Origin of the sequence: Bradyrhizobium sp. 33ap4 (assembly GCF_032654765.1) — a bacterium.
GTDB classification, from domain to species: Bacteria; Pseudomonadota; Alphaproteobacteria; order Rhizobiales; family Xanthobacteraceae; genus Bradyrhizobium; species Bradyrhizobium australafricanum.
This window is the reverse complement of the sequence record NZ_JAUMTJ010000011.1, coordinates 55,674-111,935: the sequence shown is the minus strand read 5'-3', so window position 1 is coordinate 111,935 and position 56,262 is coordinate 55,674. Positions and strand designations below refer to the sequence as shown.

The 56,262-nt window shown below is 64.8% G+C and carries 54 protein-coding genes, 1 tRNA gene and 1 riboswitch (1 of these 56 cut by a window edge); of the genes, 37 read left to right on the top strand and 18 right to left on the bottom strand.

Annotated features, from left to right (window positions below):
- Positions 1-640 carry the final stretch of a DUF1254 domain-containing protein gene (locus tag Q2M23_RS11035; protein WP_316395542.1) on the top strand. Its footprint begins 824 nt before the window's first position, so the window shows 640 of its 1,464 coding nt (coding positions 825-1,464); the start codon falls outside the window, past its left edge; its stop codon occupies positions 638-640.
- Between the two features lie 106 nt (positions 641-746).
- On the opposite strand, the gene Q2M23_RS11030 is transcribed toward Q2M23_RS11035, so the two are convergent.
- Positions 747-1,274, bottom strand: a complete 528-nt coding sequence (locus tag Q2M23_RS11030; protein WP_057017033.1) for a Dps family protein — start codon at positions 1,272-1,274, stop codon at positions 747-749.
- Positions 1,275-1,397: 123 nt separating this feature from the next.
- Between Q2M23_RS11030 and Q2M23_RS11025 the strand changes: the two genes are divergently transcribed.
- From Q2M23_RS11025 to Q2M23_RS11005, 5 genes are all read left to right on the top strand, one after another.
- Positions 1,398-2,087 carry a class I SAM-dependent methyltransferase gene (locus Q2M23_RS11025; protein ID WP_057017034.1) on the top strand — a complete coding sequence of 230 codons (690 nt, stop codon included), beginning with the start codon at positions 1,398-1,400 and terminating at the stop codon, positions 2,085-2,087.
- 77 nt (positions 2,088-2,164) lie between these two features.
- Positions 2,165-2,240: transfer RNA gene (locus Q2M23_RS11020), tRNA-OTHER, on the top strand.
- A 321-nt stretch (positions 2,241-2,561) separates the two neighbouring features.
- The gene (gene carB / locus Q2M23_RS11015) at positions 2,562-6,026 is read left to right on the top strand and encodes a carbamoyl-phosphate synthase large subunit (protein ID WP_229191361.1); all 3,465 of its coding nucleotides are present in this window, start codon (positions 2,562-2,564) and stop codon (positions 6,024-6,026) included.
- A 197-nt stretch (positions 6,027-6,223) separates the two neighbouring features.
- Positions 6,224-6,697: a transcription elongation factor GreA gene (gene greA, locus Q2M23_RS11010; protein ID WP_018269816.1), complete on the top strand. Its 474-nt coding sequence runs from the start codon at positions 6,224-6,226 to the stop codon at positions 6,695-6,697.
- A 353-nt stretch (positions 6,698-7,050) separates the two neighbouring features.
- Entirely contained in the window at positions 7,051-7,446 is a 396-nt protein-coding gene (locus Q2M23_RS11005; RefSeq protein WP_057017035.1) for a DoxX family protein, read from the top strand.
- Positions 7,447-7,571: 125 nt separating this feature from the next.
- Here Q2M23_RS11005 and Q2M23_RS11000 read toward each other — a convergent pair whose 3' ends face one another.
- Entirely contained in the window at positions 7,572-8,051 is a 480-nt protein-coding gene (locus Q2M23_RS11000; RefSeq protein ID WP_016845095.1) for an Lrp/AsnC family transcriptional regulator, read from the bottom strand.
- A 282-nt stretch (positions 8,052-8,333) separates the two neighbouring features.
- Here Q2M23_RS11000 and trxB point away from each other — a divergent pair, with 282 nt between their 5' ends.
- From trxB to Q2M23_RS10985, 3 genes are all read left to right on the top strand, one after another.
- Positions 8,334-9,299 (top strand): thioredoxin-disulfide reductase, encoded by a 966-nt coding sequence (trxB, locus tag Q2M23_RS10995; RefSeq protein WP_057017037.1) that lies wholly within the window; start codon positions 8,334-8,336, stop codon positions 9,297-9,299.
- Between the two features lie 2 nt (positions 9,300-9,301).
- Entirely contained in the window at positions 9,302-10,222 is a 921-nt protein-coding gene (locus Q2M23_RS10990) for a LysR family transcriptional regulator (protein WP_026192264.1), read from the top strand.
- 531 nt (positions 10,223-10,753) lie between these two features.
- Positions 10,754-11,668, top strand: coding sequence for a 4-hydroxy-tetrahydrodipicolinate synthase (locus tag Q2M23_RS10985; protein ID WP_316395539.1), 915 nt, complete (start codon positions 10,754-10,756; stop codon positions 11,666-11,668).
- 163 nt (positions 11,669-11,831) lie between these two features.
- Here Q2M23_RS10985 and Q2M23_RS10980 read toward each other — a convergent pair whose 3' ends face one another.
- Positions 11,832-14,225, bottom strand: a complete 2,394-nt coding sequence (locus tag Q2M23_RS10980) for a heavy metal translocating P-type ATPase (RefSeq protein WP_316395537.1) — start codon at positions 14,223-14,225, stop codon at positions 11,832-11,834.
- Between the two features lie 65 nt (positions 14,226-14,290).
- Here Q2M23_RS10980 and Q2M23_RS10975 point away from each other — a divergent pair, with 65 nt between their 5' ends.
- On the top strand, positions 14,291-14,566 hold the full coding sequence (locus Q2M23_RS10975; RefSeq protein WP_018269815.1) for a metal-sensitive transcriptional regulator: 276 nt from the start codon (positions 14,291-14,293) through the stop codon (positions 14,564-14,566).
- Between the two features lie 251 nt (positions 14,567-14,817).
- Here Q2M23_RS10975 and ychF read toward each other — a convergent pair whose 3' ends face one another.
- From ychF to Q2M23_RS10955, 4 genes are all read right to left on the bottom strand, one after another.
- Positions 14,818-15,915 (bottom strand): redox-regulated ATPase YchF, encoded by a 1,098-nt coding sequence (gene ychF, locus Q2M23_RS10970; protein WP_057016605.1) that lies wholly within the window; start codon positions 15,913-15,915, stop codon positions 14,818-14,820.
- A 61-nt stretch (positions 15,916-15,976) separates the two neighbouring features.
- On the bottom strand, positions 15,977-16,591 hold the full coding sequence (pth, locus tag Q2M23_RS10965; protein ID WP_057016606.1) for an aminoacyl-tRNA hydrolase: 615 nt from the start codon (positions 16,589-16,591) through the stop codon (positions 15,977-15,979).
- A 55-nt stretch (positions 16,592-16,646) separates the two neighbouring features.
- Positions 16,647-17,369: a 50S ribosomal protein L25/general stress protein Ctc gene (locus tag Q2M23_RS10960; protein ID WP_168856580.1), complete on the bottom strand. Its 723-nt coding sequence runs from the start codon at positions 17,367-17,369 to the stop codon at positions 16,647-16,649.
- 275 nt (positions 17,370-17,644) lie between these two features.
- Entirely contained in the window at positions 17,645-17,905 is a 261-nt protein-coding gene (locus tag Q2M23_RS10955) for an accessory factor UbiK family protein (protein WP_050384261.1), read from the bottom strand.
- A gap of 177 nt (positions 17,906-18,082) precedes the next feature.
- On the opposite strand from Q2M23_RS10955, the gene Q2M23_RS10950 reads away from it, so the two are divergent.
- The 7 genes from Q2M23_RS10950 (at position 18,083) to Q2M23_RS10920 (ending at position 24,520) form a co-directional block, all read left to right on the top strand.
- Positions 18,083-18,817, top strand: coding sequence for a dienelactone hydrolase family protein (locus Q2M23_RS10950; RefSeq protein WP_057016608.1), 735 nt, complete (start codon positions 18,083-18,085; stop codon positions 18,815-18,817).
- A 15-nt stretch (positions 18,818-18,832) separates the two neighbouring features.
- The gene (gene lgt, locus Q2M23_RS10945; RefSeq protein WP_316395535.1) at positions 18,833-19,675 is read left to right on the top strand and encodes a prolipoprotein diacylglyceryl transferase; all 843 of its coding nucleotides are present in this window, start codon (positions 18,833-18,835) and stop codon (positions 19,673-19,675) included.
- A gap of 99 nt (positions 19,676-19,774) precedes the next feature.
- On the top strand, positions 19,775-20,833 hold the full coding sequence (locus Q2M23_RS10940; RefSeq protein ID WP_168856587.1) for a class I SAM-dependent methyltransferase: 1,059 nt from the start codon (positions 19,775-19,777) through the stop codon (positions 20,831-20,833).
- Positions 20,830-21,597: a peptidoglycan editing factor PgeF gene (gene pgeF / locus Q2M23_RS10935; RefSeq protein ID WP_076825521.1), complete on the top strand. Its 768-nt coding sequence runs from the start codon at positions 20,830-20,832 to the stop codon at positions 21,595-21,597. The genes Q2M23_RS10940 and pgeF overlap by 4 nt, the downstream gene beginning before the upstream one ends.
- A gap of 136 nt (positions 21,598-21,733) precedes the next feature.
- On the top strand, positions 21,734-22,663 hold the full coding sequence (locus tag Q2M23_RS10930; protein WP_316395533.1) for a MerR family transcriptional regulator: 930 nt from the start codon (positions 21,734-21,736) through the stop codon (positions 22,661-22,663).
- A 102-nt stretch (positions 22,664-22,765) separates the two neighbouring features.
- Positions 22,766-23,386 carry a hypothetical protein gene (locus Q2M23_RS10925; protein WP_316395532.1) on the top strand — a complete coding sequence of 207 codons (621 nt, stop codon included), beginning with the start codon at positions 22,766-22,768 and terminating at the stop codon, positions 23,384-23,386.
- 180 nt (positions 23,387-23,566) lie between these two features.
- Positions 23,567-24,520: a ribose-phosphate pyrophosphokinase gene (locus Q2M23_RS10920; protein WP_028344316.1), complete on the top strand. Its 954-nt coding sequence runs from the start codon at positions 23,567-23,569 to the stop codon at positions 24,518-24,520.
- 153 nt (positions 24,521-24,673) lie between these two features.
- On the opposite strand, the gene Q2M23_RS10915 is transcribed toward Q2M23_RS10920, so the two are convergent.
- Entirely contained in the window at positions 24,674-25,480 is an 807-nt protein-coding gene (locus Q2M23_RS10915; RefSeq protein WP_316395530.1) for an SDR family oxidoreductase, read from the bottom strand.
- A gap of 104 nt (positions 25,481-25,584) precedes the next feature.
- Entirely contained in the window at positions 25,585-26,166 is a 582-nt protein-coding gene (locus Q2M23_RS10910; RefSeq protein ID WP_316395529.1) for a 6,7-dimethyl-8-ribityllumazine synthase, read from the bottom strand.
- 78 nt (positions 26,167-26,244) lie between these two features.
- Positions 26,245-26,398, bottom strand: a riboswitch (FMN riboswitch).
- Positions 26,399-26,839: 441 nt separating this feature from the next.
- On the opposite strand from Q2M23_RS10910, the gene Q2M23_RS10905 reads away from it, so the two are divergent.
- Positions 26,840-27,340 (top strand): YbjN domain-containing protein, encoded by a 501-nt coding sequence (locus Q2M23_RS10905; RefSeq protein ID WP_016844492.1) that lies wholly within the window; start codon positions 26,840-26,842, stop codon positions 27,338-27,340.
- Between the two features lie 179 nt (positions 27,341-27,519).
- Positions 27,520-28,350, top strand: a complete 831-nt coding sequence (proC, locus tag Q2M23_RS10900) for a pyrroline-5-carboxylate reductase (protein ID WP_057016615.1) — start codon at positions 27,520-27,522, stop codon at positions 28,348-28,350.
- Between the two features lie 123 nt (positions 28,351-28,473).
- Here the strand turns inward: proC and Q2M23_RS10895 are convergent, their stop codons facing one another.
- From Q2M23_RS10895 to Q2M23_RS10880, 4 genes are all read right to left on the bottom strand, one after another.
- Positions 28,474-28,884 (bottom strand): thioesterase family protein, encoded by a 411-nt coding sequence (locus tag Q2M23_RS10895; protein WP_316395528.1) that lies wholly within the window; start codon positions 28,882-28,884, stop codon positions 28,474-28,476.
- Positions 28,885-29,021: 137 nt separating this feature from the next.
- On the bottom strand, positions 29,022-29,225 hold the full coding sequence (locus tag Q2M23_RS10890) for a tautomerase family protein (RefSeq protein ID WP_018269806.1): 204 nt from the start codon (positions 29,223-29,225) through the stop codon (positions 29,022-29,024).
- Positions 29,226-29,344: 119 nt separating this feature from the next.
- Positions 29,345-30,859: a histidine--tRNA ligase gene (gene hisS, locus Q2M23_RS10885; protein WP_076825529.1), complete on the bottom strand. Its 1,515-nt coding sequence runs from the start codon at positions 30,857-30,859 to the stop codon at positions 29,345-29,347.
- Between the two features lie 274 nt (positions 30,860-31,133).
- Positions 31,134-32,213, bottom strand: a complete 1,080-nt coding sequence (locus tag Q2M23_RS10880; RefSeq protein WP_225645612.1) for a branched-chain amino acid aminotransferase — start codon at positions 32,211-32,213, stop codon at positions 31,134-31,136.
- 330 nt (positions 32,214-32,543) lie between these two features.
- On the opposite strand from Q2M23_RS10880, the gene Q2M23_RS10875 reads away from it, so the two are divergent.
- The 3 genes from Q2M23_RS10875 to Q2M23_RS10865 all read left to right on the top strand — a co-directional run bounded on the left by Q2M23_RS10875 (position 32,544) and on the right by Q2M23_RS10865 (position 35,315).
- On the top strand, positions 32,544-33,092 hold the full coding sequence (locus Q2M23_RS10875) for a MarR family winged helix-turn-helix transcriptional regulator (RefSeq protein WP_410469710.1): 549 nt from the start codon (positions 32,544-32,546) through the stop codon (positions 33,090-33,092).
- Between the two features lie 19 nt (positions 33,093-33,111).
- The gene (locus tag Q2M23_RS10870; protein WP_038377300.1) at positions 33,112-33,816 is read left to right on the top strand and encodes a response regulator; all 705 of its coding nucleotides are present in this window, start codon (positions 33,112-33,114) and stop codon (positions 33,814-33,816) included.
- Positions 33,817-33,929: 113 nt separating this feature from the next.
- Positions 33,930-35,315, top strand: coding sequence for an ATP-binding protein (locus tag Q2M23_RS10865; protein WP_057016618.1), 1,386 nt, complete (start codon positions 33,930-33,932; stop codon positions 35,313-35,315).
- A 1-nt stretch (position 35,316) separates the two neighbouring features.
- On the opposite strand, the gene Q2M23_RS10860 is transcribed toward Q2M23_RS10865, so the two are convergent.
- A complete protein-coding gene (locus Q2M23_RS10860; protein ID WP_316395527.1) occupies positions 35,317-37,530 on the bottom strand; it encodes a TonB-dependent siderophore receptor in 2,214 nt (737 codons plus the stop codon).
- A gap of 219 nt (positions 37,531-37,749) precedes the next feature.
- Here Q2M23_RS10860 and Q2M23_RS10855 point away from each other — a divergent pair, with 219 nt between their 5' ends.
- Positions 37,750-38,016: a hypothetical protein gene (locus Q2M23_RS10855; protein ID WP_316395526.1), complete on the top strand. Its 267-nt coding sequence runs from the start codon at positions 37,750-37,752 to the stop codon at positions 38,014-38,016.
- Between the two features lie 157 nt (positions 38,017-38,173).
- Here Q2M23_RS10855 and Q2M23_RS10850 read toward each other — a convergent pair whose 3' ends face one another.
- Entirely contained in the window at positions 38,174-38,704 is a 531-nt protein-coding gene (locus Q2M23_RS10850) for a DUF3617 domain-containing protein (RefSeq protein WP_018269802.1), read from the bottom strand.
- A gap of 43 nt (positions 38,705-38,747) precedes the next feature.
- Positions 38,748-39,047: a hypothetical protein gene (locus tag Q2M23_RS10845; protein ID WP_028341043.1), complete on the bottom strand. Its 300-nt coding sequence runs from the start codon at positions 39,045-39,047 to the stop codon at positions 38,748-38,750.
- Positions 39,048-39,213: 166 nt separating this feature from the next.
- On the opposite strand from Q2M23_RS10845, the gene Q2M23_RS10840 reads away from it, so the two are divergent.
- The 4 genes from Q2M23_RS10840 to Q2M23_RS10825 all read left to right on the top strand — a co-directional run bounded on the left by Q2M23_RS10840 (position 39,214) and on the right by Q2M23_RS10825 (position 42,059).
- Complete coding sequence (locus Q2M23_RS10840; RefSeq protein WP_057016620.1) at positions 39,214-39,690, top strand: hypothetical protein; 477 nt, start codon at positions 39,214-39,216, stop codon at positions 39,688-39,690.
- A gap of 114 nt (positions 39,691-39,804) precedes the next feature.
- On the top strand, positions 39,805-40,491 hold the full coding sequence (locus tag Q2M23_RS10835; protein WP_057016621.1) for a ribonuclease T2 family protein: 687 nt from the start codon (positions 39,805-39,807) through the stop codon (positions 40,489-40,491).
- 233 nt (positions 40,492-40,724) lie between these two features.
- Positions 40,725-41,585, top strand: coding sequence for a 23S rRNA (adenine(2030)-N(6))-methyltransferase RlmJ (locus Q2M23_RS10830; protein ID WP_057016622.1), 861 nt, complete (start codon positions 40,725-40,727; stop codon positions 41,583-41,585).
- A gap of 261 nt (positions 41,586-41,846) precedes the next feature.
- Positions 41,847-42,059, top strand: a complete 213-nt coding sequence (locus Q2M23_RS10825) for a cold-shock protein (RefSeq protein ID WP_016844477.1) — start codon at positions 41,847-41,849, stop codon at positions 42,057-42,059.
- A 273-nt stretch (positions 42,060-42,332) separates the two neighbouring features.
- On the opposite strand, the gene Q2M23_RS10820 is transcribed toward Q2M23_RS10825, so the two are convergent.
- Positions 42,333-42,956, bottom strand: coding sequence for an outer membrane protein (locus Q2M23_RS10820; RefSeq protein WP_016844476.1), 624 nt, complete (start codon positions 42,954-42,956; stop codon positions 42,333-42,335).
- A 266-nt stretch (positions 42,957-43,222) separates the two neighbouring features.
- On the opposite strand from Q2M23_RS10820, the gene uvrC reads away from it, so the two are divergent.
- From uvrC to Q2M23_RS10785, 7 genes are all read left to right on the top strand, one after another.
- Positions 43,223-45,334 (top strand): excinuclease ABC subunit UvrC, encoded by a 2,112-nt coding sequence (gene uvrC, locus Q2M23_RS10815; RefSeq protein ID WP_057016623.1) that lies wholly within the window; start codon positions 43,223-43,225, stop codon positions 45,332-45,334.
- Between the two features lie 193 nt (positions 45,335-45,527).
- Positions 45,528-46,142, top strand: coding sequence for a CDP-diacylglycerol--glycerol-3-phosphate 3-phosphatidyltransferase (gene pgsA, locus Q2M23_RS10810; RefSeq protein ID WP_057016624.1), 615 nt, complete (start codon positions 45,528-45,530; stop codon positions 46,140-46,142).
- The gene (moaD, locus tag Q2M23_RS10805; protein ID WP_028333074.1) at positions 46,139-46,390 is read left to right on the top strand and encodes a molybdopterin converting factor subunit 1; all 252 of its coding nucleotides are present in this window, start codon (positions 46,139-46,141) and stop codon (positions 46,388-46,390) included. Before pgsA ends, moaD begins: the two co-directional genes overlap by 4 nt.
- Before the next feature lie 67 nt (positions 46,391-46,457).
- Positions 46,458-46,925: a molybdenum cofactor biosynthesis protein MoaE gene (locus Q2M23_RS10800; protein WP_316395524.1), complete on the top strand. Its 468-nt coding sequence runs from the start codon at positions 46,458-46,460 to the stop codon at positions 46,923-46,925.
- Positions 46,925-47,884 carry a 50S ribosomal protein L3 N(5)-glutamine methyltransferase gene (prmB, locus tag Q2M23_RS10795; protein WP_316395523.1) on the top strand — a complete coding sequence of 320 codons (960 nt, stop codon included), beginning with the start codon at positions 46,925-46,927 and terminating at the stop codon, positions 47,882-47,884. Before Q2M23_RS10800 ends, prmB begins: the two co-directional genes overlap by 1 nt.
- Positions 47,885-48,048: 164 nt before the next feature.
- The gene (locus tag Q2M23_RS10790) at positions 48,049-49,461 is read left to right on the top strand and encodes an EAL domain-containing protein (protein ID WP_316395522.1); all 1,413 of its coding nucleotides are present in this window, start codon (positions 48,049-48,051) and stop codon (positions 49,459-49,461) included.
- Between the two features lie 15 nt (positions 49,462-49,476).
- Entirely contained in the window at positions 49,477-50,331 is an 855-nt protein-coding gene (locus tag Q2M23_RS10785; protein ID WP_316395521.1) for a TIGR01459 family HAD-type hydrolase, read from the top strand.
- A 448-nt stretch (positions 50,332-50,779) separates the two neighbouring features.
- Here Q2M23_RS10785 and Q2M23_RS10780 read toward each other — a convergent pair whose 3' ends face one another.
- Complete coding sequence (locus Q2M23_RS10780) at positions 50,780-51,175, bottom strand: response regulator (protein ID WP_016844467.1); 396 nt, start codon at positions 51,173-51,175, stop codon at positions 50,780-50,782.
- 213 nt (positions 51,176-51,388) lie between these two features.
- On the opposite strand from Q2M23_RS10780, the gene Q2M23_RS10775 reads away from it, so the two are divergent.
- The 3 genes from Q2M23_RS10775 to ileS all read left to right on the top strand — a co-directional run bounded on the left by Q2M23_RS10775 (position 51,389) and on the right by ileS (position 56,136).
- A complete protein-coding gene (locus Q2M23_RS10775; protein ID WP_076825550.1) occupies positions 51,389-52,360 on the top strand; it encodes a bifunctional riboflavin kinase/FAD synthetase in 972 nt (323 codons plus the stop codon).
- Positions 52,357-52,908 (top strand): sugar O-acetyltransferase, encoded by a 552-nt coding sequence (locus tag Q2M23_RS10770; RefSeq protein ID WP_168856566.1) that lies wholly within the window; start codon positions 52,357-52,359, stop codon positions 52,906-52,908. Before Q2M23_RS10775 ends, Q2M23_RS10770 begins: the two co-directional genes overlap by 4 nt.
- Positions 52,909-53,118: 210 nt before the next feature.
- Positions 53,119-56,136: an isoleucine--tRNA ligase gene (gene ileS / locus Q2M23_RS10765; protein WP_316395520.1), complete on the top strand. Its 3,018-nt coding sequence runs from the start codon at positions 53,119-53,121 to the stop codon at positions 56,134-56,136.
- The last annotated feature ends 126 nt before the right edge of the window (positions 56,137-56,262 follow it).

The following is a 56,262-nucleotide window of genomic DNA, read 5'->3' as shown; positions in this document are numbered from 1 at the left end:
GAGGATCGGCATCGAGCCCGGCAAGAGCTTCGAAATCAGCAAGGTGGACCCGGTGCTGCAACGGGCGCTGGAGACGGCGCCGCAGGACGGGCAGAAGCTGATGGCATGGAAGGTGCCGACGCTGGCGCGCGTTGCGAACGGCTGGTCGATGAACACCGACACGATGGGCGTTTACGGCAACTACTATTTGAAGCGTGCGATCGTCGCGCAGCTCGGGCTTGGCGCCAACCTGCCGGAGGACGCGATTTATCCGCTCAATCTCGCCGACAATACCGGCAAACCGCTCGACGGCGCCAACAAGTATACGATCACCTTTGAGAAGGGCGCGGCCCCGCCGGTCAATGCCTTCTGGTCGATCACGCTTTACGACCAGGAAGGATTCCAGGTCGGCAACGTGCTGAACCGCTTCGCTGTGTCCAGCTGGATGCCGTTCAAATACAACCCGGACGGCTCGCTCGATCTCTACTTCCAGAACGAAAGTCCGGGCGCGGACAAACAAGCCAACTGGCTCCCGGCGCCGAAGGGCGCTTTCAACCTGACCATGCGCCTTTACGGTCCGAAATCGGAGGCGCTGACCGGAAAGTGGAATCCTCCGCCGATCGTGCGATTGGAGACAGCGGTGGGTCTGTCAGCTCAGTAGGCTTCAACCGCACTGACCGCAGCCGGGCGGCCAGACCGCAAGCTTCGCGAAGCAGTCCGGAGCAAAGCAGCTCTGGATTGCTTCCTCGCGGGTGCGGCAACGCAGCTTACGCCGCGTTGCTGCCTTCCTGGCGGCTGGCCTCGAACAGGAACCAGGTGCGGCGCTCGGTTTCGTCGATGAAGGTTTCGAGCAGGCCTGCGGTGCCGGAGTCCTCCTGGTCGTCAGCCAGCTTGTGCGCCTTGCGCATCGCAGCCGCCATGTGCTTGTTGTCTTCCATCAACTCGCGCAGCATTTCGCGCGGCGGCACATAATCGTCGTCATTGTCCTTGATGGTCTGATGCTTGGCGATATCGCCGATCGACTTTAGCGTCGCGCCGCCAAGCTTGCGCACCCGCTCGGCGAGCTGGTCGGTGGTCGCGAAGATCGCCTCCGACTGCTCGTCCAGCAACAAATGGTAATCATGGAAATGCCGGCCGCTGACGTGCCAATGGAAATTCTTGGTTTTCAAATAGAGCGCGAAGGCGTCGGCCAGAAGCGTGTTGAGCGAGGCCGAGATCGTGTCCACCGCAGCCTGCGGCAGGTCGCTCGGCGTGTCGAGATCGGGCGAGATCTTGTCAGTCTTGGCTTTGCTCACGTTGGACCTTCCTGTTAGGAACGCGTATTTCGGCGTATTGAACATTGGCCGCCGGACCGCTAACGCATCATCAGCCCACCCGTTCCTGAGGCCAGGAACCCGTTCTGCCGGATACCAAACGCGATGGATGAATGGATCGATTATTACGATTCCACGCATACGATCTATGCGAGCCGACTGCACCGTGACCTGCATTTCCAGATCATCGCAAACGACATCATCGGCTACATCGCTTCGCCGGATGCCGTGGTGCTCGACTATGCCTGCGGCGAGGCGCTGTCGGCGGCGAAGGTCGCCAATGCCTGCGCCCAGCTCTATCTGGCGGAGCCGGCGCCCGGCGTACGCGGCCGTCTGGTCGCGCGCTTTGCGCCCGACACCCGCATCCGTGTCCGCTCGCTCGATGACCTGAAGCACATGGACGCGGACTCGATCGACCTCGTGGTGATGAACTCGGTGGCGCAATACATGACGCCGCAGGAGCTCGATTCCGCGTTCGACGTGATCCACCGCCTGCTGAAGCCCTCGGGCCGGTTCGTGCTCGGCGATATCCTGCGGCCTGAAGTCGGGATGGCGAGGGACGTCGCGGCCCTGCTGCGCTTTGCGGCGACCCACGGTTTCCTGCGCGATGCGCTGGTCGGGCTGGCTTCAACCGCGCTGTCCGACTACCGCCAGCTGCGCACCCGGATCGGACTGCAGCGCTACCGCGAGGACGAGATGATCGCCAAGCTCGGCGCCGCGGGGTTCAGCGCCCGACGCGCGCCGCGCAACATCGGGCACAATCCGTGGCGGATGACGTTCGTGGCGCACCACTGATCCTGGGTTGCGCCGGCTATTAACGTTACCCATCAGTAAACGTGGCGGCCGCTGAAATAATCAGCAATGATCCACTCGGCCCGGTGGCGGAAGCTTCGACGCGGCAGTGGTGCAACACTGTTTATCCTGGTTCAAATCCAGGCCGGGCCTCCAGCCTTCGCTGCTGACGCAGCTTCGGCTCGGCAGGCCTTCTCGTAGCTAAGGCTGCCGCGGCGTAGCCCGCAGGGCGAAGCCGGGCCGGTAGTCCCTCCCAATCCCTCACCCCCCAACCGGGCATACGCCGAATGCGGATTTTCCCCCAGAATCGCGGTTGATTGCGCGTTTTTGGGGGTTTCGCGGGTGCGGAAACTGGTCTAAAGACCACCCGCGCGCGAGGGATCGCGCTTCCGGCGCTACAACATGTAGCGCATGGCTCGAGGGACGCGCGGGAAGCGCGCCCTTTTTTTGTGCCTAAATTCCAGTCCGCGAGAGCTGATGCCCAAAAGAACCGACATCTCCACCATCCTGATCATCGGCGCCGGTCCCATCGTGATCGGCCAAGCCTGCGAGTTCGACTATTCCGGCACGCAGGCCTGCAAGACGCTCAAGGAAGAGGGCTATCGGATCGTCCTGGTCAATTCCAACCCGGCGACGATCATGACCGACCCGGAGCTGGCGGATGCGACCTATATCGAGCCGATCACGCCCGAAATCGTCGCCAAGATCATCGAAAAGGAACGCCACGTCGTGCCCGGCGGCTTCGCGCTGCTGCCGACCATGGGCGGCCAGACCGCGCTGAACTGCGCGCTGTCGCTGCGCAAGCAGGGTACGCTGGAGAAGTTCGACGTCGAGATGATCGGCGCCACCGCCGACGCCATCGACAAGGCCGAAGACCGCCAGCTGTTCCGCGACGCCATGGAGAAGATCGGGCTGCAGACGCCGAGGTCGCGGCTCGCCAATGCGTCGGCGCTGAAGAAGTCCGACCGCGACAAGTACCTCGCCGATCAGGCCAAGCTGTCCGGCCCCGAGCTCGAAGCCTTCGAACGGCAGTGGGAAGGCGGCGAGAACGAGCGGCGCAAGCGCTACCAGCAGCAGGCCTTGGCCGAAGCGCTGATGGCGCTGTCCGACATCGGCCTGCCCGCGATCATCCGCCCCTCCTTCACGCTCGGCGGCACCGGCGGCGGCATCGCCTACAACAAGGAAGAATATCTCGACATCATCGAGCGCGGCCTCGATGCCTCGCCGACCAACGAGGTGCTGATCGAGGAATCCGTCCTCGGCTGGAAAGAGTTCGAGATGGAGGTGGTGCGCGACAAGAAGGACAATTGCATCATCATCTGCTCGATCGAGAACGTCGATCCGATGGGCGTGCACACCGGCGATTCCATCACGGTGGCGCCGGCGCTGACGCTCACCGACAAGGAATACCAGATCATGCGCGACGCATCGATTGCGGTGCTGCGCGAGATCGGGGTCGAGACCGGCGGCTCCAACGTGCAGTTCGGCATCAATCCGGACGACGGCCGCATGGTCGTGATCGAGATGAATCCGCGAGTTTCTCGTTCTTCTGCATTGGCTTCGAAGGCCACCGGCTTCCCGATCGCCAAGGTCGCCGCCAAGCTTGCGATCGGCTACACGCTCGACGAGATCGCCAACGACATCACCGGCGGCGCGACGCCGGCCTCGTTCGAGCCGACGATCGACTACGTCGTCACCAAGATTCCGCGCTTTGCGTTCGAGAAATTCCCCGGCGCCTCCTCCACGCTGACCACCTCGATGAAGTCGGTCGGCGAGGTGATGGCGATCGGTCGCACTTTCCAGGAGAGCCTGCAGAAAGCCCTGCGCGGGCTCGAGACCGGGCTGACCGGCCTCGACGAGATCGACATCGAGGGCCTCGGCCGCAGCGACGACAAGAACGCGATCCGCGCGGCGCTCGGCACGCCGACGCCGAACCGCCTGCTGCAGGTCGCGCAGGCGATGCGGCTCGGCTGGTCCAACGAGGATATCTTCAATTCCTGCAAGATCGATCCCTGGTTCCTCGCGGAGCTGCGCGCCATCGTCGAGATGGAAGGCAAGATCCGCAGCAGCGGCCTGCCGACCAATGCGTTCGCCATGCGGATGCTGAAGGCGATGGGCTTCTCCGACGCACGGCTCGCCGTGCTCACGGAGACCACCGAGGCCGACGTCACCGCCAAGCGCCACGCGCTCGGGGTGCGCCCGGTATTCAAGCGCATCGACACCTGCGCGGCGGAGTTCGCTTCACCGACCGCCTACATGTATTCGACCTATGAGCGGCCGTTCGCCGGCGAATTTGCCGACGAGAGCGCGCCGTCGGACCGCAAGAAGGTGATCATCCTCGGCGGCGGCCCGAACCGCATCGGCCAGGGCATCGAGTTCGACTATTGCTGCTGCCACGCCTGCTTCGCGCTCGAGGACGCCGGTTACGAGACCATCATGGTCAACTGCAACCCGGAAACGGTGTCGACCGACTACGACACCGCCGACCGGCTGTATTTCGAGCCGCTGACCGCCGAGGACGTGCTCGAGATCATCGCGACCGAGCGCAAGAACGGCACGCTGCACGGCGTGATCGTGCAGTTCGGCGGCCAGACCCCGCTGAAGCTTGCCCGCGCGCTCGAAGCCGCCGAAGTGCCGATCCTCGGCACCTCGCCCGACGCGATCGACCTCGCCGAGGACCGCGACCGCTTCAAGCGCGTGCTCGACAAGCTGCGTCTCAAGCAGCCGAAGAACGGCATCGCCTATTCGGTCGAGCAGGCCCGCCTCGTCGCCGCCGATCTCGACCTGCCGCTGGTGGTGCGTCCGTCCTACGTGCTCGGCGGCCGCGCGATGCAGATCATCCGCGAGGAGAACCAGCTCAACGACTACCTGCTGGGAACGCTGCCCGAGCTGGTGCCCGCCGACATCAAGGCGCGCTACCCGAACGACAAGACCGGGCAAATCAACACCGTGCTCGGCAAGAACCCGCTGCTGTTCGACCGCTATCTGTCCGACGCAACCGAAGTCGACGTCGACTGCCTCTGCGACGGCAAGGACACCTTCATCGTCGGCATCATGGAGCACATCGAGGAAGCCGGCATCCATTCCGGCGACTCCGCCTGCTCGCTGCCGCCGCATTCGCTCGACGCCAAGACCATCGAGGAGCTGGAGCGGCAGACCCGCGAGCTCGCGCTCGGGCTCGACGTGGTCGGCCTGATGAACGTGCAATACGCCATCAAGGACGGCGAGATCTACGTGCTCGAGGTCAACCCGCGCGCATCCCGCACCGTGCCGTTCGTCGCCAAGGTGATCGGCACGCCGGTCGCCAAGATCGCGGCGCGGATCATGGCCGGCGAAAAGCTCGCCGACTTCAAGCTGAAGAAGAAGAAGCTCGGCCATGTCGGCGTGAAGGAATCGGTATTCCCGTTCGCGCGTTTCCCCGGCGTCGACACCGTGCTCGGACCGGAGATGCGTTCGACCGGCGAAGTGATGGGCATCGACCGCTCCTTCGAGGTCGCGTTCGCGAAGAGCCAGCTCGGCGGCGGCACGCGCGTGCCGCGGCAGGGCACGGTGTTCGTCTCGGTGCGCGGCGACGACAAGATGCGCATCGCGGATGCGGTGCGGCTGTTGCACTCGCTCGGCTTCAAGGTGATGGCAACCTCGGGCACGCAGCGCTACCTCAGCGACAACGGCGTGCCGACGGAAAAGGTGAACAAGGTGCTCGAAGGCCGTCCGCACATCGTCGACGCCATCACCAATGGCGACGTCCAGCTGGTCTTCAATACCACCGAAGGTCCGCAGGCGCTGGCCGACAGCCGCTCGCTGCGGCGGGCTGCCCTCTTGCATAAAGTGCCATATTACACCACTCTTTCGGGCGCGGTGGCGGCCGCACGGGGAATCCGGGCCTATCGGGACGGGGACCTTGAGGTCCGCACGCTTCAGAGTTACTTTTCCGAAAGCTGACCGCTGCCCGGGCTGAAGGCCCGAAGCGGTCAATTAGCCGAATGGCTGGAACTCACCGCGCGATTGGATGTTGTCACGGCCCTTAGCGGGGCCGAGTATCACTGGGCTTCCGGGCGCGTTGGCGCCCTGATTCCTGCGTTAGCTGAACTGGATATTCGTGCACGGCCGCCGGGCGCGCGCGATGAAGGACGAAGATGATGGATAAGGTTCCGATGACTGCGGGCGGATACGCCGCGCTGACGGACGAGTTGAAGCATCGCCAATCGGTGGATCGTCCGCGCATCATCGAACACATCGCGGAAGCGCGCTCGCACGGCGATCTCTCGGAGAACGCCGAGTATCACGCCGCCAAGGAAGAGCAGTCGCACAACGAGGGCCGCATCGCCGAGCTCGAGGACAAGCTCGCGCGCGCCGACATCATCGACATTTCGAAACTGTCAGGCGACACCATCAAGTTCGGCGCGACCGTGACGCTGATCGATGAGGACACCGAGAAGAAGGCGGTGTGGCAGATCGTCGGCGAAGTCGAGGCCGACGCCAAGAAGGGCCGCATCTCCATCACCTCGCCGCTCGCGCGCGCGCTGATCGGCAAGAAGAAGGGGACCACCGTCGAGGTGATGGCGCCGGGCGGCGCCAAGGCCTACGAGATCACCAAGGTCGAGTGGCGGTAGTTACCTTCACGTGACTGGTGCAGAAAAGCCGCGTCCCGCACGCGGCTTTTTTTATGCCCCGCGTTTCTCCCCGGTCTGACAGCAATGTGAATGGAGAGCCGCTGCACGCCATGCCAGTGAGGCCGTGACATGTTTATGCAGTATAATCATGTCGGGGGACGGAGTTCGGGCTGACGATTGCGTCGCAACACGCATCGCTGCGCGTCACCGTGTCACTGCCGCGTTCTCTCGCAACTGCCATCGCGCGAGGAATGATTCCAGGCGCAAGGTGTTGACATCACACTCCGGTGGCGGACACCGTGTGTTTCTGCATCTTGCAACGTTCCAGTGTGTCAAACAGGGGGTAAATGACAATGGACCAGATGTTCTCCAAGCTCCAGCCGGTGGCGCTCAGCCTGTTCCGGTTCATCACCGGACTGCTGCTGTTTCAGTTCGGCGTTGCCAAAATTTTCAAATTCCCACCCGGGACAATGTTCGAGAAGGTCGAGCTGTTCTCATTGATCGGCGCGGCCGGCGCCCTCGAATTGGTGCTCGGCGGGCTCCTGATGATTGGCCTGTTCTCGCGGATCGTAGCCTTTATCTTGGCGGGTGAAATGGCCTTCGCTTACTTCATCGGCCATTTTCCAAAAGGGTTCTACCCGCTGCTCAATAACGGCAGTCTGGCGATCGCGTTCTGCTTCGCCTGCCTCTACCTCGCGACCTCGGGCCCGGGTCCGATCAGCGTCGACGCTGCGATGGGGAAGAGGTAGCAGCGCTAGGCGCTTCCCACTCATTGACGACGTCATTCCGGGATAGCGCGTTAGCGTCAGACCCAGAATCTCGAGATTCCGGGCTCGATGCTAACGCATCGCCCCGGAATGACGCGCACGGCGCTCTAGCCGACCGCCTTCAATCCCAGCGGCACCGCGGCCTCATATTTCGAATTGTGCAGCACCAGTGACGTCCTGACGTTGCGCACATGCGGCGCCGCCGTCAGGTGGGTGACGAAATCCTGGAACGTCGCCATGTCGGGCGCGACGCATTTGAGGATGAAGTCGACTTCGCCCGACAGCATCCAGCATTCCCGCACCAGCGGCTCGGCGCGCACGAAATTCTCGAAGGCGCGGAGATCGGCATCAGCCTGGCTCGACAGATGCACCGAGGCGAACACCGTGACGTCGTAGCCGAGGCGGCGCGGATCGAGCAGGCCGCGGTATCCCTGGATGTAGCCTTCCTCCTCCAGCGCCCGGACCCTGCGCAGGCAGGGCGGCGGCGAGATACCGACGCGCTTGGCCAGTTCCACATTGGTGATTCGGCCATCGGCCTGGATCTCGGCGAGGATTTTGAGGTCGATCTCGTCAAGGTTCTTCGACACGCGACTACAGTTCCCTAGGGGTTTGGAAGGCTTGGCGGGTTCGCCGGCAACTCTCATAGCGCAGCCCGCTGGCATTGCGCAATTTTATTGCGCGTGCAGCGCACGATTTCGCGAATGTGACTTCAGTTCCGGGGAAAAATCGCTGACATGGATTGCAAATCTTGCATAGCTTCCCAGATATCCTAGACTTGGATTTGACACTTTTAGCACCGCCGTGACCTGCTTCCGGGGTGCTTCCCACACAAGTCCCCGTCAAAGTCCCCAGAAGAGAGGGATCAGCTAATGCCCGCGCCTGTCCATGCCAAGGTCGTCATCATCGGGTCCGGCCCCGCCGGCTACACCGCAGCGATCTACGCGGCACGCGCGATGCTCGAGCCGGTGCTGATCCAGGGCATCCAGCCGGGCGGGCAGCTCACCATCACCACCGACGTCGAGAACTATCCCGGCTTCGCCGATGTGATCCAGGGCCCCTGGCTGATGGAGCAGATGGAGAAGCAGGCGGCCCATGTCGGCACCAAGATCGTCACCGATCTTGTCAACAAGCTGGAACTCGGCCAGCGCCCGTTTCGCCTGACTTGCGATTCCGGCGACGTCTATCTCGCCGAGACCGTGATCCTCGCCACCGGCGCCCAGGCGCGCTGGCTCGGACTGCCCTCGGAAGCAAAGTTCCAGGGCGGCGGGGTGTCGGCCTGCGCGACCTGCGACGGCTTCTTCTACCGCGGCAAGGACGTCGTGGTGGTCGGCGGCGGCAACACCGCGGTCGAGGAAGCGCTGTACCTGACCAATCACGCCTCCCAGGTCACCATCGTGCATCGCCGCGATCATTTCCGCGCCGAGCGCATCCTGCAGGAGCGGCTGTTCAAGAATCCCAAGATCAAGGTGGTGTGGGATTCGGCGATCGACGAGATCTGCGGATCGGAGAACCCGAACAAGGTCACCCATGTGCGGCTGAAGAACGTCAAGACCGGCGCGCTCACGAACCTCAAAACCGACGGCGTCTTCATCGCGATCGGCCATGCGCCGGCGACGGAGCTCGTCAAAGGCCAGATCAAGCTGAAACCGTCGGGCTACGTCGAGGTTGCGCCGAACTCCACCGCGACCTCGATGCCCGGCCTGTTCGCCGCGGGCGACGTGGCGGATGAAACCTTCCGGCAGGCGGTCACCGCCGCCGGCCTCGGCTGCATGGCTGCGCTCGAGGCGGAACGCTTCCTGGCTCTTCGCGCGAGCGATCGCGCAGCGGCGGAATAATCATGGCACGATCTCGCGACGGATTTACGGATATGGATTGGGACAAGCTGAAGGTCTTTCACGCGGCGGCGGAGGCGGGCAGCTTCACGCATGCCGGCGAACAGCTTGGCCTGTCGCAATCGGCAGTCTCCCGCCAGGTCAGCGCGCTGGAGCAGGAGCTCTCGGTGTCGTTGTTTCACCGCCACGCCCGCGGCCTAATCCTCACCGAGCAGGGCGACCTCCTGTTCCGCACCGCGCATGACGTGTTCATGCAGCTGCAGGCGGCCCGCGCAAAGCTCACCGACAGCCGCGAGCGGCCGAGCGGCGACCTCAAGATCACGACGCCCCCGGCGCTCGGCATCAACTGGCTGATCCCGCGGCTCGACGAGTTCACCGCGCTCTATCCCGACATCCGGATTTCGCTGATCGTCACCGACGAGGATCTCGACCTCTCGATGCGCGAGGCCGACGTCGCGATCCGCACCCGCAAGCCGACCCAGCCGGACCTGATCCAGCGCAAGCTGTTCTCGATCGGCTTCCATGCCTACTGCTCGCCGGAATACATCAAGCGCTTCGGCACGCCGCGCACGCTCGATGATCTCGACTCGCACCGCATCATCATGCTCGGCGACTCGCAGGTGCCGGCGCATCTGCAGAACCGCAGCTGGCTGATCGATGCCGGCCGCAACGGCTCCGGTCCGCGCGAGCCCTACTTCAAGGTCAACAACATCCTCGGCCTCGTGCGCGCCTGCCAGCAGGGCCTCGGCATCGCCGCGCTGCCGGACTATCTGGTCGAACAGAACAACCTCGTGCAGCTGTTCGGCGAGTCCGACTCGATCGCGCTCGACACCTACTTCGTCTATCCGGAAGAGCTGAAGACGGTGGCCCGGGTGCAGGTGTTCCGCGACTTCGTGGTCAGCAAGGCGCAGCGCTGGCCGTCGTGATTAAGCCGCCCTTATAGGGCTGCTTTATAGGGATATCCGTGCTGCCCCCGGTCTCCGCATGACTGACATGCGACCTGGATAGTTGCTGCAAGCCGTCGATGGGGATCATAGTGCTTACACGCTGAGCGTTCGCGTCGCGCATATGTCCCCCTCCTCCAGTGGCGCGGAAGTTCAGTAATCCCTCTTGGAAGGTGATTGTGTCGGCCTCACGTGGCCAATACCTTAAGCCGGGCTCACTCGAGCCCGGCTTTTTTTTCATCGCCGTGCCTTTTCACCTCCATGGCATGCGCAAAACGCGCCGCACGCGCCGGTCAGCATGTGCATTGACAACAACCTCGCAGCGCAGCATCATCATCCCATGATCACGACTTCGTGCGCCGTTCTGTCGTCGAAAAAAGCTCCCCTCCCGGGGACACGAGATCGCGCGCGATAAGATCACCTTCGCATTCAGACCGATCCCGAAACCCCGCCGCCTGGACGGGGTTTTTTGTTGGTCCCGTCTCCGGCTTTGCCTTCTTAAGGAGATGGAACATGACCGATCTACATCAGCAATTGCAGGGCCTCTGGCTGCCTTTGATCACGCCATTCCGTAACGGCGAGCTCGACGTCACGTCGCTGCGGCGTCTCGTACGGCACTACGCCAATGGCCCCGTCGACGGGTTCATTCTCGGCGCAACCTCCGGCGAGGGCACGGCGCTCAGCGTGGACGAACTGGGGGGGCTGGTGAGCGTCGTGCTCGACGAGCTCAGTGCCAGCTCCCGCCATTTGCCGGTCTGTCTCGGGCTCTCCGGCGCCTCGACCGCCCGGATGAAGGAAGTGCTGGATGATACGGCCGACTGGCCGATCAACGGCTATCTGATCGCCAGCCCCTATTACATCAGGCCCTCGCAGCGCGGGCTCGTGCAGCACTTCAACGCGCTCGCCGATCACGCGTCGTGGCCGATCGTGCTTTACAACATTCCCTATCGCACGGCGGTGAACCTGACCAACGAGACGCTGCTGGCGCTCGCGGACCATCCGAACATCGCCGGCATGAAGGATTGCTGCGCCGACCGCGCGCAGTCGATCGACTTCCTCAACCGCCGGCCGGCCGGCTTTCGCGTGCTGACCGGCGAGGACGCGCAAACCTTCGATGCGCTCTCGGACGGCGCCGACGGCGCGATCCTGCTGTCCGCACATCTGGAAACAAACACCTTCGCTGCGATCCGCACGCTGCTGCAGCAGGGCCAGCGCGACGCGGCGCTGGCCGCCTGGCAGAGCGTCGTCGGCCTGACGAGGCTGCTGTTCGCCGAACCGAGCCCCGCGCCGGCCAAGCACTGGCTGTGGCGGCAGGGGCTGATCGACAGCCCCGAGGTGCGGCTGCCAATGGTCGCGGTCAGCGAGGATCTCGCAACCTGGCTCGACGCCGAGATGGAGCGCCGCGCGCAGCTGCTGCTGCCAGCGTGATCGCTCCGCTCCCTCTCCCCGTTCTTACGGGGAGAGGGCTGGGGTGAGGGGCTGCTTCCGCACAAAAGGCGAGAGACAGACTCGTGGAGAGTCCCCCTCACCCGGATCGCATTTTGCGATGCGATCCGACCTCTCCCCGCAAGCGGGGCGAGGTAAGAGACGCCTAGTCCAGCTTCACCTGCGAAAGCCGCAGCGCATTGCCGATCACGCTGACCGAAGACAGCGCCATCGCGGCGGCGCCGACCATCGGCGACAGCAAGATGCCGAACAGCGGATACAGCACGCCGGCTGCGATTGGCACGCCGGCGGCGTTGTAGACGAACGCGAACGCCAGGTTCTGGCGGATGTTGCGCATGGTCGCGACCGACAACCGCCGCGCGCGCACCAGGCCCATCAGGTCGCCGGTGAGCAGCGTGACGCCGGCGCTCTCGATCGCGACGTCGGTGCCGCCGCCCATCGCGATGCCGACATCGGCGGCGGCGAGCGCCGGTGCGTCATTGACGCCGTCGCCGGCCATCGCGACGGTGCGCCCCTCGCCGCGCAGCCGCTGCACGACCTCGCTCTTGCGCTCCGGCAGAACGCCGGCCTGGACGTCGTCGATGCCGAGCGTCTTTGCCACCGCCCGCGCGGTGGTCTCGTTGTCGCCGGTCAGCATCACGATGCGCAGGCCCTCGGCGCGCAGCGCCTGCAACGCACTGGTCGCGGACGGCTTGACCGGATCGGCAATCGCGATCACGCCGGCGATGCGGCCGTCGACCGCGACATAGATCGCCGTCGCGCCGTCCCGCCGCGCGGCCTCGGCCGCCTCGTCGAGCGCTGCCGTCGCGATCTTCAACTCGGCCATCAGCACCGCGTTGCCGAGCCCAACCTGCCTGCCCTCGACCGTGCCGGTCGCGCCCTTGCCGGAGGGCGAGGCAAAATTGCCGACGGCGGCGGATGCGAGCTTGCGCTCCCTGGCAGCCGCGATAATCGCCTGCGCCAGCGGGTGCTCGCTGCCCTGCTCGACGCTGGCAGCAACGCGCAGCAGATCGCTCTCGTCGAATCCTTCGGCGGCAATGACGCGCACGACCGTCGGCTTGCCCTCGGTGAGCGTTCCGGTCTTGTCGATGACCAGCGTATCGATCGCCTCCATCCGCTCCAGCGCCTGCGCGTCGCGGATCAGGATGCCGGAATGCGCGCCGCGACCGACGCCGACCATGATCGACATCGGCGTCGCCAATCCCAGCGCGCACGGACAGGCGATGATCAGCACCGTGACGGCGGCGACCAGCGCGAAGGTCAGGCGCGGCTCGGGGCCGAACACCGTCCAGGCGATGAAGGCGAGCACGGCAGCGGCGATCACCGCCGGCACGAACCAGCCGGCGACACGATCGGCCAGCCGCTGGATCGGCGCGCGTGAGCGCTGCGCCTTAGCCACCATGTCGACGATCCGCGACAGCATGGTGTCGCGGCCGATCTTCTCGGCGCGCATCACAAGACCGCCGCTCTGGTTGACCGTACCGCCGATCACGCTCGCGCCTTCGGCCTTCGTGACCGGCATCGACTCGCCTGTGACCATGGACTCGTCGATGACCGCACTGCCCTCGACGACGACGCCGTCGACCGGAACCTTCTCGCCCGGCCGCACGCGAAGGCGGTCGCCGACCTTGATCGCATCGATGTCGATGTCCTCGTCGCCATGATCGGTGATACGCCGCGCGGTCTTCGGCGCGAGACCGAGCAGCGCGCGGATCGCGCCCGAGGTCTGCGCGCGCGCGCGCAATTCCAGCACCTGGCCAAGCAGCACCAGCACCGTGATCACCGCCGCCGCCTCGAAATACACCGCGACCGCGCCATGCATGTCGCGGAACGCGGGCGGGAATAGCTGCGGCGCCAGCGTCGCGACCACGCTGTAGACATAGGCAACGCCGGTGCCCATCGCGATCAGCGTGAACATGTTGAGATTGCGGGTGACCAGCGACTGCCAGCCGCGCACGAAGAACGGCGCGCCGGCCCACAGCACGACCGGCGTCGCCAGCACGAGTGAGACCCAGTTCGACCAGTGCTGCGGCACCAACTGCATCAATCCGAGATGGCTGCCCATCTCGAGCACGAACACCGGCACGGTCAGCGCGAGGCCGATCCAGAACCGCCGCGTCATGTCGATCAGTTCGGGATCGGGACCGTCGTCGAGCGAGACCTGCTCGGGCTCCAGCGCCATGCCGCAGATCGGGCAGCTGCCGGGGCCGACCTGGCGCACCTCGGGATGCATCGGACAGGTGTAGATGGTGCCCGCGGGCGCCGGCGGCTCCTCCTCGCGCGGCTTGAGATACTTCTCAGGGTCGGCCTCGAAACGCTCGCGGCAGCGGCCGCTGCAGAACAGGTACTCCTCGCCCTGGTAGCTGAAGCGATGCTTGGCGGTCGCCGGGTCGACCTTCATGCCGCAGACCGGATCGATCGCGAACGCCGTCTCGGCCGGCGGCGTGTCGTGATCATGCTTGCCGCCGCAGCAGGAATGCGCGGCCGCGCCATTGTGGTGATGATCCGCGTGCGAATGGTCGTGCTTTGCGTGTGCCACGAAACTCTTCCCGGCCGGTAACCCGACCTCTTGATTTAGATACCCTAGGGGGGTATATGAGACCTATGAGAGACGAGGTCAAGACATCCTGCTTAAAACGGCTCAAACGGATCGAAGGTCAGATCCGCGGATTGGCCGCCATGGTCGAGGACGACCGCTATTGCATCGACGTGGTGACGCAGATCGCGGCCGCGCGCGCGGCGCTGCGCCGCGTCGAGGAAGAGGTGCTGCGCGATCATGTGGCGCATTGCGTCGAGCATGCGATCTCGTCCGGCGACAAGGCCGACCAGCGGCGCAAAATCGCCGAGCTGATGGACGTGATCGGCCGTGCGGATAGGTGATCTAAGCGCCACCCCATACTCGATGTCGTCCCTGCGTTCGCAGTGCGAAAGCAGGGACCCATAATCACAGGACGCCGGGACGGAGCGAGCTAGGCCACAGCTCGCTTCAACAACGCGACCCTGTGGTTATGGGTCCCGGGTCGCGCTTCGCTTGCCCGGGACGACGTGGGAAAGAGCGGCACCCGCACATTCAGCGTCGTCCCGGCCTTCGCCGGGACGACGTGGGGAAAAAGCTCTCTCGAAATCGATGCTCAGGTATTGAATCTGAAATGCATGACGTCGCCGTCGGCGACGACGTACTCCTTGCCTTCAAGCCGCAGCTTGCCGGCATCGCGCGCGCCGGCTTCGCCGTTGCCGGCGATGTAGTCGGCATAGGCGATGGTCTCGGCACGGATGAAGCCCTTCTCGAAATCGGTATGGATCACGCCGGCGGCAGCGGGCGCCTTGGTGCCGCGGTCGATGGTCCAGGCGCGGGCTTCCTTCGGGCCGACGGTGAAATAGGTGATGAGATCGAGCAGCCGGTAGCCGGCGCGGATCAGCCGATCGAGGCCGGCCTCTTCCAGACCCAGCGTCTCCAGGAAGTCAGTGCGTTCCTCACGCGACAACGTCGCGATTTCGGATTCGATCTTGGCCGAGATCACGACCGCGACCGCGCCCTCCTCCTTGGCGCGCTCGAACACTGCCTTGGAGAAATTGTTGCCGTCCTTGGCCGAGCCTTCCTCGACGTTGCAGACGTAGAGCACGGGCTTCGAGGTCAAGAGCCCGAGCATGCGGAACGCACGCTCCTCCTCCGGCTTGCGTTCCAGTCCGCGGGCAGGCTTGCCGTCGCGCAGCAACACCAGCGCGCGGTTGACCAGCTCGAGCTGCTCCTTGGCTTCCTTGTCGTTGCCCTTGGCCTTCTTCGAGAGGTTGTCGACGCGCTTCTCGAGGCTGTCGAGATCGGACAGCATCAGCTCGGTCTCGATGGTCTCGATGTCGGCGAGCGGCGCGATCTTGCCTTCGACATGGGTGATGTCGGAATCCTCGAAGCAGCGCACCACATGGGCGATGGCGTCGACCTCGCGGATGTTGGCGAGGAACTGGTTGCCGAGACCTTCGCCCTGCGACGCGCCGCGGACGAGGCCCGCGATGTCGACGAAGGTCAGCCGGGTCGGAATGATCTGCGCGGACTTCGCGACCGCCGCGAGCTTCTCCAGCCGCGGATCGGGCACCGCGACCTCGCCGACATTCGGCTCGATGGTGCAGAACGGATAGTTCGCCGCCTGGGCGGCCGCCGTCTCGGTCAGCGCATTGAACAGCGTCGACTTGCCGACGTTAGGCAGCCCGACGATCCCGCATTTGAATCCCATGTCTTCCTCGATAATCTCTGGTTCGTCATGGCGGGCTCGTGCCGATGACGGATAAGGGAGATCAGGCCGGCTTCTCGCCGCCGTTCTCACCCTTGTCGAAAAACCCCTTGGCCTGCATCGTCAGATGCACCTTGTTGGCGAACGACGCGTCGTGCCCCGCAGCCAGCAGGCCGGCATTGTCGGCGACGGCCTGGCACAGGGCCTCCACCCACGCCCGGTCGCTCTTGGCGAAGTCGGACAGCACGTGGCTGTGCACGAGCTCCTTGACGCCGGGATGACCGATCCCGAGCCGCACCCGCCGATACTCGTTGCCGATATGCGCGGAGATCGAGCGCAGGCCGTTGTGGCCGGCGATCCCGCCGCCGATCTTGACCCGCACCTTGGCGGGCGGCAGTTCGAGCTCGTCCTGGAACACGGTGATGTCGGAGGGCGCGAGCTTGAAGAAGTTCGCCGCTTCCTGCACCGCGCGCCCGGACTCGTTCATGTAGGTGGTCGGCTTCAGCAGCACGACCTTCTCGCGATCGACGACGCCCTCGGAGGTCTCGCCCTGAAAGCGACGGCGCCATGGTCCGAAACCATGACGCCGTGCAATCTCATCGACCGCCAGGAAACCGATATTGTGCCGGTTGCTGGCGTATTTCGCGCCGGGATTACCGAGACCGACAAAGAGGCGCATGGCGCGGCATCCCGCGTCGGCGCGCCATCAGACGATCGCGCGCCGACCTGATCGATTACTTCTTCTTGTCGCCACCGGCGGGAGCCTTGGCACCCGCGGCCGGAGCCGCAGCACCCGCAGCCGGAGCCGCCGCAGCGGCCGGAGCTGCAGCACCCGCGGCCGGAGCAGCGCCACCGGCAGCAGCCGCAGCCGCGGCCTTCTGCTCTTCGGCGTAGCCGGACGGCGGCACGAGGGTGACCAGGGTCGCGTCCTCGCGGGTCAGCGACTTCACGCCCTTGGGCAGCTTGATGTCGGTGAGATGCAGCGAGTGGCTGATCTCGAGGCTGCCGACGTCGGCTTCGATGTATTGCGGAATGTTGTCGACCGCGCATTCGAGTTCGAGCGCGTGGGTGACGATGTTCACGGTGCCGCCGCGCTTGACGCCGGGGGCGGTTTCGGCGTTCACGACGTGCAGCGGCACGCTGACGCGGATGGTGGCGCCTTCGCCGAGCCGCATGAAGTCGACATGGACCGGGAAGTCCTTCACCGGGTCGAGGTGGTAGTCGCGCGGAATCACGCGATGCTTCTTGCCCTCGAGATCGATGTCGAACAGCGTGGTGAGGAACCGGCCCGCCAGGATGCGCTGGCGCAGTTCACGATCGTCGACCGAGATGGTCACCGGGGGCTGGTTGTCTCCGTAGATCACTCCGGGAACTCTCCCGGCGCGACGCTCTGCCCGGGCGGCCCCCTTGCCGCTCTTCGGACGCGCGGTCGCCTTCAATTCCTTGACGGTCGCCATAGCGTTAAGTCCTTGTATTTAAAAAGTTAAAGGCCGCAGCGCGGCCCATGCTCAGGTCCACAGCAAGCCTCCAGGGGTGCGGGGGCCGCGGACGTGGCGGGCTTTTAGCCCCAAAGGGCCGAAATGACAAGGAAATGAAGGGATTTTTCTCGGGTTACCGAGCGAGGATCGTAGCCCGGATGGAGCGAAGCGAAATCCGGGACCACTGCCTCTGCGGGCCGGCCCCGGATTGCGCTTCGCTCCATCCGGGCTACGGGACTGCGCTCCGGGCCGTATCAGCCGGCCGTACCGCCGAGCTTGGCCTCCAGCGCCGCGATCCTCGCCTTCAGCGCCTCGTTCTCCTCGCGCGCCAGGCGGGCCATGTCCTTGACCGCGTCGAATTCCTCGCGCTTCACCACGTCGAGGTCGCGCAGGATCCGTTCCGCCTGGTTGCGCATGACCGTGTCGACCTCGCGCTTGACGCCCTGGGCGGCGCCCGCGGCATCGTTCATCAGACGGCCGATCTCATCGAAAAACCGGTTGCTGGTCTGGGTCATTTCGCAAAACTCTCCGCGTTCACTGCCTCGCGCCAAAGACAATGGCGATCTCAGCCATCCGGTTCAAGTCCGCCGCGAATGGCAGGCCTCCCGAGGCTTGCCTTGTCATGCTCCGGTTTCCTTGCAATCGTATGAACTCACAACAGAAATCGCACACATAACGCGAGCAGAAACGCCATGATCGACCAGACCGTCGAGATCCCGACCAAGGACGGCAAGACCACCACCTTCATCACCCATCCCGAGCGCGGCGGCCCCTTCCCCGTCGTCATCTTCTACATGGACGCGCCGGCGATCCGCGAGGAGCTGCGCGACATGGCGCGCCGGCTCGGCACGTCAGGCTATTATGTGATGCTGCCCAATATGTATTACCGCGCCGGCGTGATGGAGCTCGGCCCGATCAATCCCGATCCGGAATCGCCCGAGCGCAAGCGCATGTTCGAGCTGATGCACTCGCTCAACATCCCGCTGGTGATGGAAGACACCAAGGGCCTGCTCGCCTATGCCGAGACGCAGAAGGCCGCCAACACCAGGATCATCGGCACTGTCGGCTATTGCATGAGCGGCCGCTATGCGGTGAACGCGGCGACGCATTTCGGCGATCGCGTGAAGGCCGCCGCCTCGGTCTACGGCACGCATCTGGCGACCGACCAGCCCGACAGTCCGCATCTTGCCGCGCAAAAGACAAAGGCCGAACTCTATTTCGCCTGCGCCGAGACCGATATCTACGCGCCACAGGACATCATCGAGCAGGTGAAGGCCGGCATGAAGGGATCGAACAACGAGGTCGAGATCTATCCCGGCACGCATCACGGCTTTGCGTTCCCCAAGCGTCCGGTCTATGACCGCGACGCCGCCGAACGCCATTGGGAGCGGCTCCTCGCGCTTTACCGGCGCAACCTCGTGGGCTGAGCCTCAAGACGCACGATGCCGTTCCTGCTGATCGACTTTCCGGTGTTCAATCCCGTCGCGCTCTCGCTCGGGCCGATCGTGATCCGCTGGTATGCGCTGGCCTACATCGTCGGCATCGTGCTGGGCTGGATCTACGCCCGCTCGCTGATCAAGAAGGAGCGGCTGTGGGGCGGCCCGGCACCGATCACGCTGCCGCAGCTCGACGATTTCATCCTCTGGGTCACCATCGGCATCATCGTCGGCGGCCGCACCGGCTATGTGCTGTTCTACAATTTGCCCTTCTTCATCGCGCATCCGGGCGAAATCCTCGAATTGTGGAAGGGCGGCATGTCGTTCCACGGCGGCTTCCTCGGCTGCGTCGCCGCGGTGATGCTGTTTGCCCGCCGCAACAACATCCCGATCCTGTCGCTCGGTGACATCACCACCGCGGTCGCGCCGATCGGGCTGTTCCTCGGCCGGCTTGCCAATTTCATCAACAGCGAATTATGGGGCCGTCACGCCGATCCGAGCCTGCCCTGGGCCATGATCTTCCCTAATGGCGGGCCGCTGCCGCGGCATCCGAGCCAGCTCTACGAGGCCGGGCTCGAGGGCATCGTGCTGTTCGCGGCGCTGGCGATCATGATCCGGATGGGTGCGCTCAAGCGTCCCGGCCTGATCCTCGGCAGCTTCATCACGATCTATGGCGTTGCCCGAATCATCGGCGAGCACTTCAGGGAGCCCGACCCGCAACTCGGATTCCTGTGGGGCGGACTAACCATGGGCATGCTGCTGTCGGTGCCAATGATCATCGTGGGCGTTATCATCATCACGGCCGCCGTCCGCCGCAGGGCGAACGGTCCGGCACCGAGTTCAACCTGAACAGGTTCAATCCAAAGCAAGTGCAATCCAAGGAAGGCCGTGAACGAACCCTCCCCGCTGCTGGATGAGATCAGGAAGCTGATCAAGCTGTCCGGGCCGATGCCGGTCTGGCGCTACATGGAATTGTGCCTGATGCATCCGCGGTACGGCTACTATCTGTCGCGTGATCCGCTCGGCCGCGAGGGCGATTTCACCACGGCGCCCGAGGTCAGCCAGATGTTCGGCGAACTGCTCGGGCTGTGGAGCGCCTCGATCTGGCGCGCGATCGGCTCGCCGGAGACGTTCCGCCTGATCGAGCTCGGGCCCGGCCGCGGCACCATGATGTCCGACGCGCTGCGTGCGCTGCGCGTGCTGCCGCCGCTCTACCAGTCGCTCAGCATCCACCTCGTCGAGGTCAACCCGGTGCTGCGCGAGAAGCAGTACGCCACGCTGACGGGCGTGCGCAACATCACCTGGCACGATAGCATCGACGACGTGCCCGAGGGACCGGCGGTGATCCTCGCCAACGAATATTTCGACGTGCTGCCGATCCACCAGATGGTCCGCCGCGAGACCGGCTGGCACGAGCGGACGGTCGGGATGGATGCCAATGGCAACCTGTATTTCGCGCCCGCGCCCGAGCCGACACCGCATTTCGAGGTGCTGCTGCCGCCGCTGGTGCGCGCCGCGCCACTCGGGGCAGTGTTCGAATGGCGGCCCGACAACGAGATCATGAAGCTCGCCACGCGGCTGCGCGACCAGGACGGCGCCGCGCTGATCATCGATTACGGCCATCTGCGCAGCGACGCCGGCGACACCTTCCAGGCGATCGCGCGCCACAGCTTCGCCGACCCGCTGAAGAACCCCGGACAGGCCGACGTGACCGCGCATGTCGATTTCCAGGCCCTGGCGCGGGCCGCCGAGGATGTCGGCGCGCGCGTCCACGGACCGGCGACGCAGGGCGACTTCCTCAAGCGTCTCGGCGTCGAGGCCCGTGCCGCCGGGCTGATGGCGAAAGCAAGCCCCGAAGTCTCCGCCGACGTTGCCGGTGCGCTGAAGCGGCTGACCGATTCCGGGCGCGGCGGGATGGGCTCGATGTTCAAGGTCATGGCCATCTCCGACCCGCGCCTCACCTCGATCGCCGGATTGAGCGATCAGCCTGACGAGACCGAACAATGACATTGGGATCACCGCTGCTGTCGGCCATTCCGGGCCTGCGCCATGCCTTCTTCTCGCGCGAGGGCGGCGTGTCGGAGGGCATCTATGCCGCGCTGAATGGCGGGCTCGGCTCGCGTGACGATCCAGCCAAGGTCGCGGAGAACCGGCGGCGGATGGCGGCGCAGCTCGGCGTGCCGCTCGATCACCTCGTCAGCGTGCATCAGGTTCACTCGCCTGACGTCGTGGCCGTGACCGGTCCATGGAATGGCGCCGCGCGCCCGAAGGCGGACGCGCTCGTCACCCGCACCGAGGGCCTTGCGATATCGGTCACGACGGCCGACTGCGGCCCAATCCTGTTCGTCGATCCCAATGCGCGGGTGATCGGCGCGGCGCATGCCGGCTGGAAGGGCGCGCTGACCGGCGTGCTGGAATCGACCATCGACGCGATGGAGAAGCTCGGCGCCGAGCGCGGCGGCATCGTCGCCGCCATCGGCCCGCTGATCCGCAAGGAATCCTACGAGGTCGGCAACGAATTCGTCGAACGCTTCATCGAGGCCGATGCGGAGAACGGCATGTTCTTCATGCCCGCCGAACGCGACGGACACGCGATGTTTGATCTTGCCGGCTTCATCCGCATGCGGCTGGAAAATGCCGGCGTGCTGATGATCGACGATCTCGGCATCGACACCTATTCCGACGAGCGCTGCTTCAGCTACCGCCGCTCCGTGCACCGCAAGGAAGCCGATTACGGACGACTCGTTCACGCCATCGCGCTGGAAGGCTGACGCCGGGCATCCAACGCGTTTTCCCGCGAAGTGGATACCGGTTCGCGGTGAAGAAAACGCGTCAAGATAAAATCTGGCGATTTTTGTGCGACAAGCGTCTTGACTCTCCACCTGCTGGAGACCGGACAAGCGGCGCATGACACAACGCACCTACAGCATCGGCGAGGCGGCACGGCTCAGCGGAATTTCCGTCCGCAAGCTCCGCTTCTATTCGGACCAGGGGTTGCTGCCGCCGGCCGGCCGCACCGCGAGCGGCTATCGCGTCTTCACCGACGACGAACTGGTTCGCCTCGACCTGATCCGCTGTCTGCGCGATGCGGGGCTCGGTCTCGATGCTATCCGCGAGGTCCTGACCAAGGAACTCTCGCTGGTCGAGGCGCTGCAGCTTCGCCTCGAGACGCTGGAAGCGGAGATCGCGGCACAGCGCCGCGTCGCCTCGGCCCTGCGGGCTGCGTTGCGTTCACCGCAACTCACCGAAGCAGACTTGAGGAGATTTTTGACCATGACGCAGCTGTCCCGCGCCGAGCGCCGCAACGTCGTCGAACGCTTTTTCGAGAAGGTGTCCGACGGTATCAACATCGACCGGAAATGGATCCGGCAGATGATCGAGACCAGCGTGCCCGAATTGCCCGACGAGCCGACGCCCGAGCAGTGCGATGCCTGGATCGAGCTTTCGGAGATGCTCAACGACCCTTCCCTCGTCGCCAACATCCGCGCCAACGCGGAGGACGTCTGGAATCACCACGTGCTGGATCTCACCGCCTGGCAAGCGGCCAACGAAACCGTGCTGGCGAGAGCCAAGGAGATTATCGCGACCGACCTCGGCCCGACGTCGGAGGTGGGCCAGGCGCTGGCCCGCGACTGGCTGGAAACATCGGCGCGATTGCAGCGAAAACCTGATCTGGAATTCCGCAACTGGATCCGCGGCAAATATGCCCTGCACGACGCCCGTGCGGCGCGCTATTGGGAGCTCGTCGCCATCATGCGCGGGCAATCGCCGGACGCGAGCCCGAACCGCGAATGGGCCTGGATCACTGCAGCCATGCGGCACCATCTCTCTGACTGAGCAGGGAAATCCGAAACCTCGCGGCGCGCCGCCCGGATCGGTTAAGCGCTGTGGCCGTCCTGCCCTAGACGTTAAGCCGTTTTAACGATATCGCAGGACGCAATGAGGGAAGCGTCGAACCGCCAGTTTCAAACTGGGACAGCCGTGCGTGCCGCGATCGCATGCTCGTGGCTCGCGATCGCGTGCGCGCTTGGCGGCTGCGCGGCCGGCGGCAACGTGGCCGATTCCTACGCCATGGCCACGCCGGCAAGCAGCGGCGCAACGGTTGCGTTCGAATCGATCGACGGCCCGCCGCCCCAGGTGTTCGACCGCATGGTCGGCGTGCTCGACAGCGAGTCCAAGCTGCGCAGCCTGTCGATCGTGTCGCGCCAGGGCGCTGCCGCCTATCGCGTGCGCAGCTATCTGTCGGCTCAGGTGGTGCGCGGCCGCACCATGATCGCGTGGGTGTGGGACGTCTACGACAGCAACCAGCAACGCGCGCTGCGGCTCTCCGGCGAGGAGCCCGCCGGCAAGGCCGGCCGCGACGCGTGGGCCGCCGCCGACGACCTGGTGCTGCGCAAGATCGCCAAGGCCGGCCTCAGCGGCCTGTCCGGCATGATCAATGGCGGCCCGGCGGACGGCCCCGCGCCCGCCCCGGCACCGGACCTCCGCGGGCCCACGGTGGCAAGCGCCCCGGCCGCCGCCGCGCCCGAGACCGTGGCGCTCGGCTATTCCGCCGACTAAACCCCGTTATCGCCCGGGGAAATGCGTTTTTTTGCCCAGGAAAACGGCGGCCAAGCCCGGCTAATGGGTTGCCATCGGATGCGCCTGCCTGATATTCCCTCGCGCACCGAAAACCCGCCGGTTCTGTAAGGACTTGAGATGCTGAACGTCGTATCCAGCAAGGCGCGGGGGGAAGCATCGATGTCGGCAAAGAACGGATCAATCAAACTCGTCGCCGGCAACTCCAATCCTGCGCTGGCGCAGGACATCGCCAAGGGACTTGGCATCGAACTGACCAAGGCCGTGGTCCGGCGCTTCGCCGACATGGAGATCTTCGTCGAGATCCAGGAGAACGTCCGCGGCTCGGACATGTTCATCCTGCAGTCGACGTCGTTTCCGGCCAACGACAATCTGATGGAACTGTTGATCATCACCGACGCGCTGCGCCGCTCCTCGGCGCGCCGCATCACCGCGGTGGTGCCCTATTTCGGTTATGCCAGGCAGGATCGCAGGTCCGGCTCGCGTACGCCGATCTCGGCCAAGCTGGTCGCCAACCTGATCTCGCACGCCGGCGTCGACCGCGTCATGACGCTCGACCTGCATGCCGGCCAGATCCAGGGCTTCTTCGACATCCCGACCGACAACCTGTTCGCGGCGCCCCTGATGGTGCGCGACATCAAAGAAAAGTTCGACCTCGCCAAGGTGATGGTGGTGTCGCCCGACGTCGGCGGCGTGGCGCGTGCCCGCGGCCTCGCCAAGCGCATCAACACCCCGCTCGCCATCGTCGACAAGCGCCGCGAGCGCCCCGGCGAGTCCGAGGTGATGAACGTGATCGGCGACGTCGCCGGCTACAACTGCATCCTGGTCGACGACATCGTCGATTCCGGCGGCACTCTGGTGAATGCGGCCGAGGCGCTGATCGCGCACGGCGCCAAGGAAGTCTCGGCCTACATCACCCACGGCGTGCTGTCCGGCGGCGCCGCCGCGCGCATCGCCTCGTCGCGTCTGAAGGAACTGGTCATCACTGACTCGATCCTGCCGACGGAAGCCGTCAACAAGGCACCGAACATCCGCCAGATCTCGATCGCCGGACTGATTGCCGAAGCGATCGGCCGCACCGCGGCGGAAGAGTCGGTTTCCAGCCTGTTCGATTAAGCCCCACTGTCGTCCCGGCGAAAGCCGGGACCCATAACCACAGGCCTCCATTGTGGAGAGCCACTGTGGCCCCAGCTTTCGTGACAACAAACATTCGTGGTTATGGGTCCCTGCCTTCGCATGGACGACACCAAGTATGTGGCGCCAGACGCGTTAGAACCCCGGCCGTGGAACGTGGCTCATCAGCGTCCGCGCATAGCCGCCATCGACGATGATCTCCTCACCATTGACGTATGACGAGCGGTCGCTGGCTAGGAACAGGGTCGCGTCCGCCATGTCCTGCGGTGCTCCGATCCGGCGCATCGGCACCACGGCGGTGCGCCGCTCGGTGACCCCTGGCGTGTCGTAGAAGGCCTGGCTCATCGGCGTCACGACAAGGCCGGGGCTCACCACATTGCTGCGGATGCCATGCGGCCCCCATTCGGCGGCGAGTTGCTGCGAGAGCATGACGACCGCGGCCTTGCTGACGCTGTAGGCGCCGCTCTGCCCCTGCGCATTGCTGGCAGCGATCGAGGCGACGTGGATGAGGCTGCCGCGTCCGGCCTTGCGCATCTGGCGGCCGAACGCCTGGGCGCAGATGAAATAGCCGGTGAGATTGACCGCCAGCACCGCATTCCACTCCGCGAGCGGCAGCGTGTCGAGCCCGCCCGGGCGCAGCACCGCCGCGGTGTTGACGAGGATGTCGCAAGCGCCGAGCGTGCGCGCGACGGCGTCGGCGGCTGCCGCGACATTGTCCTCGCTGGTCGTGTCGCAGGTCGCGACGAGATGACCGTCGCCGAACTCGCCAAGCTTTGCCTTGGTCTCCGCGAGGGAGCGCTCGTCGCGATCGAGCGCGGCGACGCTGGCGCCGGCCCGCGCGAAACTGACCGCGGTAGCGCGGCCGATACCGCCGCCTCCGCCGGTGACGACGGCAACGCGGCCCGACAGGCCGAGCCAGTCGGAGGAATGTTGTTCGGTCATGGGGCGCCTCCCGCGCGTTTTGGTTTTATGCCGCAAGCATAACCGAACGCGCCGCGGGCGAGAGCGATCCCGGCACGCATGCCGGAATCGCTTTTCCGCCGATGCTAGCCGGGAATCCCCGCCGCGACCTGGCCGCGCAGACGCTCGAGGCTGAGCAGCGTGTTGGCGCAGGCTTCCGCGACCTCGATCCCCTTGATGACGAAGTGCTTGCGGAAGAACTCGTAATGCACCTCGGTCTCGTGGAATTGCTGCGGCGTCAGCACCGCCGAGAACACCGGCACCTCGGTGCGCAATTGCACATCCATCAACGCCTTGATCACGGTGTCGGCGACGAATTCGTGGCGGTAGATGCCGCCATCGACGACGAGCCCGGCCGCGACGATCGCGGTGTAGCGGCGGGTCTTCGCCAGCAGCTGGGCATGCAGCGGGATCTCGAACGAGCCCGGCACCTCGAACACATCGACATTGGTGATGTGCCTCGCCTCGATCTCCTTCAGGAAGGAGATGCGGCACTCTTCCACCACGTCCCGATGCCAGGACGACCGTACGAAGGCAACACGCTGCGGCTTTGCGAAGTGCGGATGCTCCGGCGTCGGCGGAATGGCCGGCGTATCGGGAGCGCTTTCTGCCTGGGGGGTTTGGACTTGAGAAGCTTGAACGTCTTGGTCTTGCAACATCTGATTCATGGCTTTCCTCTTTCAGGACCAGAATCAGGGCACACGGACAACGACACGAGCCCACGCGAAAATCGCGTTGGCTGCCGCAACCGTTCTCTTTCATCCGGACTGTAACCGTCGGCTTCGGAATTGCACCGAATCTGCTGACCCTTCTCCCGGCTTCGCGGAGGAAGGCGCTCGCGGGCTTGGGCTCATCACCCTTACCGCCGGTGGGGATTTTCACCCCGCCCTGAGAACTCGGCACGCCCGGGATGGACGTGCCTGAGCAGAAATATGACCAAAGCGCGACAGCCGGGCAAGGCCTTTGGCATGGGGAAACGGCATGTCCCCATGAGCGCGTTGCGGCTCTGCAAGGTTGATGCGAGGGCCCGACGGCTGATTCACGGGCGCGGCGAAGCGCCGGCAAATGGTTAACAAAGCGTTACGCGAACGCTTAGATTCCGATTTGTTCTCAAAATCACAGATGTGGCGGAGATCAGCTGTGGACGATGCGCGCTTTGGCTGTGGACGGACTCGGCGTGCGGTTGCGCGGATTCCGCAAATCACATCACTTCATCGGCGTCAGGTCCAGGGGCATCCGGAAGCCCGGTCAAGGAACTGCACTCGGCCACGACGCAGTATGTCGCAAGTGCCGGCTTCCGTGTGCGTATCAAGCGATCATAAGAACAAGGTCCGAGACGGCATGTCCCTCCTCGAAAGCATTATCGATTCCCGGAATAACCCGCTTGCGGTGGTCGAAGATATCGCCACCGACAACAACTGGGCGTTCGAGCGTTCCGGCGAAGACGAGGTGACGATCGTCTCCAAGGGAGACTGGATCGATTATCAGCTCTCGTTCACCTGGATGGGCGAGATCGAGGCGCTGCATCTCGCCTGCGCCTTCGACATGAAGATGCCGCAGGCGCGCCGCGCCGAGGTGCAGCGGCTGGTCGCCGCGATCAACGAACAATTGTGGGTCGGCCATTTCGATCTGTGGACCCACACCGGCATGGTGATGCATCGTCAGGCGCTGGTGCTGCCCGGCGGCCTCACCGCCTCCACCGCGCAGTGCGAGGCCATGGTGGTCAACGCGATCCACGCCTGCGAGCGCTACTACCCGGCGTTCCAGTTCGTGGTGTGGGCCGGCAAGTCGACCGCCGAGGCGATGGCCGCGGCGATGTTCGATACCGAGGGCGAGGCGTAAGGATTTCGCTCCAGCGCTCCCACACGCTCGGCGTCGTCCCGGCGAAGGCCGGGACCCATACTCCGCGGCCCCTGGGCTTAAGCAAACTGCTTGTGGCTGATCGCGTGCCTCACTAGAACCGCCTGTGGTTATGGGTCCCGGCCTTCGCCGGGACGACGTGAGAGTTTGCGGAGTCACCTGTGAGCACATCCAGCAGCGCACTGACGAATACTTCCGGCACCATCGCGCTCGCGGGCGCGGGCAAGATGGGCGGCGCCATGCTGACCGGCTGGCTCGCGCAGGGCCTTGCACCCGAGCGCGTCGCGGTGATCGACCCGCATCTCTCGCCGGAGATTTCCGCGCTTGCCGCAAAGGGCGTGCGGCTCAATCCGCAAGCGAAGGATCTCGGCACGGTCGACACGCTTGTCGTCGCGGTGAAGCCGCAATCGTTCCGCGACGCCGGCGCCGCACTGAAATCCTTCGTCGGTCCCTCGACACTCGTCGTCTCGATCATGGCCGGCACGACCATGTCAGCGCTGGAAGAGGTTGTCGGCGGCGCGGTGGTGCGCGCGATGCCGAACACGCCGGCAGCGATCGGCCGCGGCATCACCGTCGCTGTACCGTCGAAGCGCGTCACCGCCGCGCAGCGCGCGATGACCGATGCGCTGCTGAAAGCGACCGGGCTCGTCGAATGGGTCGACGATGAGAGCCTGATGGACGCGGTGACCGCGGTCTCCGGCTCGGGCCCTGCCTATGTGTTCCTGCTCGCCGAGGAGCTGGCGCGCGCCGGCGTTGCGGCCGGCCTGCCCGAGCAGCTTGCGACCACGCTGGCGCGGGCGACCATCGCCGGCTCCGGCGAATTGCTGCATCGCTCGGATCTGCCGTCGGCGACCCTGCGGCAGAACGTCACCTCGCCCGGCGGCACCACCGCCGCGGCGCTCGAGGTGCTGATGGCCAATGACGGCATGCAGCCACTGATGACCCGCGCGATTGCCGCCGCGGCAAGGCGCTCAAGGGAATTGGCGAAGTAGCGCATGCACCGTCATTGCCGGGCTTGACCCGGCAATCCATCGAACAAGGACGCTTTCTTCCTTGATGGATGCGCGGGTCAGGCCCGCGCATGACGAGTTCGCCGGACCAACGACACAGGCCGCCTACTGCGCCGAACCCGACGTCCCGGCCAGCCGCTTGTTGAAGCTTTCGACATTGATCGGACCGCGGGCGTGGCGGCCTTCGCCGAGCTTGCGCGTGCCCTCAAAGGCCTCGACCTCGAAGCGGATCACGCGGCGCTCGACCGCGATCACTTTGGAGGTCGTCCGCACGGTGGCGCCGACCAGCGCGGCGGCGAGATGGCGGATATCGACCTCGGTCCCGACCGTGACCCAGCCGGGCTGCAGCGCGGCGCGAATGGCATCGCCCGACGCCATCTCCATTTCGAGGATCATCATCGGCGTCGCATAGACCATCGGCATGCCCGGCACGAAGTGACCGACGGTGCGCTCCGGCGGCACCACGAGCATGCGCTCGGCGCTCATGCCGATCCTGATGAAATCGCGTGCGTCCATGGATGCCTTGCTCGTCATTCCGGGGCACGCGAAGCGTGAACCTCAGGTGCGCAATCGCGCATCGGGGAATCTGGAGATTTTGATCGAGATCCCCGGCTCGCGCTAATGCGCGCCCCGGGATGACGCGCTTTCGCGCGTCACTTCTTCGCCGCAGCCGCGCGCTCGACGAACGACTTGCCGCCCTTCATCTTGTGATGCAGCGGCGCTTCGTTGATCTGGATCACGACCGCGTCGGCATCGACGCCGAGATTCTTCACCAGTGCCTGGGTGATGTCGCGCATCATGCCGAGCTTCTGCTCGTCGGTGCGGCCGGCGGCCATGCTCACGGTGATCTCAGGCATTGTTGCTCTCCCTCTTGTTGTCGCCATGGCCGGGCTCCTCCCGGCCATTCACGTCGCCGCGCATCAAACAAGAGGTGGATGCCCGGCACAAGGCCGGGCATGACGTCACAAGCGAATGGCTATCCCCACGCCACGTCATGCCGCGCCAGGACCTCGCGGACCCTGGCGACCAGATCGGCCTCCGCGCAGGAGAACTGCGCCGGACGCGTCTCACGCCATTCTTGGTTGGAGGCGATCGCAGCTGCGGCCTTGGCGCCTTCGATCAAATCCTTGATCTGCACCTCGCCGCGCGCCTTCTCGTCCGAGCCCTGGATGATCACGCAGGGCGAGTTGCGGCGATCGGCATATTTGAGCTGGTTGCCCATGTTCTTCGGATTGCCGAGATAGAGCTCGGCGCGGATGCCGGCCTGGCGCAACTGCGCGACCATCTTCTGGTAGTCGGCGACACGATCGCGGTCGAACACGGTGACGACGACAGGGCCGAACTCGGCCCGCGTGTCGAGCTCGCCGAGCATCGTCAGCGCCGCCTGCAGGCGCGACACCCCGATCGAGAAGCCCGTTGCCGGCACCGGCTCGCCGCGGAAGCGCGAGACCAGGCCGTCATAGCGGCCACCGCCACCGACCGAGCCGAATCGCACCGGGCGCCCCTTCTCGTCCTTGGTGTCGAGCAGCAGCTCAACCTCGTAGACCGGGCCGGTGTAGTATTCGAGGCCGCGAACAACGGTGGGATCGATGCGGATGCGATCCGCGCCATAGCCGGACGCCGCGACCAGCTTGGCGATCTCCTCGAGCTCGCTCACGCCGGCCTGACCAACTTCGCTCTTCGCCAGATAGGTCTCCGCCGCAGCAATCGCCTCTCGCCAATCGTCGCGCTGCTGCGTGACGGCCAGGACGATATCGGCATCCGCGGGGCTCAGGTCGGCGCCCTTGGTAAAGTCGCCCTTGCCTTCTTCGCCGCCATCCCATCGTCCGGGACCAAGCAGCTTGCGAACCTCGTCGGCGGGAAATTTGTCCAGCTTGTCGATCGCGCGCAGCACCGTGAGACGGCGGCCCGCATTCTCCTCACCGCCGAGGCCGATCGCCTCGAGCACGCCGTCGAGCACCTTGCGGTTGTTCACCTTCACGACATAGGAGCCGCGCGGAATGCCGAGCGCTTCCATCGTGTCGGCCGCCATCATGCAAATCTCGGCGTCGGCCGCCGGCGTCGCCGAGCCGACCGTGTCGGCGTCGAACTGCATGAACTGGCGGAAGCGGCCGGGACCGGGCTTCTCGTTGCGGAAGACATAGCCGAACCGATACGACCGATAAGGCTTCGGCAGCGCGTCGAAGTTTTCCGCGACATAGCGCGCCAGCGGCGCGGTGAGGTCGTAGCGCAGCGATATCCACTGCTCGTCATCGTCCTGGAACGAGAACACGCCCTCATTGGGCCGGTCCTGGTCGGGCAGGAACTTGCCGAGCGCGTCGGTGTATTCCATCGCCGGCGTCTCCACCGGCTCGAAGCCGTAGAGCTCGTAGACGGCGCGGATCTTCTCGACCATCGCCCGCGTGGCATTGATCGCGGCCGGGCCGCGATCTTCCAGCCCGCGCGGCAGGCGCGCCTTCAGTTTCTGGGGTTTCTTGGGTTTCTCGGCCATGTCATGCGCTGCAAGGTCTGTAAGCCGCGGTAGCTTACAAATAGAACGCCGGGTTACCAGCCGAGGCGGCGCGGAGCAAGGTATCCGGCCGCTCTTACCTCGCCCCGCTTGCGGGGAGAGGTCGGAATTCAAGTGTAGCTTGAATTCCGGGTGAGGGGGACTCTCCGCGAGCCGTGCTCTTACCATGTTTGCGCAAGCAGCCCCTCACCCCACCCTCTCCCCGCAAGAGCGGGGCGAGGGAGCGAGAGAGAGTGCCTACCGTACAGCCCGCGCGTCAGGCGACGTTCCTGATCCAGTTATGCGGGTCGTTGGTGCGACCGTACTGGATGTCGACCAGCTTCTTGCGCAGGCCCATGGCGACCGGGCCGGCCACGCCGCCGCTGATCTGGAAATCGCCGCTCGCCGAGCACACCTTGCCGATCGGCGAGATGACGGCCGCGGTGCCGCAGGCGAACGCCTCCTTCAGCTTGCCGCTGGCGGCGTCAGCGCGCCATTGCTGGATCGTATAGGGCTCCTCGCGCACACGCGTGCCGGCATCCTTGGCAAGCGCGATGATCGAGTCGCGGGTGATGCCGGGCAGGATGGTGCCGAGCGGCGGCGTCAGCAGCGAGCCGTCGTCGAACGCGAAGAACACGTTCATGCCGCCGAGCTCCTCAATGTAGCGGCGCTCGACCGCATCGAGGAACACGACCTGGTCGCAGCCCCGTTCGATCGCCTCGGCCTGCGCGCGCAGGCTGGCGGCGTAGTTGCCGCCGCATTTGACGGCGCCGGTGCCGCCGATTGCGGCGCGCGTGTAATTCTCCGACACCCAGATCGACACCGGCGCAGGGCCGCCCTTGAAATAGGAACCGACCGGCGAGGCGATGACCGAGAAGATGTATTCGGCCGACGGCTTCACGCCGAGGAAGACCTCGCTCGCGATCATGAAGGGCCGCAGATAGAGACTGCCCTCGCCGCCCGGGATCCAGGCGCGATCGATCCGCACCAACTGCTCGACCGCATCGATGAACAAATCCTCGGGCAACGGCGCCATCGCCATGCGCTCGGCCGAATCATGGAAGCGGCGGGCGTTGGCGTCCGGCCGAAACAGGTTCACGCCGCCGTCGTCGCGCTTGTAGGCCTTGAGGCCTTCGAAAATTTCCTGGGCGTAGTGCAGCACCGCGCCGGCCGGATCGAGCGGAAAATTGGCGCGGGCCTCGACGCGGGCGCTGTGCCAGCCCTTGCCCTGGCTGTAGCGGACGATCGCCATGTGATCGGTAAAGACCCGGCCGAAGCCGGGGTCCACGAGCTTCGCCGCGCGATCCTTGTCGGACGTCGCATTCGGCGAAGGCTGGATGTCAAATTTCAAAGTCATTTTTCTTGCTTTCCGCTGTCGGAACCGGCGCGATACCCGGCGCCGGCCTGTTTCCCCCGGAGCCATCAGGCTCGGCTGGCCCGAACTTCACCACCGCCGGCCACGCCGCCGGCTTCCATCGCCAACATGCCGTTTAGACATGCTTTTGCGGAATGCTGAAGTCCAGTATGTTTGCCGAAATGCCGCTCGACAATCGCACGGTAGTCCAATTTGCGGCCCAAACCGCCTCACAGGCTCGTTCAGGCCGCCTTAAACGCTGTCGAGGACAAAACGACCTAATGTTTCGTCGTGACCGGCAGTTTTGTAACATTGAACCCAAGATACGTCAATATGACTGACATAAATTTCTCAGGCATGGCTGCCAAGCCCGATTCGCAGGGAGACGACAACGCCCCGGCGGCGGGGGCGCGCGACCTGCGCTGGGATATCATCGAGCTGTTGTTCTTCGCCTACCGCGACTTTGTCGGCGATGCCGACCAGGAGCTGGAGGCGTTCGGCTTCGGCCGCGCCCACCACCGCGTCATCCACTTCGTGACCCGCTATCCGGGGCTGAAGGTCGCCGACCTGCTCGACGTCCTGCGCATCACCAAGCAGTCGCTCGGGCGCGTGCTCAAGCAGCTCCTGGACGAGGGCTATATCGTGCAGAAGACCGGCAACAACGACCGCCGGCAGCGCCTGCTCTACGCCACACCGAAGGGCGAGGCGCTGGTCGCCAAGCTCGCGGGGCTGCAGACCGACCGCATCAACCGCGCGGTCGCCGGCATCGATCCGGCCGGCCTCGAGACGGTTCGCCAATTCCTCCGCGCGATGATCGACCGCGACGATCCCGACAAGGTGCTCGAAGCGATCTTCGGCGGCGGCAGAAAAACGAGGGAGTGAGCTGGTGCAGGCTGCAACCATGATGCGCGCGCCGGTCGAGCCGGCCGACGACGCGCCGCATCTTCTGCTGGTCGACGACGACCGCCGCATTCGCGACCTGTTGTCGCGCTTTCTCTCCGGCGAAGGCTACCGGGTCACGACGGCAATGAGCGCCACCGATGCGCGCGCCAAGCTGCTCGGGCTGCATTTCGACCTGCTGATCCTCGACGTGATGATGCCCGGCGAGAACGGCTTCGACCTCGCCCGCTTCATCCGCAGCTCCTCGACGGTGCCGATCATCATGCTGACCGCCCGCCACGAGGCGGAAGCCCGCATCGAGGGCCTGCAGATCGGCGCCGACGATTATGTCGCCAAGCCATTCGAGCCGCGCGAGCTGGTACTCCGGATCGGCAATATCCTCAAGCGCACCGCGCCGCCGCAGGTCGCGGTCGTCGAGCAGATCGCGTTCGGCCCCTATATTTTCCACATCGAGCGCAGCGAACTGCGTCAGGGCGAGGAGATCATCCACCTCACCGATCGCGAGCGCGAGATGCTGCGCATCCTCGCCAGCGCGCCCGGCGAGACCGTGCCGCGCGCCGAGTTGACCTCCGGCGGCACCGTCAACGAACGCGCGGTCGACGTGCAGATCAACCGCCTGCGCCGCAAGATCGAGCACGATCCTGCCAATCCGCTGTTTCTGCAGGCGGTGCGCGGCATCGGCTATCGCCTGGTGGCTTCGCCCTGAGCATGACCCAGAAAGTAGCCCGCATGAGCGAAGCGATATGCGGGGTTGGCAAGCCCCGGATATCGCTTCGCTCATCCGGGCTACGAAATCCCATCGCTCTATAAGTATCGAACATGAGCACGCTCGACTCCGGCCTGACCCTGATCCGCAACGCCTCGCAGCGCGTCTCGAAGGCGAACGGCTGGATGGGCAACGCGTTCAAGAGCTGGATGCCGACCGGCCTCTATGCCCGCGCGCTGTTGATCATGATCGTGCCGATGGTGATCCTGCAGACCGTGGTGGCGTTCGTGTTCATGGAGCGGCACTGGAACACGGTGACGCGGCGCCTGTCGGCCGCGGTGGTGTCCGATATCGCCGCGCTGATCGACGTCTACAAGAGCTACCCGCAGGACAAGGACCGCGCGCAGCTTCGCCGCATCGCCCAGAAACTGCAGCTGGTGGTCGATTTCCTTCCCGCCGGCGACATGCCGCCGCCGGGGCCGAAGCCGTTCTTCTCGCTGCTCGACCAGACGCTGTCGGTGCAGCTCGGCCGCCAGATCAGCCGCCCGTTCTGGATCGACACCGTCGGTAAATCCAATTTGGTCGAGATCCGCGTGCAGCTCGACGATTCGGTGATGCGGATCTTCGCCCAGCGCAGCGCGGCCTACGCCTCCAATTCGGAGATCTTCATCTTCTGGATGCTCGGCACCTCGACGATCCTCCTGATCGTCGCCGTGCTGTTCCTGCGCAATCAGATCAAGCCGATCCTGCGGCTCGCCGACGCCGCCGAAAGTTTCGGCAAGGGCCGCGAGGCACCGAACTTCCGGCCGCGCGGCGCGCGCGAGGTGCGGCGCGCGGCGCAGGCCTTCATCGAGATGAAGGCGCGCGTCGAACGTTCGATCGAGCAGCGCACCGCGATGCTCGCCGGCGTATCGCACGATCTGCGCACCATCCTGACCCGGTTCAAGCTCGAGCTTGCCCTGATCGGCGAAGGCCCCGAGATCGAGGCGATGCGCAAGGACGTCGACGAGATGTCGATGATGCTGGAGGATTATCTCGCCTTCGCGCGCGGCGATTCCGGCGAGGTCGCGCAGCCGACCGACATGGCGTTGGCGCTGGAGGAATTGCGCAGCGACGCCGAACGCCACGGCCACACCGCGACCGTTGCATTCCACGGCCTGCCCGTCGTCACGGTGAAGCCGGCCTCGTTCAAGCGCTGTCTCGCCAATCTCGTCTCCAACGCGGCGCGCCACGCCAACACCATCTCGATCACCGGCCATCGCGACCATCGCTATCTCAACGTCACGGTCGACGACGACGGGCCGGGCATCCCCGCCGACATGCGCGAGGAAGTGTTCAAGCCGTTCCTGCGGCTCGACGATGCCCGCAACCAGGACGAAGGCGGCACCGGGCTCGGGCTTGCGATCGCCCGCGACATCGCCCGCTCGCATGGCGGCGACATCATGCTCAGCGAAAGTCCGATGGGCGGCTTGCGCGCCGTCGTGCGGGTGCCGGTGTAACCTACCAGCGGTAGGACAAGGTGCCGATGACCTGCCGCCGTTCGCCGGCATAACAGTAACCGGACTGGCAGGTCTGGTAGTGCGTGTCGAACAGATTGGTCGCGTTGACGCGCATCGTGGCGCCGAGGAAGCGCCGGTCCAGCTTGCCCAGATCGTAATCGATCACCGCATCGAACAACGTCGTCGCAGCGTTCTGGAACGTGTTCTGGTCGTTACCGAAGTTCGTGCCGATATAACGCACGCCGAGACCAAGCCCGAGGCCTTCGACGGGCACGCCGGACTGGAACGTATACTTGCCGAAGGCGGCGAAGGAATTCCCCGGAATGCCGGAGAGCTCATTGCCGGTCGTATCGGGATTGCCCTGCGTGATCACGACGTTGAGATGGGTGTAGGCGGCGGTGAGATCAAATCCCTGCTTGAGCGCGAGCTTCGCCTCGAGTTCCACACCCTTGGATTCGACCTGCCCGGTCGCTGCCTGGAATGCCATGTTGTTCGGATCGGTACGCAGCACATTGTCCTGCGTGATGTCGAACACCGCGGCGGTCAACAGCACCGGAACGTTCGGCATCTGGTACTTGATGCCCACTTCCTTCTGCTCGCCGGTGGTCGGCCTGAACGGCAATCCGGATGCGTCGACGCCGACCTGCGGGGCGAATGCCGTCGCGTAGCTGATATAGGGCGCAATGCCGTTGTCGAAGACGTAGCTCAGGCCCGCACGGCCCGTGAAGGCGGTCGCCTTCTGCGTTGACGGCACGCCGTCGAGACCCGCGGTCGTGGTCTGCGACACCCAGCTCTGGCGGCCGTTGAGCGTCAGAATAAAGCCTCCGAGCTTGGCCTGCTCCTGCGCATAGACACCGACCTCGTCGGTCGACTGCTTGTTGAAGATCGAGAATGCCGGCGTCGCGATGGCCTGGGCGCCGTAGTTCATGGTCAGGAGATTGAGATCGGGCGCCGGGCCGTAACCGATCTTGTCGTTGTAGTAGGAGTGACCGTAGTCGACGCCGAACAGCACGGTATTCTTGATCGCGCCGAGCATGAACTTGGCCTCGGCCTGATTGTCGAGCGTCACCGTGTTGAAGCTGTCCAGGATCCGCCACGCGGACCGCGACGCCAGATTGGTGCTGCTGTCGATTGAATCGATCTGGGTGTATTTCGCGTCGACGTCGACCTGGTAGAAGCGGAAGTTCTGCCGCACCGTCCACACATCGTCGACATTGTGCTCGAACGCGTAGCCGATGCGATATTGCTTCTGATCCATGGCGCTGAACGCCGGATCATTCGAGTAGATGTTGGTCAATTGTCCGTCGGGCGTGCGGAAGTTGCCGATGCTTGCGGCGGTTCGGCTGCTTTGATATTCGCTCAGGATGGTGAAGGACGTGTCGGCGTCGGGCCGCCAGGTCAGCGCCGGCGCGATATAGGCGCGATCGTCGTCGTTGCCCGGATACCAGGTCTTTGCGTCGCGAAGCAGACCCGTCAGCCGGTAGTACAGCTGATCGCTGCCGGGCACCGGACCACCGACATCGAAACTGCCCTGGTAACGGTCGTAGGTGCCGCCCTGCAGCTGCACCTCACCGAATGCCGTCAACGGCGGCCGCTTGGTCGTGACATCCACGATGCCTCCCGGAGAGCCGAGGCCATAGAGGCCCGAGGCTGGACCGCGGAGGATCGACACGCTGTCGAGACCGTAAGGTTCGATCTTGGGAATTGCGAAGTTGCCGCCGCCCTGGCGCAGGCCGTCGCGATAGATCCCTGTATAGGTCGCGTCGAAGCCACGGATGTAGAAACTATCGAACCTTGGATCATAGCCGAACGCCGTGGTCGTCACGCCCGGCGTGTAGCTGACGGCGTCCTTGAGCGTCTGAACGTTGCGATCCCTTAGCTCCTTTTGCGTGACGACCGAAAGCGACTGCGGCGTCTCGATCAGCGCCGTGCTGGTCTTGGTGCCGGCAGTGCTGGCGGTCGCGACGTAACCCGTCGTCGTACCGATCGCGCCACCTGTGCCTTGCGACCGCGGAGCCTGACTCTGGGCGGACGCCGAGGCACTGCGGCGCCGGTTCGCCGCGACCGCGCGCGAAGTCCTGGTATTCTGACTTGAAACGACGGCACCGCGCTTTTTTGCGGCGCCAGGTTCATCCACCGTCACTGCGGGAAGTTCGCTGACATTGTTCTGCGGAGGACTTGTCTGCGCCTGAGCGGTGGCGACGTCTGTGCCCATTGGCACAAGTATGACCGAACCGAGCAGCGCCGCATTAATCGCAGCCGTTGATGCGAGCAAGCCGCGCTTGCTCCGCAACGAAGCCATTCCCACCGAACAAATCCCCACATTGCCTTACGCCGACATCGATCGAGCCGCGTTTGCGACAAGGCCGGCATCGATTGGGGCTGACTTCTATCGGCGGGATGATCGAAATTCCACACGCGCAAAATAGAATCGATGGAAGCAGAAACGAAGCGCAACACTGGAGTGATTCAAGATGCGCAACGCTGGAACGATTCAAAACGACATGTTGGCGCGTCAGGCTTTCGACACAACGAATGCGAATGCGATGCGCGTCGTCTCTCGCAGAGAGTCTCGAACGCGGGAGCACGCGGCGATCATTCGATGATGTTGCATCCCGTCGACGTCATCGCGCGCCAAGGAGCGCACGAACGCGGTGAACCGTCATCTCCGCGCAAAGGCTTCGCCTTTGCGCGGGGATGACGGGGAGGGATCGGATGGATTGCACATCGCCTCCGCGCAAGATTGCTTTGCAATTTTGTCGCGAGCTACTCGAAATGATGGTGCGGCAAGCGGCGCAGCCTCTCAGCGTGCGAGGCGATGCATTCAGGCGCGCGGCAACAGCCGGATGCGCTGCGCGCTACTTCTGCTTGGGCAGGAGGCCCTTCAGCTTTTCCATGTCCTTGACGTTCATCTTCATGCCGCCGGGCATGATGATGTCGCCGGCCTTCTGGTCGCTCTTGCAGGCGCCGAGCCATTTCGCCTCGATGGTCATCGTGGTGTCGCGCGAGCCGGCCGCGCCGCCCTCGGCATGCGAGGTGCTCTTCACCGTGTAGGCGGAATTAAAATCGCCGACGATCTCGGCATGGCTCTGCATCGTCATGCCGGCGACGCTGCAGACGCTGTCGCTGACATAGCCGGTCGCGGTCTTCTGGATATCCTGCTTCGAGCAGACTTCCTTGGCCATCGGCGAGGCCGCCGCGCTCATCTCCTTGTCGGTGGTCTCGTCGGTGCAGTGCTGCATGGTGATTTCGGGCATCGGCCCGCCGGTGCGCACCATCTTCATCTCCCACAGACCGGCCTTGCGGATCGGCAGGTCGACGGCACTTGCGGCGCCAGCGGACAGGACAAGGCACACAGCCGAACCAAGCAAGGCAAGCTGTCGGGTCATGCGGTCGGCTCCCGGCTGAACGATCGAAATATCCGGTGCGCGCTCAGTAGAGCGTGCGCAGCGGCCTCTGGGCTGCGCCATAGGGCACCCAGCGACAGGCGAAAGAGATGTAGCCGCCCGGATAGTTCTGCATCGCAAGGAACTTAACCACCTTGCCGTAGGAGGCGCAGTGATCGACTGCGAGTTGCCGGGCGTCGCTCTGGGTCGCCAGCGTATAGGCGATGATACCGCCGGTATCATTGCCCTTGAACGGCGGTACCGGCTGCATCCAATCCGCCCGCGCCGGCACAACGGCCAGCATCCCGCAAACGGCAACCAAGCACGCGGCCAATTTCCTTCGCATCGCAGACTCCATTTCGCTTCGAGCCAACATAGAGTGCGCCGGCGACCGTGAAAAGAACGAGCCGGCTCCCCAAAGTGGACTTCTCCGCAGGTGTTGCCGCCCTGCACTTGACCTTGCCGGGGCTTCGCGGCACCGTCCGCGGCATCGGATAATCGGGTGGATTCCCATGCGCAACCTGTTCAACTCCCGCAATAAACTCGGCCGCAAGCTCGGCCTCGGCGCCGCACTCGTGGTCGGCCTGCTGGCTTTCGGGGGTACGGCCCAAGCCGCCAATCCGCTCGAAATGAACTTCTGGCTGTCCGGCCCGCGCTATGACGGCAATGTGGCCCCATGCGAGAAGGCCCTGACGGTCATCAGCACGCAATTCCAGGAAAAGGAAGCCACCTTCTGGAATTCGCCGCTCGTGATCACCGGCTTCAACGGGATTCACGAAACCGCCTTCCGCCCCTGGCAGTCCGACAATATCCCGCGCCGTTATTGCACGGGCGAGGCGATGCTGAGCGACGGCAAAGTGCGCAAGGTGCACTATTCGATCATCGAGGACGGCGGCTTTGCCAGCATCAATCAGGGCGTCGAATGGTGCGTCGCGGGGCTCGACCGCAACTGGACCTATAACCCGTCCTGCAAGGCCGCGCGGCCCTGATCTCCGACCAGATTGCTAAAGCAGGAGCCGCCGCCATTTGGACGGCGGCTTTTTGTTCTTGAAATGTTCTCGCGGCCTGCTAGGCTCTGGGCGGTCGAGTGAGGGAGCGTTTTGATGCCTCGGTTGGACACGATTTCCCGATTTTTGATTTCGGTTGCCATTATTCTGTGCGGTGCGGTCGGGGCGTCGGCCCAGGATCGCCGCCAGAATGCGCCCGGTGAGTTCGATTTCTATGTGCTGTCGCTGTCGTGGTCGCCCTCGTTCTGCGAGGCGGCGAGCGAGCGCGGCAACAACGGCCGCGGCACGCAGGCGCAATGCGGCGGACGGCCATATTCCTTCGTGGTGCACGGCCTGTGGCCGCAATATGAGCGGGGCTTTCCGGAATACTGCCAGCGGCCTTCGCCGCGACTCGCCCGCAGCATCATGAGCTCGATGCTCGACCTGATGCCGGCGCCCGGGCTGATCTACAACGAGTGGGACAAGCACGGCACCTGCTCCGGTCTCGGCGAGCGCGCCTATTTCGAAGCCATCCGCAAGGCCCGCGCCACGGTGAAGATCCCCGAGGAATTCCTGCAATTGTCGGAGCCGAAGACGGTCGCGCCCGACGAGCTGGAGACGGCATTCATCAAGGTCAATCCGGGCCTCAGCAACTCCGCGATCTCGGTGACCTGCGACAGCAAGCGGCTCAGCGAGGTGCGGATCTGCCTCAGCAAGGATCTGCAATTCCGCTCCTGCGAGGAAATCGACCGCCGCGCCTGCCGCCGCGATCAGGTGCTGATGCCGCCGGTTCGCGGCGGCTGAAACTCTGGGTCATGGCCGGCAGACCCGCGCTGCGCGTCGTCGCGCAGCATGTCCCGGCCACCTGCGCCATCGCGAAACAAGCAAGATAAGGCGCAGATGCCCGGGAGCCGGCTACGCCAAGGCTTCGCCGAGCTCGGACGTTACCCCCGCCGAAGCTTTAGCGAAGGCCGGGACAAGCCCGGGCATGACGAGTACAACATGCGCACCCTTTGGGAGCGCAGCACGATCATCACATGAACTACCGTCACGCCTTTCATGCCGGCAGCTTTGCCGACGTCATCAAGCACATCGTGCTGGTGCGCATGCTCACCTATCTGCAGGACAAGCCGGCGCCGTTCCGCGTCATCGACACCCATGCCGGCGCCGGTCTCTATGATTTGACGTCGAGCGAAGCGCAGCGCGGCGGCGAATGGCTCACCGGCATCGCGCGGCTGATGCAGGCGCGGCTCTCCGACCAGGCATTGCCGCTGATCGCGCCCTATCTCGACATCGTCAGAGCATTCAATCCGAAAGGCGAGCTGAAAGCCTATCCTGGTTCGCCGTTGATCGCGCGGGCGCTGCTGCGTCCGCAAGATCGCCTCACCGCCTGCGAGATCGAACCGACGGCGCGCAAACAACTGATCGACGCGCTGCGACGCGACGCGCAAGCGCGCGTCGTCGATCTCGACGGCTGGATGGCGCTGCCCGCATTCGTGCCGCCGAACGAACGGCGCGGCCTGGTGCTGATCGATCCGCCGTTCGAAGCGAAGGACGAGTTCGAGCGGCTGGCCAGTGCTTTCACGGAAGCGTACGCGAAGTGGCCGACCGGCTCGTATCTTTTGTGGTACCCCGTAAAAACCCGGAGAGCCACCGATGAGCTAACGCGCAGTGTGGCTGCTGCAGCAGCAAGCAGCCGGCCCGCCGGCAAATGCCTGCGATTGGAATTCAGTGTGGCACCGCAAGAAGCAGGCGCAGGCCTCGTTTCCACAGGGCTTTTGCTGGTGAATCCGCCGTGGACGCTGGCGAATGAGTTGAAGATCATCCTGCCCGAACTCGAGAAGCCGCTCGGTCAAGGCGGCGCGGGACGCTTCAGACTCGAGACGCCTAAACCATGATCGACAACCTCCTACTGAAAAGTTCAATTTTGAGCATAGGCAATTTGCGCGGAACCGTATTATGCTCATCCTGTTACGACTGGCTTTACGTTCCGCTTCCGCGAATGGTTGCGGCGGAGTGACAAGGCCGAAATAAATCCAGGCAGACCGGCGGCGTGACGCCGGCCTGTTCAGGTGGCCAAGCTTCCGACAAGCGAATGTCGGTCAACCGCTACGCGGCGTGCGCGTAGCGGTGGAGCAATACGGGGGAGGAGTTTCCCGATGGCCATGACTGGGACAGTCAAGTTCTTCAACGGAGAGCGTGGCTACGGCTTCATCAAGCCTGATGATGGCGGCCGCGATGTGTTCGTTCACATCACAGCTGTCGAGCGTGCAGGATTGAAGGACCTGACTGAAGGACAACGCATTACGTTCGAGGTTGAGCCCGACAAGAAGGGCAAGGGCCCGAAGGCGGTCAACCTGGTGGTCTCATGACGAGCGCTCGCGATGCGCGGCTCGGAATGAACACCGAATGAGGCGTTGCGTGTGAGTTGGCTGCCGAGCGCGTGGCTGGCGCTCGCTGGATGACCACCTGCATGATGCGGACGCGACCGGCGGAGCCGCATATCCCACACGTGCGGCCCACCGATTGGATTCGCGCACGCCGCGGCATGCATGTCGCATGCGCGACGTTGAGATCATCAACACAAAGAAAAACCCGGCCGCGCTAGGCGCGGCCGGGAGTTGATGGTCGACGTTTTCTTGTTCTCAGAAGTGATAGTTGATGCCGGCGCGAACCAGGCTGAAGCTGTAGCCGTTCGACACGCCACCGGTGATCGTGAAATTGCTGTTGGCAAGGTCGACGTAGAGATACTCGATCTTGGCGCTCCAGTGCGGGGCAAAGCCCATTTCGGCGCCGGCACCGACGGTGAAGCCCGCATTGGTGTGGCTCTCCGTGATGCCGAACGTCTCGCCGCGCAGTTCGCCGAAGGCGAGACCGCCGGTCGCGTAGAACAGCACGTTATTGACCGCATAGCCGGCGCGGCCGCGCACCGTGCCGAACCACGGGTTGGAGAACTTCCACGGCGCGAACCGGTCGTCGGCTGTGGTGCCCTGGATATCGGCCTCGATACCGAACACCCAGGGGGAGCCGTTCTGGAAGTTGTAGCCGGCCTGTACACCGCCGACGAAACCGGACGGCTTGGTCGGGTTGTTCTCCACCGAGCCCCAGCCATAGCCGACATTGCCGCCGAGATAGGGGCCGGCCCAGCTATAGGCATTGAGCGGCTGATAGACGGTATAGGGCGATCCGTAATTGAGGTCGGCCGACGCGGCCGAGGTCGTCCAGCCTGCAACGATCAGTGCCAGCGCACGCGCAACAAACCGGGTCATTGGTACTCTCCAGAACGCAACTGCCGCCGCCCGCCGGCGAGGGCCGGCGTGGTTACGGAATTCCACTTTTTTCGCTAAGGTTTATCGAGAGTTTTAAGTTAAAGGGCTGTTAAGCCCGGTTACCGGCCCGCTCATCAGTCTTAACAAGGTGTTACGCACCCCTTCCCGGCGCCCGTGCGGGGCCGGTAACCTCCTGCAATCGAGGTGCTTTTTGTAGGTGCCGTCAACGCTGGCGACCGCTCGCCCAAGCACTTAGTTTACGGCCCATGGTTCACGATTCTCCCGAGCGCCCGACGCCGGCCCCCAAGGTTGACTCCAAGGTTGACTCCAAGGCTGCCCCCAAACCACGGCGCGGTTCGAAGTCCGACCTGCCGCAGGACGATCTGACGCTCGATACAAGTGACGTCGATCCCGAAACCTCCGCCGCCGAGGAGGAGGACGAGGCGCGCCTGCCCGAGACTTCGGAGGACGCCGCCGAGGCGGTCGCCGAGGGCACGCTCTCGGTCGGGCATGCCGCGATCGAGAACGCGGTCCGCCTCGCCCCGACCTCGCCCGGCGTCTACCGCATGCTCAACGCCGCCAACGACGTGCTCTATGTCGGCAAGGCGAAGAACGTCAAAAAGCGGCTGTCGTCCTATGCGCGGGCCAACGCGCCGCTGCCGGCGCGGATCCTGCGCATGATCGCGGCGACCACGCAGGTCGAGATCGTCTCGACCATGACCGAGACCGAGGCGCTGCTGCTCGAAGCCAATCTGATCAAGCAGCTCCGTCCGCGCTTCAATGTGCAGCTGCGCGACGACAAGTCGTTTCCCTATATTCTGATCACCGGCGACCATTGGGCGCCGCAGATCCTCAAGCATCGCGGCGCGCAGTCGCGGCCCGGGCGCTATTTCGGCCCGTTCGCCAACGCAGGCGCAGTCAACCGCACCATCACGGCGCTGCAGCGCGCGTTTCTGATCCGCTCCTGCACCGACGGCTTCTTCGAAAGCCGCAGCCGGCCCTGCCTGCTCTATCAGATCAAGCGCTGCGCCGGTCCCTGCACGCGCGAGATCGACTTCCCCGGCTATAGCGAACTGGTGCGCGAGGCGACCGAATTCCTCTCCGGCCGCAGCCACGCCGTGAAGGAGCTGCTCGCGGCCGAGATGGAGAAGGCCTCCGGCGAGCTCGAGTTCGAAACCGCAGCGCTGTACCGCGACCGTCTCGCGGCGCTGTCGGCGATCCAGTCGCAGCAGGGCATCAATCCGCGCACGGTCGAAGAGGCCGATGTGTTCGCAATCCACCAGGAGGGCGGCTACTCCTGCGTCGAGGTGTTCTTCTTCCGCACCGGCCAGAACTGGGGCAACCGCGCCTATTTCCCGAAGGCCGAGAAGAGCTTCACGCCCGAGGAGGTGCTGTCCTCGTTCCTCGCGCAATTCTACGACGACAAGCCGCCGCCGAAGCTGATCCTGCTCTCGCACGAGATCGAGGAAAGCGCGTTGCTCGCCGACGCGCTGTCGGTCAAGGCCGGATCCAAGGTCGAGGTCACCGTGCCGAAGCGCGGCGAGAAGAAGGAGCTGATCGGCCACGCCCTCACCAACGCGCGCGAGGCGCTCGGCCGCAAGCTCGCCGATACCGCGACGCAAAGCCGGCTGCTGGAGGGCATGGTCTCGACGCTCGGCCTGCCGCACACACCCAAGCGGATCGAGGTCTACGACAACAGCCACATCCAGGGCACCAACGCGGTCGGCGCGATGATCGTGGCGGGACCCGACGGGTTCATGAAGAACCAGTACCGCAAGTTCAACATCAAGTCCGAAGGGCTGACGCCGGGCGACGATTACGGAATGATGCGCGAGGTGCTGGAACGCCGCTTCAAGCGGTTGCTGAAGCCGCCGGAGGGCGAGGCCGCAGCCAAGACGAAAGCGGATGACGATTCGTTCCCGCAATGGCCCGACCTCGTCATCATCGACGGCGGCCGCGGCCAGCTCAACGCGGTCCGGGAGATCTTCCAGAATCTCGGGCTGACCGAGGTCTCGCTGATGGCGGTGGCCAAGGGTCCGGAGCGCGATGCCGGGCGCGAAACCTTGTTCATGCCCGACCGCGAGGCCATCAAGCTGGAGCCCCGCGACCCGGTGCTGTATTTCATCCAGCGGCTGCGCGACGAGGCCCACCGCTTCGTGATCGGCTCGCACCGCAAGCTGCGCAAGAAGGACATCCGCGAGGCCGGACTGCAGGAGATCCCGGGCATCGGCCCGTCCCGCAAGCGTGCCTTGCTGCACCACTTCGGTACGCTCAAGGAGATCGAGCGGGCCTCGATCGCCGACCTCGGCAAGGTTCCCGGCGTCAGCGCCGAGAGCGCCCGCAAGATTTTCGAGTTTTTCCACGCCCAGCCGGGTTAAACCAAAGGCGAGTCATCAGGGCGTCGCCTGCGACAGGGCATCTAGGGCATGATGCGGAAAAGTGTGAGGCAGTTATCCGAAAAGATCATGCTTAAACAACGAGCTAAGGCGCTACGACGATGCAGCGCAATCTGGTCGCGCTTGACGCCTCCGCACGGTTGACCTTCTCGCTTCAGCGGTATTGGTAGAACGGATGAACATCGCCACGACCCGGGGACAGACCAAGACCATGTCCCTCCCGAATATCCTGACCTACGCCCGGATCGCCGCGATCCCGGTGGTGATCGGCTGCGTCTACTGGCAATCGATCCTGGACGGCCCGTTGTGGCTGCGCTGGGTGGCGCTGGCCGTGTTCATTGCGGCGGGAATCACCGACTATCTCGACGGCTATTATGCCCGGATCTGGGACCAGCAGTCCGCCTTCGGCCGGATGCTCGATCCGATCGCCGACAAACTCCTGGTCGCCTCCAGCCTCTTGATGCTGGCCGCCGACAATTCGATCCATGGCTGGACGCTGTGGGCGGCGATCGTGATCCTGTGCCGTGAGATCCTGGTCTCGGGCCTGCGCGAATATCTCGCAGGGCTCAGGGTCAGCGTTCCCGTGACCAAGCTGGCGAAATGGAAGACGACGATCCAGCTGGTGGCGATCGGCTTTCTGATTGCCGGCGAAGCGGGCGAGCAGGTCTTCCCTGCCACCACCTTGATCGGCATCGTGTTGCTCTGGATGTCGGCGATCTTCACGATCTACACCGGCTGGGATTATTTCCGGGCCGGCATCCATCACCTCATCAAGGAGGATGAGGGATGAAGCTGAAATATTTCGCATGGGTGCGTGAACGCGTCGGCAAGGCTGAAGAGATCGTCGAGCCGCCGGCTGAGGTGCGCACCGTCGGCGACCTGATCGGCTGGCTTGCGGCGCGCGACGATGCCTACGCCTATGCCTTCGAGAAGCCGACGGTGATCCGCGCCGCGATCGACCACGCCCATGTCAAATCGGACGCGGCGATCTCCGGCGCCCGTGAGATCGCGTTCTTTCCGCCAATGACCGGCGGCTAGGATAGCGTTTTCGAGCGAAGTGGGTACCGGTTCGCGTGAAGAAAACGCGTCAAGCAAAGAAGTCCACATGACCGTCGCAGCGACCATCCGTATCCAGCAGGCCGACTTCGACGTCGCGCAGGAGATCGCGGCCTTGAGCCGAGACCGCATCGATGTCGGCGCGGTCGTCAGCTTCAGCGGCATCTGCCGCGGCAGCGAACAGGGCGAGCCGATCGCGGCGCTGACGCTCGAACATTATCCTGAAATGGCGGAAGCAGAGATTGGACGCCACGCCGACGAGGCGCTGGCGCGCTGGCCGTTGCAGGGCCTCACCATCATCCATCGTTTCGGCCGCATCGCGCCGGGCGAGAACATCGTGCTGGTCGTGACCGCCTCGGCGCACCGGCAGGCCGCGTTCGAGGCCGCCGAGTTCCTGATGGACTATCTGAAGACCAACGCACCGTTCTGGAAGCGCGAGGAAAGCGCGCGCGGCGCGAGCTGGATCGAGGCGCAGGGCCATGACGACGCGGCCGCCGCGCGCTGGACCAAATCCTGATGGCCAAGCGCAGCAAAGTGTCGGCCAAACGCAGCCTCGCCGTGCCGAAAGCGCCGAAAGTCGGCGCCGGCGAGCTGCACACCCTGTTCGATTTCCTGCGCTATGCCATGAGCCGCTTCAACGCGGCCAAGCTCGTGTTCGCGCACGGCACCACCGATCCGGTGGCCGAGGCCGCGTTCCTGATCTGCGAAACGCTGCACCTGCATCCCGATCAGTTCGAGAACTTTGCCACCGCGCGCGTCACGATTGCCGAGGGCAAGCAGATCCTCGACCTGATCGAGCGCCGGATCGCGACGCGGAAGCCGGCCGCCTATCTCGTCAACAAGGTCTATATGCGCGGCCTGCCGTTCTATGTCGATGAGCGCACAATCGTGCCGCGCTCCTTCATCGGCGAATTGCTGGATTCGCATTTCGGCGGCGACGAGGACGGCACCTCGCTGCTCGGCGATCCCGAGGAGGTCGAACGCGTGCTCGACCTCTGCACCGGCTCCGGCTGCCTCGCGATCCTGGCCGCCCGGCATTTCCCCAACGCCGCAGTCGATGCCGTCGATATTTCAAAGGATGCGCTCGAGGTCGCCGCGCGCAACGTCGCCGACCACGGCCTCGACCATCGCCTGACGCTCCATCGCGGCGACCTGTTCAAGCCGCTCGGCGGCAGCAGATACGATCTCATCATCTCGAACCCGCCCTATGTCGACGCCGAAGGCATGGCGGCGTTGCCGCGCGAGTGCCGTGCCGAGCCGAAGATCGCGTTCGATGGCGGCGCCGACGGGCTCGACATCGTCCGCCGCCTGCTCGATGAGGCGAGGCAACATCTGACCCCGCAGGGCGGGCTGCTCTGCGAGATCGGCCGCGGCCGCGACAATCTCGAGGCCGCCTATCCGAACCTGCCGCTGCTCTGGCTCGACACCGAGGACTCCGAGGGCGAGGTGTTCTGGATCGCTGCCGCGGACCTCTGACCGGCGTGGCGCCGCCGGCTCCGGCGATTTACGGAGCCCGATCCGGGCGAAGCGAAAATCGTGTGCAGTTCCAGCCGGTTCCGAAGATCGCTGGCCCGTCGAATCAACAATGGTGCTAAGGTCGCGGTCCGGGGACGTTCGGACAGAGGGCGCGGGCGCGCGACATGATTCGCATTTCGACGATCTTCATCGCCATCTGCATGGTGCTGGTCGCAGCCTCGCTCGGCTTCGTGCTGTATTCGGTGGCGGGCATCAGCGGATCGGAATCGGCGATCGTGGCGCTCACCGCCCTCACCTGCCTGATCCTCTACAACGCGGTCTCGATGCGGCTGCGTGACCGCAGCGACGTCGGCGGCCAGATCGCGGATCTGTCGCGCGGCACCGCCGACCTTGCCCGCCAGGTCGCCGAATTCGGCCGCCGGCTGGCCGCGGTCGAAGGCCGCGTCGCCTCGGCCAACTCCACCGGCGCCGACCGGATGCAGGGCATGGCCGGCGAGATCAGCGAACTCGGCGGACTGGTGCGGCAGCTCGCGGCATCCGTCGCGCATCATGAGGATCTGCTGGCGGCGGCTCCGGCGATGCAGCCGGTCGCGTCCCCGCGTGACGATGTGCTGCAACGGGTTGCGACGGCGCCGACCGTCGTGGTTGCGCCTCCGCCGCCACCTGCGGCTCCGCCGGAGGTCTCGCGCAGCCAGACCCAGCTGATCGGCGCGATCAAGCAGGCCATCGACGAGAACCGCCTCGACATCTACCTGCAGCCGATGGTGACGCTGCCGCAGCGCAAGGTGCGCTACTACGAGGCGGTGACGCGGCTGCGCGACGAGCGCGACCAGGTTCTGGCCGCCGAGGATTTCATCGAGGCGGCCGAGGCCGGCGGCCTGATCGGCCGCATCGATCACATGGTGATGCTTCGCTGCGTCCACGTGCTGCGCCGCCTGATGATCCGCAGCAAGGATGTCGGCGTGTTCTGCAACGTCTCGGCGGCGACGCTGTCCAACCAGGCGCATTTCACCCAGTGTCTCGACTTCCTCGAGGCCAACCGCGCGCTGGCGCCGTCCTTCGTGCTCGAGTTCAAGCAGGCGACCTTCCGCAATCTCGGCGGGACCGAGAGCGAAAACCTCGCGGCGCTGGCACAGCGCGGCTACCGGTTCTCGATCGACCATGTCAGCGACCTTCGCCTCGAGCCGCGGGAGCTCGCCGATCGCGGCGTCCGCTTCATCAAGGTGCCGGCGGCGCTGCTGCTCGACGCCAGGCAGATCGCGAGCACCGATATCCATCCGTCCGATCTGTCCGACCTGCTCGGCCGCTACGGCATCGACCTGATCGCCGAACGGATCGAGGGCGAACGCTCGGTGGTCGATCTGCTCGACTACGATGTCCGGTTCGGCCAGGGGTTCCTGTTCGCGCCGCCGCGGCCGTTGCGGCCGGAGGGGGCATCTGCTACCGCCGAGGCTCCGCAGACCAACCCCCAGGATCTTAATGGCGCCAGCACTTCAGCCCCTGTCTCCAGCCCCGCAGCTCCGCCACGCGCAACCGGCAGCGCCGCGCTGGCGCGCCGCGCCCTCGGTCCAAATTAGCCGGCAATTTGCATCATGACCTCACTGCGTTTCGTGGAGCAGCTGGGCGACCTCGTCAGCGGCGTCGATGTGGTGCTGTCGGACATCTGGGGCGTCGTGCACAACGGGCTCGAGTCCTTTCCCGAGGCCTGCGAGGCACTGCACACCTTCCGCCAGCAGGGCGGCACGGTCATCCTGATCACCAACGCGCCGCGGCCGGCCGATTCCGTGCAGCGCCAGCTGCGCAAGCTCGGCGTCGCCGACGAGACCTATGATGCGATCGTCTCCTCGGGCGACCTGACGCGCCACTTCGTCGCCGATCATCCCGGCCAGAAGATCTTCTGGATCGGCCCGGAGCGCGACAGCTCGATCCACCGCGGCCTCGACGCCACGCTGGTACCGCTGGAGCAGGCCGACTACATCATCTGCACCGGCCTGTTCGACGACGAGACCGAGTCGGCCGAAGACTATCGCGACACGCTGCTGAAGGCGCTCGAGCGCAAGCTCACACTGGTGTGCGCCAATCCCGATATCGTGGTCGAGCGCGGCGACCGGCTGATCTATTGCGCCGGGGCGGTCGCCGAACTCTATCGCGAGCTCGGCGGCGAGGTGATCTTCTACGGCAAGCCGCACCGGCCGATCTATGAGCGCGCCATGGCTCTGGCCACCGAACGCCGCGGGCGTCCGACCGAGCTCAGCCGGGTGCTCGCGATCGGCGATTCCGTGCGCACCGATCTCACCGGCGCCCTTGGCTTCGGCATCGATCTGTTGTTCGTTACGCGCGGCATCCATTCCGAACAGTTCGAGGGCATCGAGCAGCTCGATGCGGCCTCGATCAAGGAATTGTTCGGCCATCCGCCCCGCGCGCTGATGCGCGAGCTGAAGTGGTAGCGGCAAGCGACGCTGTCCCTCGCCCCGTTCTTCACCGGGTCGAGACGAGCGAAGCTCGCTCTTGGAGGGTTGGGTGAGCGGCTGCCTCCCCAGGCGCCGGATGCCGAGAGACCTTACCCCCTCACCCGGATTGCATCTCTCGATGCAATCCGACCTCTCCCCGCAAGCGGGGCGAGGTGAAGGGGCGCGCCGCCAAAATATCGAAAACAACCCCATGCAAAGTAGCGCGTGGCGCGCGGGGTTCGACCAGTCGCCTTGACACGTCGGGCAACTCAGCGATACTCTTCTAATATTCCGAAATCGTGCAGCCGCCCTCCCCCTCGTGTTGCACAAGCGGGGCGGGTAAAGGGAAGCGTGATCAAATGCAAATGCCCGGGACATCTAGCGCGAAGACGCGCTTCTGCCCGGGCATGCGTGAATTTCAGCCGATGCGATCGATGTCGGGCGGTTATGCCGTCGCCATGTCCGGGAACACCGCCTCGATCTTGGTCTTCAGCGTGGCCGCATTGAACGGCTTGACGATGTAGTTGTTCACGCCGGCCTTCTTGGCCGCGATCACGTTCTCGGTCTTGGATTCCGCCGTGATCATGATGAAGGGCGTGGTCGCGAGGTTGGGATCGGCGCGGACTTCCTTGAGCAGGTCGTAGCCGGTCATCGGCTCCATGTTCCAGTCGGAAATCACCAGGCCATACTTCTTGCCGCGCATCTTGTTCAGCGCTGCGGAGCCGTCGGAGGCATCGTCGATATTTTCAAATCCAAGCTGCTTGAGAAGATTCCGGATGATGCGGATCATGGTGCTGTAATCATCAACCACCAGAACCGGCATGGACAAATCAACCGCCATCTTTCCCCCCAAAACACAAACGCAACTTGGCTTCTGCACAAACGCAGCTTTCCGCCAACGACTAACAGCAGCCGTTAAACAGCGCGTTAACCGGCTGAATCCGGATTGTTACGGATTTGACGCGATTTTCGTTAGCCTTGACTTCCACGCCGCCGCCGCGTCACGGTCCGGCCCGCACCAATCATGCTTAAGAATCCTTGAAGAATACCGCTCATGAGCACCGGCTTTACCGTTATCCGCGACAACACCCCCGCAAGCGCCATTCCGAAAGGCGCCGTGGTCGCGATGGGGAATTTCGATGGCGTCCATCTCGGTCACCGCGCCGTGATCGGCGCGGCGCTTGCGATGGGCAGAGCGCGCGGCGTGCCCGCGCTCGCCGTGACCTTCGAGCCGCATCCGCGCAGCTTCTTCAGCCCGAACACTCCGCAATTCCGTCTCACGGACGAGACCAACAAGCTGCGGCTGCTCGCGGCCACCGGCCTCGCGGGCGCCGTCGTCATGACGTTCGACAAGGCGCGCGCCGGTACCACGGCACAGGATTTCATTCACCATGACCTGATCGGCCGGCTCGGCATCAGCGGGATCGCGGTCGGCTACGACTTCCATTTCGGCAAGGGCCGGGTCGGCTCGCCGAGCCTGCTGGTCAGCGAAGCGCCGCGGCTCGGCATCGAGGTCGATGTGCAGGCCCATGTCGACATCGAGGAGCGCCCGGTCTCCTCCAGCGCGATCCGCATGGCGCTCGCCGAAGGCGAGATCGCGGATGCGACCACGATGCTGGGCGGACCGTGGTTCGTCACCGGCAAGGTGGTCCACGGCGAGAAGCGCGGCCGAGATCTCGGTTACCCCACCGCCAATATCCGCCTCGACAAGCATTGCGGCTTGAAGCACGGCATCTACGCGGTGCGGGTCGGCAAGGGCTCGCAACGGTTCGACGGTGTCGCAAGCTTCGGGCGCCGGCCGACCTTCGACAACGGCGCGCCGCTGCTCGAGGTGTTCCTGTTCGACTTCAAGGGCGATCTGTACGACGCGGTCCTTGATGTCGCATTCATCGGTTTCATTCGCGAAGAGCTGAAATTCGACACCATCGAGGCGTTGATACGCCAGATGGATGACGACAGCGCCAAGGCGCGCGCGGTGCTGGCCGCGGCGCCCGACGCGTTCCCGCAGCTCGGAGTGATTGGTTGAACCGGACTGAAAAGCAAAAAATGCTGGCGGGCGAGCTGTATCGCCCGGATGCAGAGCTCGCCGCCGAGCATACGGCGGCGGAACAATGGATGGCACGCTACAATGCGTCGGGCGCGTCGTCCGCGGCCGAGTTGCACGCGCTGCTCGGCGAGCGCTTCCGCAAGGTCGGCAGGGATGCCGTGATACGCCCGCCGTTCTTCTGCGATTACGGCAGCAATATCAGCCTCGGCGACGGCGTGTTCCTCAACTTCAATTGCGTCATCCTCGACGTCGTCGAGGTCGCGATCGGCGATCGGACCCAGATCGGACCCGCGGTGCAGATCTATACCGCCGACCACCCGCGCGATGCCGAAACCCGCCGCGCCGGGCTGGAATTCGGCCGCCCGATCCGGATCGGCAGCGACGTCTGGATCGGCGGGGGTGCCATCATTCTGCCCGGCATCACGATCGGCGACGGCGCCCTGGTCGGGGCCGGCAGCGTGGTCACACGGAACGTCGCCCCCGGCGCGATCGTGGCGGGAAATCCGGCCCGGGCACGGCCGGCCTGAACCGCGCCATGCGCGGCCCTGCGAGCCACCGGGGGCTTTGCGATTTCCCCGTCCGGCTGCTATGGAAACCCCATGTTTTCGCGGCGCATCATACGGATTAGCGGCCCGGCTTCCGCCTGAGCCTGAAGGCTCGGCGCAAGACCGGGACTTCGCCGTTTCACCCGCGATTGATCGCGTATCCGCGCCCGCACCTGCCAAATCAGAGCTTTCATGTCCGACAAGCCGCAAAAGACCGACGCCCAAAAGACTGACGTTAGGGACTATTCCAAGACCCTTTACCTGCCGCAGACGGATTTCCCGATGCGCGCCGGCCTGCCCCAGCGCGAGCCGGAAATCCTGAAATACTGGAACGACATCGGCCTCTACGACAAGCTCCGCCGGGAAGCCGAGGGCCGCGCCAAATTCGTGCTGCATGACGGCCCGCCCTACGCCAACGGCAACATCCATATCGGGCACGCGCTGAACAAGATCCTCAAGGACGTCGTGACCAAGAGCCAGCAGATGCTCGGCTTCGACTCCAACTACGTGCCGGGCTGGGACTGCCACGGCCTGCCGATCGAATGGAAGATCGAGGAGGAGAACTACCGCTCCAAGGGCAAGCAGAAGCCCGACTTCCGCGACTCGGCGGCGATGGTCGCGTTCCGCAAGGAATGCCGTGCCTATGCGACGCACTGGATCAACGTGCAGCGCGAGGAGTTCAAGCGGCTCGGCATCATCGGCGACTGGGACCATCCCTACCAGACGATGAGCTATCCGGCCGAGGCCCAGATCGCCCGCGAGCTGATGAAGTTCGCCGCCAACGGCACGCTCTATCGCGGCTCCAAGCCGGTGATGTGGAGCGTGGTCGAGAAGACCGCGCTGGCCGAAGCCGAGGTCGAATACGAGGACTACACCTCCGACATGGTGTGGGTGAAATTCCCGGTCACCTCGCCGGCGCATGGCGCGCTGGCCAATGCCTCGGTCGTGATCTGGACCACCACGCCGTGGACGCTGCCCGGCAACCGCGCCGTCTCGTTTTCGCCGAAGATCGCCTATGGCCTCTACAAGGTGACGGATGCGCCGGCGGACAATTGGGCCAAGACCGGCGATCTCCTGATCCTGGCCGACGCGCTTGCCGCCGAGGTGTTCAAGCAGGCCCGCGTCACGTCCTATGAGAAGGTCCGCGATATTCCCGGCGACACGCTGGACGCCGTGGAATGCGCCCATCCGCTGCGCGGCTTCGGTGGCGGCTACGAATTCATCGTGCCGCTGCTGGCCGGCGAGCATGTCACCGACGACACCGGCACCGGCTTCGTGCACACCGCGCCGAGCCACGGCCGCGAGGACTTCGACGTCTGGACGGCCAACACCCGCGAGCTCGATGCGCGCGGCATCCCGACGGCGATCCCGTATACGGTCGACGAGAACGGCGCCTACACCGCGCAGGCGCCGGGCTTCACCGGCAAACGCGTGCTCAACGACAAGGGCGAGAAGGGCGATGCCAACGAGGCCGTGATCAAGGCGCTGATCGAGGCCGGCAAGCTGCTCGCGCGCGGCCGCCTCAAGCACCAGTATCCGCACTCCTGGCGCTCCAAGAAGCCGGTGATCTTCCGCAACACGCCGCAATGGTTCATCGCGATGGACAAGCCCATCGCCGAGAACGGCCATGCCAGGAAGGGCGACACGCTGCGCGCCCGCGCGCTGCACGCGATCTCGGTCACGCAATGGGTGCCGCCGGCAGGCGAGAACCGCATCAACGGCATGATCGCCAACCGTCCCGACTGGGTGATCTCGCGGCAGCGCGCCTGGGGCGTGCCGATCGCCGTGTTCGTGACGGAGAACAGCGACGGCTCGGCCGAGATCCTGCAGGACGAGGTCGTCAACCAGCGCATCACCGAGGCGTTCATGGAGGAAGGCGCCGACGCCTGGTACATGGACGGCGCCCGCGAGCGCTTCCTTGGCAGCCGCGCGTCCGAGAACTGGAAGAAGGTCGACGACATCTGCGACGTCTGGTTCGATTCCGGCTCCACGCACGCCTTCGTGCTGGAAGACCGCCAGAACTTCCCGCAGCTCGGCAACATCGTCCGCAAGGTCGATGGCGGCAACGACACCGTGATGTATCTCGAAGGCAGCGACCAGCATCGCGGCTGGTTCCACTCGTCGCTGCTGGAAAGCGCCGGCACGCGCGGCCGCGCGCCTTATGACATCGTGCTGACCCACGGCTTCACGCTCGACGAGAACGGCCGCAAGATGTCGAAGTCGCTCGGCAACACCGTCGAGCCGCAGAAGGTGATCAAGGATTCCGGCGCGGACATCCTGCGCCTGTGGGTCTGCGCCACCGACTATGCCGACGACCAGCGCATCGGCCCGGAGATCCTCAAGAACACCATCGAGACCTACCGCAAGCTGCGCAACTCGATCCGCTGGATGCTCGGCACGCTGCATCATTTCAAGCCGAGCGAGAAGGTCGCCTTTGCCGAGATGCCCGAACTCGAGCGGCTGATGCTGCACGAGCTCGCCGGCCACACCGAGACCATCCGCAAGGCCTATGCCCACTTCGACTACAAGACCGTGGTCGCAAGCCTCGCGGCCTTCATGAACTCCGAGCTGTCGGCGTTCTACTTCGACATCCGAAAGGACACGCTGTATTGCGATCCGCCGTCCTCGGTGGCGCGCAAGGCGGCGCTGACCACGATCGATCTGCTCTGCGACGCGATCCTGAAATGGCTGGCGCCGATCCTCAGCTTCACCACCGACGAAGCCTGGCGGATGTATCGGCCGAACGCCGAGCCTTCGGTGCATCTGACGCTGTTTCCCGAAGGTCTCGAGCAGTTCCAAGACGACGCGCTTGCCGCGAAGTGGGAGATGGTCCGCAACGTCCGCCGCGTCGTCACCGGCGCGCTCGAACTCGAACGCGCCGCCAAGCGGATCGGCTCCTCGCTCGAGGCATCGCCGGTGATCTACGTCGCTGACAGGGAGATGCTGGCCACGCTGTTCGATATCGATCTCGCCGAAGTCTGCATCACCTCGAACTACGAGGTGCGCGAGGGCGAGGCGCCGGCGAACGCCTTCCGCCTCGACGCCGTGCCTGGCGTTGCCGTCGTGGTCGAGAAGGCGGTCGGCACCAAATGCGCCCGTTCGTGGAAGATCCTTCCGACGGTGGGCGAGGACGGCGAATATCCCGACGTCTCGCCGCGCGACGCGCAAGCGCTGCGCGAATGGAAGGCGCTGGAGGTCAGCATCTCCTAACTGTCCGTCGTCCCGGCGAAGGCCGGGACCCATAACCACTGCTGTCTCGAATGGACGAAGGTTGATGACCCCGAGTCATTCAAACGATACCCGACACGGCGTATGGGTCCCGGCCTTCGCCGGGAC

Bases quoted from the DNA above. Each gene is read 5' to 3' on its own strand.
- Q2M23_RS10905 (WP_016844492.1), top strand. From the start codon at position 26,840: ATGTCCCTCCTCGAAAGCATTATCGATTCCCGGAATAACCCGCTTGCG.
- Q2M23_RS10940 (WP_168856587.1), top strand. From the start codon at position 19,775: ATGCCGGTCTGGCGCTACATGGAATTGTGCCTGATGCATCCGCGGTAC.
- Q2M23_RS10895 (WP_316395528.1), bottom strand. From the start codon at position 28,884: ATGGACGCACGCGATTTCATCAGGATCGGCATGAGCGCCGAGCGCATG.
- Q2M23_RS10960 (WP_168856580.1), bottom strand. From the start codon at position 17,369: ATGGCGACCGTCAAGGAATTGAAGGCGACCGCGCGTCCGAAGAGCGGC.
- Q2M23_RS10975 (WP_018269815.1), top strand. From the start codon at position 14,291: ATGAGAGACGAGGTCAAGACATCCTGCTTAAAACGGCTCAAACGGATC.
- Q2M23_RS10870 (WP_038377300.1), top strand. From the start codon at position 33,112: ATGATGCGCGCGCCGGTCGAGCCGGCCGACGACGCGCCGCATCTTCTG.
- Q2M23_RS10860 (WP_316395527.1), bottom strand. From the start codon at position 37,530: ATGGGCACAGACGTCGCCACCGCTCAGGCGCAGACAAGTCCTCCGCAG.
- Q2M23_RS10825 (WP_016844477.1), top strand. From the start codon at position 41,847: ATGGCCATGACTGGGACAGTCAAGTTCTTCAACGGAGAGCGTGGCTAC.
- Q2M23_RS10925 (WP_316395532.1), top strand. From the start codon at position 22,766: ATGAGGGAAGCGTCGAACCGCCAGTTTCAAACTGGGACAGCCGTGCGT.
- pth (WP_057016606.1), bottom strand. From the start codon at position 16,591: ATGCGCCTCTTTGTCGGTCTCGGTAATCCCGGCGCGAAATACGCCAGC.
- Q2M23_RS10985 (WP_316395539.1), top strand. From the start codon at position 10,754: ATGACCGATCTACATCAGCAATTGCAGGGCCTCTGGCTGCCTTTGATC.
- moaD (WP_028333074.1), top strand. From the start codon at position 46,139: ATGAAGCTGAAATATTTCGCATGGGTGCGTGAACGCGTCGGCAAGGCT.
- greA (WP_018269816.1), top strand. From the start codon at position 6,224: ATGGATAAGGTTCCGATGACTGCGGGCGGATACGCCGCGCTGACGGAC.
- Q2M23_RS10830 (WP_057016622.1), top strand. From the start codon at position 40,725: ATGAACTACCGTCACGCCTTTCATGCCGGCAGCTTTGCCGACGTCATC.
- pgeF (WP_076825521.1), top strand. From the start codon at position 20,830: ATGACATTGGGATCACCGCTGCTGTCGGCCATTCCGGGCCTGCGCCAT.
- carB (WP_229191361.1), top strand. From the start codon at position 2,562: ATGCCCAAAAGAACCGACATCTCCACCATCCTGATCATCGGCGCCGGT.
- Q2M23_RS10785 (WP_316395521.1), top strand. From the start codon at position 49,477: ATGACCTCACTGCGTTTCGTGGAGCAGCTGGGCGACCTCGTCAGCGGC.
- prmB (WP_316395523.1), top strand. From the start codon at position 46,925: ATGGCCAAGCGCAGCAAAGTGTCGGCCAAACGCAGCCTCGCCGTGCCG.
- Q2M23_RS10840 (WP_057016620.1), top strand. From the start codon at position 39,214: ATGCGCAACCTGTTCAACTCCCGCAATAAACTCGGCCGCAAGCTCGGC.
- Q2M23_RS10820 (WP_016844476.1), bottom strand. From the start codon at position 42,956: ATGACCCGGTTTGTTGCGCGTGCGCTGGCACTGATCGTTGCAGGCTGG.
- trxB (WP_057017037.1), top strand. From the start codon at position 8,334: ATGCCCGCGCCTGTCCATGCCAAGGTCGTCATCATCGGGTCCGGCCCC.
- Q2M23_RS10850 (WP_018269802.1), bottom strand. From the start codon at position 38,704: ATGACCCGACAGCTTGCCTTGCTTGGTTCGGCTGTGTGCCTTGTCCTG.
- Q2M23_RS10780 (WP_016844467.1), bottom strand. From the start codon at position 51,175: ATGGCGGTTGATTTGTCCATGCCGGTTCTGGTGGTTGATGATTACAGC.
- ileS (WP_316395520.1), top strand. From the start codon at position 53,119: ATGTCCGACAAGCCGCAAAAGACCGACGCCCAAAAGACTGACGTTAGG.
- Q2M23_RS10955 (WP_050384261.1), bottom strand. From the start codon at position 17,905: ATGACCCAGACCAGCAACCGGTTTTTCGATGAGATCGGCCGTCTGATG.
- ychF (WP_057016605.1), bottom strand. From the start codon at position 15,915: ATGGGATTCAAATGCGGGATCGTCGGGCTGCCTAACGTCGGCAAGTCG.
- Q2M23_RS10800 (WP_316395524.1), top strand. From the start codon at position 46,458: ATGACCGTCGCAGCGACCATCCGTATCCAGCAGGCCGACTTCGACGTC.
- lgt (WP_316395535.1), top strand. From the start codon at position 18,833: ATGCCGTTCCTGCTGATCGACTTTCCGGTGTTCAATCCCGTCGCGCTC.
- Q2M23_RS10835 (WP_057016621.1), top strand. From the start codon at position 39,805: ATGCCTCGGTTGGACACGATTTCCCGATTTTTGATTTCGGTTGCCATT.
- Q2M23_RS10950 (WP_057016608.1), top strand. From the start codon at position 18,083: ATGATCGACCAGACCGTCGAGATCCCGACCAAGGACGGCAAGACCACC.
- Q2M23_RS10915 (WP_316395530.1), bottom strand. From the start codon at position 25,480: ATGACCGAACAACATTCCTCCGACTGGCTCGGCCTGTCGGGCCGCGTT.
- Q2M23_RS11025 (WP_057017034.1), top strand. From the start codon at position 1,398: ATGGATGAATGGATCGATTATTACGATTCCACGCATACGATCTATGCG.
- Q2M23_RS10855 (WP_316395526.1), top strand. From the start codon at position 37,750: ATGGAAGCAGAAACGAAGCGCAACACTGGAGTGATTCAAGATGCGCAA.
- Q2M23_RS10790 (WP_316395522.1), top strand. From the start codon at position 48,049: ATGATTCGCATTTCGACGATCTTCATCGCCATCTGCATGGTGCTGGTC.
- Q2M23_RS10865 (WP_057016618.1), top strand. From the start codon at position 33,930: ATGAGCACGCTCGACTCCGGCCTGACCCTGATCCGCAACGCCTCGCAG.
- Q2M23_RS11005 (WP_057017035.1), top strand. From the start codon at position 7,051: ATGGACCAGATGTTCTCCAAGCTCCAGCCGGTGGCGCTCAGCCTGTTC.
- pgsA (WP_057016624.1), top strand. From the start codon at position 45,528: ATGAACATCGCCACGACCCGGGGACAGACCAAGACCATGTCCCTCCCG.
- Q2M23_RS10875 (WP_410469710.1), top strand. From the start codon at position 32,544: ATGACTGACATAAATTTCTCAGGCATGGCTGCCAAGCCCGATTCGCAG.
- Q2M23_RS10890 (WP_018269806.1), bottom strand. From the start codon at position 29,225: ATGCCTGAGATCACCGTGAGCATGGCCGCCGGCCGCACCGACGAGCAG.
- uvrC (WP_057016623.1), top strand. From the start codon at position 43,223: ATGGTTCACGATTCTCCCGAGCGCCCGACGCCGGCCCCCAAGGTTGAC.
- Q2M23_RS10930 (WP_316395533.1), top strand. From the start codon at position 21,734: ATGACACAACGCACCTACAGCATCGGCGAGGCGGCACGGCTCAGCGGA.
- Q2M23_RS10990 (WP_026192264.1), top strand. From the start codon at position 9,302: ATGGCACGATCTCGCGACGGATTTACGGATATGGATTGGGACAAGCTG.
- Q2M23_RS10920 (WP_028344316.1), top strand. From the start codon at position 23,567: ATGTCGGCAAAGAACGGATCAATCAAACTCGTCGCCGGCAACTCCAAT.
- Q2M23_RS10845 (WP_028341043.1), bottom strand. From the start codon at position 39,047: ATGCGAAGGAAATTGGCCGCGTGCTTGGTTGCCGTTTGCGGGATGCTG.
- Q2M23_RS10880 (WP_225645612.1), bottom strand. From the start codon at position 32,213: ATGACTTTGAAATTTGACATCCAGCCTTCGCCGAATGCGACGTCCGAC.
- hisS (WP_076825529.1), bottom strand. From the start codon at position 30,859: ATGGCCGAGAAACCCAAGAAACCCCAGAAACTGAAGGCGCGCCTGCCG.
- Q2M23_RS10910 (WP_316395529.1), bottom strand. From the start codon at position 26,166: ATGAATCAGATGTTGCAAGACCAAGACGTTCAAGCTTCTCAAGTCCAA.
- Q2M23_RS10775 (WP_076825550.1), top strand. From the start codon at position 51,389: ATGAGCACCGGCTTTACCGTTATCCGCGACAACACCCCCGCAAGCGCC.